This is a genomic window from Mesorhizobium sp. f-mel (assembly GCF_053850215.1).
In genome coordinates this window covers 110,358-164,304 of sequence record NZ_JBSPTO010000008.1, presented here as the reverse complement: position 1 = coordinate 164,304, position 53,947 = coordinate 110,358, and the positions used below count along the sequence as shown (strand labels likewise).

The window sequence follows — 53,947 nt, the reverse complement described above, 5'->3', positions numbered from 1 at the left end:
AGGTTGGCGTCGACCGAAAACGGCGCGTCGCCCCTCTTGTCCTTCGGCACCGGAATCTGGTGCTGCTCGGCGAAGTTGATCAGGTCGGTGCGCGACTTGAACGACCAATCGCGCCATGGCGCGATGACCTTGATGTCGGGGTTGAGCGCATAGGCCGAAAGCTCGAAGCGGACCTGGTCGTTGCCCTTGCCGGTGGCGCCGTGGGCGATCGCATCGGCGCCGGTTTCTTTGGCGATCTCGACGAGGTGCTTGGAGATCAGCGGCCGCGCGATCGAGGTGCCGAGCAAATAGGTGCCTTCATAGACGGCATTGGCGCGGAACATCGGGAATACAAAGTCGGAAACGAACTCCTCGCGGACATCCATGATACGGATGTCCTTGATGCCCATCATCTCGGCTTTGCGCCGCGCTGGCTCCAGCTCGCCGCCCTGGCCGAGATCGGCGGTGAAGGTGACCACCTCGGCGCCGAGCTCGGTCTGCAGCCATTTCAGGATGATGGAAGTGTCGAGGCCGCCGGAATAGGCGAGCACGACTTTCTTGACGGCTTTTGCTTTTGACATTTGGGCGGTTCCGCGGCAGGAGTTCTCGGCGGGCGAGGTATCACGCCGGTTCCGGCTAGTGCAAGGGACGAAGGGTGCGACAGGCACGCTGGATCAGCTATTGCGTGGGCCAGTCGCTGGCGCAGGCACCCTGCCTGCGCTATAGGCTTCGCCGTCTTACGCCTCCAAAGGCCCGCCCATGTCCTTCATTCCCGACACCACGACGCTGATCCAGTTCGCCATCGCCACCGTGATCCTGGCGATCACGCCGGGGCCTGATATGACGCTGTTCGTGTCGCGCACGCTGAGCCAGGGCCGCGCCGCCGGCTTTGCCTCGATGGCCGGCGCACTGTGTGGTACGCTGATCCACACGACGCTGGTGGTGGTCGGCGTCTCGGCGCTGATCGTCGCCTCGCCGGGGGCCTTTCTTGCGCTCAAGATTTTCGGCGCCGGCTATCTCGTCTTCTTGGCCTGGCAGGCGATCACCAGGGGGTCGGCCTTTTCGCCGGTGAAGAAGAGCGGGCCTGAGATTTCTCTGTTCCGCGCCTGGGCGGCAGGGCTCGGCGTCAATTTGCTCAACCCGAAGATCATCCTGTTCTTCATGACCTTCCTTCCGCAGTTCGTCTCCGCCCATGATCCGAACGCGCCCGGAAAGCTGTTCTTCCTCGGCGCGATGTTCGTCGTATTGTCGATCCCGGTAACAGCGCCGATGGTCTTTGCGGCAGAGAAATTCTCGACGGCGATGAAGGCCAGCCCGCGGGTGACGCGCGGCGTCGACTATCTGTTCGCCGGGGTGTTTTCGGCCTTCGCACTCAAGATCCTGACCGCCCAGGCGAAATAGGGTTACCGATTTCGCGCCAGCTTCCGGCCCAGCGCCCGGCGCTCAGCCAGTAGAAAATGCCGCCGACCATGCCGCAGCCGACCACGGCAGCGAGGACGCGCGGATCGGTGATCTCGAAATTGGCATCGGCGGTCTGGTAGGCGAAGCCGAGGAAAACCGCAGCGACCACCGCACCCGCCAGCGCGTAGAACAGCCAGTCGCGCCGGCCGAAGATCTCGGAGACGAGGATGGCGATGGCCGCCGGCATGAAGGCGAAATAGGCGACGAACAGCGCGACGAAGGGAACGGAAAACCATAGCGAGGCCTGCGCCGCCGGTTGCGTCTCGTCCGTCATCAGCCCCAGCGACGCCAGAAACATGATGTTGAGGAAGGCGCTGGCCGCCAGCGCGGCGACGACATAGCCGATCAGGATGACGGCGAAGCGAATGAGATAGGCGACAAGGCGGTTCACGCCTCGCCGTGCCCCGCGATCATCATCGCTTCCAGCGCCAGCCGGTCGACCTTGCGCATGCGCTCGGACTCCGACTTGAGCTGGCCGCAAGCGGCGAGGATGTCGCGGCCGCGCGGCGTGCGGATCGGCGAAGCATAGCCGGCATTGTTGATGTAGTCGGCGAATTTCTCGATCGTCTCCCAATCCGAGCACTGGTAGTTGGTGCCTGGCCACGGGTTGAACGGGATCAGATTGATCTTGGCCGGAATGCCCTTGAGCAACCTGATCAGCCCCTTGGCGTCCTCGATCGAATCGTTGACGTCCTTCAGCATCACATATTCGAAAGTGATGCGGCGGGCGTTCGACAGGCCGGGATAGGCGCGGCAGGCGGCGATCAGCTCTTTCAACGGATATTTTTTGTTGATCGGCACCAAAAGGTCGCGCAGATCGTCGTTTGTGGCGTGCAGCGAGATCGCCAGCATGACGCCGATCTCCTCGCCGGTGCGGAAGATTTCCGGCACGACGCCGGAGGTCGACAGCGTGATGCGTCTTTTCGATAGGGAAAGCCCGTCGCCGTCGGACGCGATCAGGAGCGCCTTCTTCACTGCCTCGAAATTGTAGAGCGGCTCGCCCATGCCCATCATGACGACGTTGGACACTTTCCGACCCTCGGCCGGCACGATGGCGCCGTCCGGCGTGTCGCGGTCGGGGAAATCGCCGAGCCGGTCGCGGGCGGTCAAAAGCTGGGCGAGAATTTCCTCTGATGTCAGGTTGCGCACCAGCTTCTGCGTGCCAGTGTGGCAGAAGGAGCAGGTCAGCGTGCAGCCGACCTGCGAGGAGATGCAGAGCGTGCCGCGGCCTTCTTCGGGAATGTAGACGGTCTCGATTTCGACCGGCCGGCCGGCGCCGCGCGGCGGAAAGCGAAACAGCCATTTGCGCGTCCCGTCGGAGGAAATCTGCTCCTCGACGATCTCGGGCCTGGCGACGGTGAAATGCTTGTCGAGCTCGGCGCGCAAATCCTTGGATATGTTGAACATGCTGGCAAAGTCGGAGACGCCGCGCACATACATCCAGTGCCAGAGCTGTTGGGCGCGCATTTTGGCCTGGCGCTCCGGCACGATGCCTGAGGCAACGAGGGCTGCGCCAAGCTCGGCCCGACTCAGGCCGATCAGCGACGGTTTTTCGGCCGGCGTGGCGCGGGCGCGCAACGCGTCACGGGCGCCCTCAGTGGTAAGGTCGAATGAAAGGGTCATTGTTGCGCCAATATAAGCGATTTGCGGCCGATTACAGCATCGTGCTGGAAATGAAGCGCGGCGCATAGCACAGGTTGATGGCCGAGTCATGGGTGGCGGCGGCGCAAGGCCCGCCGCGATGTGGCCGCCGACGGCGTTTTAAAGAGCAGAAAGCCGGGCTCGCCGCCCGGCCCTTACTCAAAGTTTTTCGCCTATGGCTATTTGCACCTGGCGATGGACGACAGCGCCGCCGAAATGCCTTTCAGCGAAAAGACATAGGTAGTGGTGTTGCCGCGGCCGGATTTCGCCTGCACCCTCATGTCGCTGCCGGACTTCATCGCGGCGATGAGCACCGGCTCCTCGGCGGCATTCTCGACCCAGGCCGACTTGCCGCGGGTGAACATCGAAAAGCTCTTGCCGTCGATGGTGACGGTGGCCTTGGAGTTTTCCTGGAAATTGTAACCGGCGATGAATTGCGGTTCATAGGACACTTGTTGTCCCGGCCGCTGGCTGACGAAGAAGAACATGTCGCCATGGTCAAGCGTCGGCGGCTGCTTGTCGGTCGGCACGGTCAACACGTAGCAAACCTTGCCGCCCGACGCCTGGTAGCTGTAAGTGCCCCAGGCATTGTGCTGGCCGATCTTGGTCGCCGACTGCGCCAGAGCCGGCGCTGTCACGGCCACCAGGACCAGGCTCGAAATTGTAGCAATCAATCCGCGCATCGCTTTTCCCATATATGGTGCGGAAGCAGGCCGGCTCGGCGTCCTGCCCGTCGCTTCATTTTGATTTAATCTGGGTTACCAAACGGTGAACTTCCCTTCAGGAAAAGGAGATCCACGCAGGAAACCGCCGCCATCCTTGCGCCCGTCGCTCCAAAGCGGCAGTTGCAACGTCCCTTTCGCGACTTGGATGCCACGAAAGCGGCAAGAGTTTGACTTTTCTGCCTTATCGCCGGCTCAGCTGTTGTCGGCAATCGCCTGCTTGGCGGCGCGCCGATGCGCCGGTGTGATATGGGCTTTGACGGTGGTGATCGCGGCGGTCAGCACCGCGATGTCGTCGGTAAAGCCCAATCCGAAGACGAAGTCGGGGATGACGTCAGCCGGCAGCACGAAATACCCAAGCGCCGCCACCAGGATGCCCTTGGCGCGCAGCGGCGTGTTCTTGTCCATGGCGCAGTAGTAGGCGGCGACCAGCTCTTCCATGAACGGGATCTGCCGGGCAGCCCTCTTGGCCGTGCGCCAGAATTTCTCGCGCACTTCGCTCGCATCGCCCGCCTTGCCGCCAAAGCCGAAGAAATCAAAACCGGATTTTTGCGCCATCAGTCTCTCCTTGCCGGCCGTCGCGTGGATCCACGCGCGACCGCGAATGGAAATGTGGTGAAACCAGAACCGGGCTGCAAGATGCTGTCTTCATGCATGTCATTAGCTGCGCAACTCGGGTCGAGCCCCGGGGCAGGCTTTGGTGCATTGGCTCAGCCGTCGAAATAGCGGTCCATCGTCCTGGCCAGTTCGAAATCGAGCGCCGTGAGGCCGCCGGCATCATGGGTGTTAAGCGTCACGCTCACGGTCTTGTAGACGTTCGACCAGTCGGGGTGATGGTCCATCTTTCCGCCGCCAGGGCGACGCGGGTCATGAAGGCGAAGGCTTCGGAAAAATTCCTGAAGGTGAAGCTGCGCGCGATCGAACCGCCGTCCTTGGCCAGCGACCAGCCGTCGAGCCCGGCCAGCGCCTCGGCGACCGCCTCCTTGCCCAGTTTCTCTCTCGTCATGGTCGGTTCCCGTGCTATCTGGATTCGCAGTCTTCAGCATAGTGCCGGATCGATGAGCGCAAAGCCGATAAAATCCATTCTTTTCGTCTGTCTCGGCAATATCTGCCGCTCACCGTTGGCGGAGGGCGTGTTGCGTGCCGTCCTGGCGGAGCGCGGTCTCGATCGGGATATCCGGCTTGATTCGGCCGGAACCAGCGACTGGGAAGCCGGCTCGGCACCCGACCCGCGCTCGATGTCGATCGCAGAGCGGCACGGCATCGATATTTCCAGACAGCGGGCGCGCAAGTTGACGCTGGACGATTTCTCGCGTTTCGACCTGATTCTCGCGATGGACCGATCGAATCTCCGGGATTTGAAAGCGCTGGTGCCTGCCGCCATGCGCGACCGGGTCCATCTGTTCCTGGAGTTCGCGGAGGGAACGGTGAGCGACGTGCCGGACCCCTATCACGAGGGGCCGGAGGCGTTTGCCTCGGTCTACCGCATGATCCGCGAAGCGTCGGAGGCGCTGGCGACGCGGCTCGAGGCGCGGCTGTCGGCGCCCGACAGCGGCCAGGCCTCCTCGACGATATAGGGTCCGCCGCCGACCGAATCGCGCGACGACATCAGGACGAAGCGGCCGACACGGAAGGGCAGCGTCGAAAAATTGCCGCGTGCCGAAAGATATTGGGCGACGTCGAGCGGGCTCGAATTGCGTAAGCGCGCCAAGGTCACATGCGGCATGAACTTGCGCGGATCGGCGGGGATGCCGAGGCGCTGGCAGATGCGCTCGATTTCGGCTTGCAGTGCCGAAAGATCGGGCGAGGCGGAAACGCCGGCCCATACCGCATGCGGTTTCTTTTGGCCGAAGGCGCCGACGCCGGACAGTGTCAGCGGGAAGGATGGGCGGTGGATTCGGTCGAGCGCGTTGGCGATCTCGTCGGCGACATGGCCCTCGACATCGCCGATGAAGCGCAGCGTCAAATGGTAGTTCTCGACGTCGATCCAGCGGGCCCCGGGCAGGCCGCCCCGGAGCAGGGACAGCGAAAGGGCGGCGTCACGCGGTATTTCGAGGGCGGTGAAAAGACGCGGCATGGTAAGCCTCCTGTCCTCGAATCGAACTCTTGTCCTAGCGAATCATCGAAAATCAAGCGGGGCAAGCGGATTGTTGATTGCACCTGGCCTAAATCGCAGGGGAAAGCGAACCCTCATCGAAATTCAGTCCTTCAAGAGTTGCCCTTAACTACGGCAATGGCTTTTTCGACCTCCGGCAGTATACGCTCGACCATGCGGTCGATGCCCTTGGCATTCGGGTGCAGGCCGTCCTCGAGCTGAAAAGTGGCGTCGCCGGCGACGCCCTCGAGGAAGAACGGATAGAGCGGGACGCCGTATTTTTCCGCCAGTTTCGGAAAGATCGCGTCAAAGCCGCTCTGGTAGTCGGCGCCGAGATTGGGTGCGGCGCGCATGCCGGCCAGCAGCACGGCGATCTTGCGCTGCTTGAGCTTCGCCAGCATGGCGTCCAGATTCTTTTGCGTGATGGCGGGAGAAACGCCGCGCAGCATGTCGTTGGCACCGAGTTCGAGGATGACCAGCTGCGTGCCGTCCGGCACCGACCAGTCGAGCCGCGACAGGCCGCCACTCGACGTATCGCCGGAGACACCGGCATTGGTTACGGTCACATCGTGGCCCTTGGCGCGAAGTGCTGCCTCAAGTTTCTGGGTGAAGCCTTCGTCCGGTCCGAGGCCAAAGCCCGCCATCAGGCTGTCGCCGAAACCGACGATCTTCAGGGGCTCGGCGCGCGCCGACGAAAGGGCGCCGCAAATTCCAAGGAAAAGGATCAAGGCTGCGGCAAGTGTGTGTTTGAAAGCCATGCGGCAGGCCCCATATGACGAAGGACATTTTGTTGCGGCAGGCAGAGTTCCAGCCTTCCCCTTTCCCATATAGGACGATTTTATTTTGACAGAAGCCGTCATCGCGCTGAAAAACGTATCGCTGACGCTCGGCGAAGGAGCGTCTTCCGTCCATGTGCTGAAAGGTGTCAGCCTCGATGTGGCTGCCGGAGAGGCGACCGGCATCGTCGGTCCTTCTGGCTCGGGAAAGTCGACGCTGCTGATGGTCCTTGCCGGCTTGGAAAGGGTCGATTCGGGGACGGTACGAATTGCGGGCGAATTGCTGAACGGCAAGAGTGAAGATCAGATCGCATCGTTTCGGGGGCGAAATATTGGCATCGTTTTCCAGTCCTTCCACCTCATCCCGAATATGACAGCGCTCGAAAATGTCGCCGTACCGCTGGAATTAGCCGGCCATAGCGACCCGTTCGGGGTGGCGGCGCGGGAGCTGGAGGCGGTGGGCTTGAGCGACCGCGTCACTCATTATCCCGGCGAATTGTCCGGTGGCGAACAGCAGCGTGTGGCGATCGCCCGGGCGCTGGCGCCTTCGCCGCGCATTCTGATCGCCGACGAGCCGACCGGCAATCTCGACCAGACAACGGGGCGGCAGGTCGCCGATCTTCTGTTCGCCAAGGCGGCCGAGCGCGGCATGACGCTGGTGCTGGTCACTCATGATCCGGCGCTCGCCGCACGCTGCTCCCGGCAGGTATCGATGCGGTCGGGCCGGATCGAGGACGCGCCAGAACCAGCTCTAAAGCCCGGTAAGGTGCGGGCCTGATGCCGCTGTCGCGCACGCTGAAGCTCGCCTTCCGCTTCTCGCTGCGCGAGATGCGCGGCGGGCTGTCCGGCTTCCTAATCTTCCTTGCCTGCATTGCGCTGGGTGTCGCGGCGATCGGCGGCGTCAACTCGGTGGCCCGGGCGATTACCGCCGGTGTCGCCAATGAAGGCCAGTCGCTGCTTGGCGGCGATCTTCGTTTCCAGCTCAATCAGCGCGCCGCGACGCAAGCCGAGCATTTCTTTCTTAACGGGCTGGGCACGGTCTCGCACAGTGCCAACATGCGCTCGATGGCGCGGCTCGAGGACGGTTCCGACCAGGCGCTGGTCGAGGCCAAGGCGGTCGATGGAGCCTATCCGCTCTATGGCGCGCTGGTCACCGAGCCGGCGCTTTCGAAGCAGGAATTGTTCGGCGAAAAATCCGGTGTTTTCGGCGCCGCCGCACCCGACCTTTTGTTCGAGCGGCTGAACCTTGCGATCGGCGACCGGCTGAAGCTGGGCAGCGCCATCTTCGAACTGCGCGCCAGGCTCGTCAACGAGCCGGACGCGGTGTCCGACGGCTTCGGCTTTGCGCCGCGGCTGTTGATCTCGACGGACGGGCTTGCCGCTTCCGGTTTGATCCAGCCGGGCAGCCTGGTCGAGAACGCCTACAAGGTCCGCCTCCCCGGCGGCACCGGAGAGGCTCGCATAAAAGCCATTCAGGATCAGGCGGCGGAGGATTTTCCCGAGTCCGGCTGGTCGATCCGCACGCGCAGCAACGCAGCACCGGCGTTGTCTTCCAACATCGAACGGTTTTCGCAGTTCCTGACGCTGGTCGGGCTGACGGCGCTGGTGGTCGGCGGCGTTGGCGTCGCCAATGCGGTGCGCGCCTATCTCGACGGCAAGCGCGGCGTCATCGCCACCTTCAAGAGCCTGGGGGCTTCGGGCGGTTTCGTCTTTGCCGTCTACCTCGTGCAGATCCTGATGATCGCCGCGCTCGGCATCACGCTCGGCGTTGTGCTTGGCGCGCTGATGCCGTTTGCGGCGAGCGCGGTCCTCCAGTCGGTCATTCCGGTGCCGGCTGAAGGTGGGTTCTATCCCGGCGCGCTCGGCATGGCGGCGCTGTTCGGGCTGCTGGTGACGCTGGCTTTCGCCTTGCTGCCGCTCGGCCGTGCGCGCGACGTGCCGGCGACGGCGTTGTTTCGCGAAATGGGTTTTGAGGGCCGCGGTTTTCCGCGCCCGCTCTACACGGCGGCGGCGCTCGGCATCGCGCTGCTCCTGGCGGCGCTGGCCATTCTGTTTTCCGGCGACCGCTATATCGCCTCGATCTTCGTCGGCGCCACCATTTTCGCTTTCCTGGTGCTGCGCGTCGTCGGCGCGCTGGTGCAGTGGGCCGCCAAAAGAAGCCCGCGCGTTGGCTCGACGGCGCTTAGGCTCGCCGTCGGCAACATCCATCGGCCAGGTGCCTTGACGCCGTCAGTGGTGCTGTCGCTGGGACTGGGATTGACGCTTCTGGTGACGCTGGCGCTGATCGACGGCAATCTCAGGGGGCAGATTTCCGGCAGCCTGCCGGAACGGGCGCCGAACTTCTTCTTCGTCGATATCCAGAGCAGCGATGTCGATGCGTTCTCTGCGCTGGTCAGCAGGCAAGCGCCGCAGGGCACGCTGGTCAAGGTGCCGATGCTGCGCGGCCGGGTGATGGCGCTGAACGGCGTCGACGTCGACAAGGTCAAAGTTCCGGCGGAAAGAGCCTGGGTGCTGCGCGGCGATCGCGGGCTGACCTACGAGGCCAGCATTCCCGCGAATGCGACGCTGACCGAAGGCACATGGTGGCCGGACAATTATGCCGGCGAGCCGCTGGTGTCGTTTTCGGCCGAGGAAGGCAAAGAGATCGGGCTGAAACTCGGCGACACCATCACCGTCAACGTGCTTGGCCGCAACGTGACGGCGAAGATCGCCAATTTCCGCCAGGTCGAGTGGGAGACGATGGGCATCAACTTCGTCATGGTGTTCTCGCCCAGCACATTTGCCGGCGCGCCGCATAGCTGGCTGGCGACGCTGACCGAAAAGGGCGCGTCGCCGGCCGACGATGCCCGTCTTCTCAACGCGGTCACCCGTGCTTTTCCCGCGGTGACGACAGTCAGGGTCAAGGACGCGCTCGACATAGTCAACCGGCTGGTGGCGCAACTCGGCACCGCGATCAGGGCCGCGGCCGGCGTGGCGCTGCTCGCCTCGGTGCTGGTGCTGGCCGGCGCGCTGGCCGCCGGCAACCGCGCCCGCATCCACGATGCAGTGGTGCTGAAGACGCTGGGCGCCACCAGGAAGACGCTGATCGCGGCCTTTTCGCTGGAATACATGCTGATCGGCCTCGCCACCGCGATCTTCGCGCTGGCGGCAGGCGGGATTGCGGCGTGGTTCGTTGTCGCGCGCGTCATGACGCTGCCGTCGCATTTCATGCCTGATGTGGCGGTGGCGACCATCGTCTTTGCGCTGGTGGTCACGGTCGGGATCGGCCTCGCCGGCACCTGGCGGGTGCTGGGCCACAAGGCGGCGCCGGTGCTGCGCAATCTCTGATCTGCAAGCATATACAGGCTCAACGCGACCAGGATTCGGTTAAATCTTGTTAATGTTGGCTTCGGAAGGTCGATAAATGCAGATTTTCGGGTCTTCACGAAGCATTACGTTCGGTTACGGTCTTGTTCTTGACGCCAATAACCATCATATTTCGCAGCAGGCATGCTGGAGCCCCGCCAGCGGCGCCGCGGTCCAAATGGACCGGACACCGGACGGGGCAGAAGCAATATGAGGATTTCAATGGCTGAACCCGTTCGCAATTATCAGACGCGTGCCGTGCCCGGCGCCGGCGTCGATGCTGCTATCGACCAGGGCCTGCGCGCCTATATGATCAAGGTCTACAATCTGATGGGGCTTGGCCTCCTCATCACCGGCCTCGCCGCGGTCGGAACGATCATGCTGGCCACCACCACCGATCCGGCTTCGGCGGTCGCCACCCTGCCGAACGGCGACATGCTGACCTCCTTCGGCTACGCGATCTTCGGCTCGCCGCTGAAATGGCTGGTGATCTTTGCCCCGCTCGCCGCCGTGCTGTTCCTGTCGTTCCGCGTCCAGTCGATGAGCGTTTCTGCCGCGCAGACGACGTTCTGGGTCTATGCCGGCCTGGTCGGCCTGTCGCTGTCGTCGATCTTCTTGGTCTACACGACGGCCAGCATTTCGCAGACCTTCTTCGCCACCGCAGCGGCTTTCGGTGCGCTGTCGCTTTACGGCTACACGACCAAGCGCGATTTGACCGCGTTCGGCTCGTTCCTGGTGATGGGCGTGTTCGGCCTGATCATCGCGATGGTGATCAACATCTTCCTGCAGTCGTCGGCCCTGTCCTTCGCCGTCTCGGCGCTCGGCGTGCTGATCTTTTCGGGCCTCACCGCCTATGACACGCAGAAGATCAAGGAGATGTATTTCGAGGGCGACGCCACCGACGTTGCCGGCCGCAAGGCGATCATGGGCGCTCTGACGCTCTATCTCGACTTCATCAACCTGTTCATGTTCCTGCTGCAGTTCATGGGCGACCGCCGATAACAGGCTTTTGTTTTGAACCATGATCTTCCGAAAACCGGGAAATCATAGTCTGACTGGACTAGCGAGTTTGATAAGGGCGGCCCCACGGCCGCCCTTTTCTTTTGCCCCGGTCTTTGATGAAAATGGCGGGCAGATGATAGACGTGCATAAATTATGACCAGCATCACCATACGGGCGGCTACGCCGGCGGACCTCGACCGGATCACCCATATCTATGCCGACGCGGTGACCCATGGCACGGCGAGCTACGAGCTGGAGCCGCCGAGCTGCGCCGAAATGGGCCAGCGCTTCGAGAGTTTGATAGCGGGGGGCTTTCCCTATCTGGTGGCGGAAAAAGACGGGATTGTGCTCGGCTATGCCTATGCTGGCGCCTTCCGACCACGCCCTGCGTATCGCTTCGTCGTCGAGGATTCTGTCTATCTCGCGCCGGAGGCCAAGGGCCATGGCATCGGGTTCAAGCTCATGCAAGGGCTGATCGAGGCGGCCGAGGCAGCGGGCTTCCGCCAGATCATCGCGGTGATCGGCGACGGTCGGCCGGACAGTGCCTCGGTGCGGCTGCATGAAAAGCTCGGCTTCCGCCATTCGGGCCGCCTGGAAGGCTCCGGCTACAAGCATGGACGCTGGCTGGACACGGTGTTCATGCAACTGCCGATCAATGATGGAGCTCTGGTTCCGCCCGATCCCAACTCGTTGCCGGAACAGAAATTCCGCCAGCAAAATAAGTAGTTAGGCCTCGACCAGCTTCAGCGTGCGGTCGAAGACGCCAAGCACGCGGCCAAGTTCCCGGCCGCGCTTGAGGATGCGGCCGCCGGCGGCAATAACGGCGAATGCGCCTTGCCGGCGCGCCAGCTTCGGATCCTTGACGATCTGGAATAGCGGTACCTCGCTGGTGCGACGGAACACGGAAAAGACGGCGCGGTCGGTGAGATGGTCGATGGCGTAGTCACGCCATTCATTGGCGGCGACCATGCGCCCGTAAAGCCTCAGGATCTGGTCCAATTCACGCCGGTCGAACCGCACCGGCTCGAGGCGTTCGCGTCTTGCCTCATGCAGCGGGATCAGTATTGCGGATGCGTCCCCATCCTCCGTCCCGCTGCCGTGATCAGTCATGCCTCGATCCCTTCGAATGAATCTTACGCCAACCAAAGTTGGCGCTTTCGCCGTGGAATTGCAAGCCCAGCCGGACAAAGGCGGCGGCGCACCGTTTCCGCAGTGTCCAGTCACGTTTATAAAAACGCCCGTTGGAATTGGTGATGCTTCGCCACAATCCTGCCATCTTTTATCCGCGCTCATGCCCCAATGTCCGACGAATTTACGGGTGTTGCCTGAGACGGTTCGGTCCGGCACTGGCTCGTAAACCCCAAGCCCCCCGCCCACGGGTCTGCGTCGGATCGAACCAACCTCGGTTTTTCCCTGTGAAAAATCGGGTGCGACGATCCCAAAACCTAATAGACCGGCGTCAGAAGCAAGCTGACGCCGGTTTTTTCTGCCTGGATGGAAGTGGACGGCTAGAGCGCTTTGCGTTTTGGTCGAACCAAAACCGCGCTCTCTTTATTATCTGACGCATTTTGTCGGACGCCAAACGAAGACGTTTGGCTGCAAAATGCTAAGGGCGAGAATGCGCGGGCTTGTGGATTAAGGCGGCGCCCAGAATGGGACCCGGCAGGCCGTCCTTGCCCACCGATTGCAGCAGCACGGCGCAGCCCCCTTTCTTGGAAATCACGCTCATCGGCAATTCGTAGCGCTGCGCCTTGCCGTGCCACATACCGGCGGTCTGGATGCCGGAGACGGCGTTCCAATAAGTCATGCTGCGGCCGGTGTTTTCGCCTTTGCCGATCTTGATCGTCTGCGGCGGGTCGAAATAAACGATGACGACATGGGCATCGCTGGGGCCGGTCCCGGCATCGCCGGCGTCGATCGTCACGCGGTCATTGGTCCGGCTGACCTTGACGCTGACCCGCATGCCTTCGCCCGATCTTTCCATGCGGGCGAGCGCGCCGTCGACTTCCTTGCGGTTGGCGCCGCTGACATGGCTGCGGCCATTGATGACGGCCTGCGGCGTATAGACCGAGCGGCTGCCGAAGGCGCGCATATACTCATATTGCCGCTCGGTGTTCTCCTTGCGGCTCAGCGTGTCCTTCCAACCGAGATAATCCCAGTAGTCGACATGATAGGCGAGCGCGACGATGTTCTCCTTGGCGGCAAGCTCGGCGAAGAATTCATCGGCGGGCAGGCAGGAATTGCAGCCCTGGCTGGTGAAGAGCTCGACCACGCCCAAGGGTTGGTCAGTCGAGGCTTTGTCAGCCTGGGGTTTGTCGGCCTCGCCGGCGATCGCATTGCCGGCAAGTCCAGCCCCGGCAAACACCGAGAGGGCCAGCGCCAATGCCGCAAGCCGCAATGGTCTTCGAGGTGTCATAGCCGTTTCGACTCCCGCCGGTGATGGCCGGCTTTATTCTGATTGGCGAAATATGTGGCAGAAGCGGCAGTCAACGGGAAGTCACGTTGCGGTGAAATTTTACCGTTGTAACCAACTGCAAGGGCGCAATAGGACGGGCTACACTTCTGGGTAGATATAGATTCGGGCAACAATCAGCATGTGGCAAACTCTCCTGACGCCGGTCGACCTGTACTGCGAGCGGGTCGGGCCGGAGCTCTGGGCCGAGCCGGTCAACGCACTGACCAATCTGGCTTTTCTTGTCGCCGGGCTGTTGGGTGTCCGAGAGGTGCGCCGGCGTGGCACCGGCATCTTCGCCGAAGTGCTGGCCTGGTGGGTGGTGGCGATCGGCGTCGGCTCGGCGCTGTTCCACACCTTTGCCAACCATGGCACGGTCTGGGCCGACGTGCTGCCGATCGCCGGGTTCACGCTGGCCTACACGCTGTTCAACCTGCGCCGTTTCCTCGGCATGAAATGGGGCAAGGCGATCGCCATCTTCGTCGCCTTCTATGCCGTCACTGGGTTATTGACCTGGGCCGTGCCGGACTGGCTGCGCCAGGCATCGAACGGCACGACCGGCTATCTGCCGCCCTTCCTGGCGCTTGCCTTCTTCGGCGTCTTAGTGGCGGCGGGCGGCAACCGCGCCGGCTGGTACAATCTGGCAGGCTCGGCGATCTTCGTCGTGTCGGTCATCTTCAGGATGATCGATCCGCTGGTCTGCAGCAGCTTCCCGCTCGGGACGCATTTCCTGTGGCACATCCTCAACGGGCTGATGCTCGGTGTGTTGCTGGCGGCGGCGGCGCGCTTCGGGGCGCCAAAGGTAGAGGGGAATAGGGGAATAGGGGAATAGGGGAATAGGGGAATAGGGGAATAGGGGAATAGGGGAATAGGGGAATTGGTGTCTTCCCTACTCCCTTACTCCCCTAATTTCCTATGCCGCCAGATCGCGCAGCACATACTGCAGGATGCCGCCGTTCTTGAAGTAGTCGAGCTCGTCCAGTGTATCGATACGGCAGATGATCGGAATGTTCTTCACCCTGCCGTCGCCATAGGTGATCTTCGCGACCATCTTCTGGCGCGGCTTGATGGCGCTTAGTCCGTCGATCTCGACCAGTTCGTCGCCCTTGAGGTTGAGCGACGCCCATGAGGTGCCCTCCTCGAAGACGAAGGGGATGACGCCCATGCCGACCAGGTTCGAGCGGTGGATGCGCTCGAACGACTGAGCGATGACGGCGCGAACGCCCAGGAGGTTGGTGCCCTTGGCCGCCCAGTCGCGCGACGAGCCGTTGCCGTATTCGACACCGGCGAAGATGACTAGCGGCACGCCTTCCTTCTTGTACTCCATGGCGGCGTCGTAGATCGATTTCTCTTCCTTCGACGGATAGTGGATGGTGTAGCCGCCCTCGCGGCCGTTCTCGCCCAGCATGTGGTTGCGGATGCGGATGTTGGCGAAGGTGCCGCGCATCATCACCTCGTGATTGCCGCGCCGTGTGCCGTACTGGTTAAAGTCGGCAACGCCGACGCCATGGTCGGTTAAGTATTTGCCGGCTGGCGAGGCCGCCTTGATCGAGCCGGCCGGCGAGATATGGTCGGTGGTGATCTTGTCGCCGAACAGGCCGAGCACCCGCGCGCCCTTGATGTCGCCGATTGTCCCGAAGCCTGACGTCATCCCGGCAAAATAAGGCGGGTTCTGCACATAGGTCGAATGGTCGTCCCAGGCGTAGGTCTGGCCTTCCGGCGCCTTGACGTTCTGCCAGTATTCGTCGCCCTTGAAGACGTCGGCATATTTGCGGGCGAACAGTTCGCGCGTCACGTTCTTCTCGATGAACTCCTGGATCTCGACCGAGCTCGGCCAGATGTCCCGGAGGTAGACCGGGTTCCCGTCACGGTCCTCGCCGAGCGGTTCGGTGGTCAGATCCTTGGTCACGGTCCCGGCCAGCGCGTGGGCGACGACCAGCGGCGGCGAAGCGAGGTAGTTCGCCTGCACGTCGGGCGAGACGCGGCCTTCGAAATTGCGGTTGCCGGAAAGCACCGCGGCAGCAATCAAACCTTTATCGTTGATGGTCTTGGAGATCGGCGCCGGCAACGGGCCGGAATTGCCGATGCAGGTGGTGCAGCCGAAGCCGACCAGGTTGAAGCCGATCTGGTCGAGTTCCTTCTGCAGGCCGGATTTCTCCAGATATTCGGCGACGACCTGGCTGCCCGGCGCCAGCGATGTCTTGACCCACGGCTTCTGCTTGAGCCCGAGCCGGTTTGCGTTGCGCGCCAAAAGCCCGGCGCCGATCAGCACGCTCGGGTTCGAGGTGTTGGTGCAGGAGGTGATGGCGGCGATCACGACATCGCCATGGCCGAGATCATAGTTGGTGCCTTCGACGGCATAGCGCTTGTCGATTTCGGCGGCTTTCTTGTATTCGGTCTCCATCGCCTTGGCAAAGCCGTCCGGAATGCCTTCAAGTGCTACGCGGCCTTCCGGACGCTTGGGGCCGGCCATCGATGGCACGACACTGCCGAGATCGAGCTCGAGCAGGTCGGTGAAGACCGGGTCGGCCGAGCCGCTATCGCGCCACATGCCTTGCGCCTTGGCGTATGCCTCGACCAGCGCGATGCGGTTTTCCTCGCGGCCGGACATGGTGAGGTAGCGGATGGTTTCGCCATCAACCGGGAAGAAGCCGCAGGTGGCGCCGTATTCGGGCGCCATGTTGCCGATAGTCGCGCGGTCGGCCAGCGTCATGTTGGACAGACCCGGACCGAAGAACTCGACGAATTTGCCGACGACGCCCTTCTTGCGCAGCATCTGGGTGACGGTGAGCACGAGGTCGGTGGCGGTGACGCCTTCCCTCAGTCTGCCGGTGAGGCGGAAGCCGATAACTTCGGGCAACAGCATGGAGACGGGCTGGCCGAGCATGGCGGCCTCGGCCTCGATGCCGCCGACGCCCCAGCCGAGCACGCCAAGGCCGTTGATCATGGTGGTGTGCGAATCGGTGCCGACGCAGGTGTCGGGATAGGCGGTGGTTTCGCCGCTTTCAGTGTTGGTCCACACGACCTGGCCGAGATATTCGAGATTGACCTGATGGCAGATGCCGGTGCCGGGCGGCACGACGCGGAAATTGCGGAAGGCCTGCTGGCCCCATTTCAGGAATTTGTAGCGTTCTTCGTTGCGCTCGTACTCGAGCTCGACATTGCGGGCGAAAGCCAGCGGCGTGCCGAACTCATCGACGATGACCGAGTGGTCGATGACCAGGTCGACCGGCACCAGCGGATTGATCTTTTGCGGGTCGCCGCCAAGCGAGGCCATGGCATCGCGCATGGCGGCCAGGTCGACCACGGCCGGAACGCCGGTGAAATCCTGCATCAGCACACGGGCCGGCCGATAGGCAATCTCGACGCCGGCGGTTCCCCTGTCGGTCAGCCAGCCGGCGACCGCCTGGATGCTCTCCTCGGTGACGGAACGGCCGTCCTCGTTACGCAGCAGGTTCTCTAGCAGCACCTTCATCGAATAGGGCAACTGGGCGATGCCGGTGAGGCCGTTCTTCTCGGCCTCGACAAGGTCGTAATAAACATAGTCGGTTCCGCCTGCGGTCAGCGTGCGGCGGCAATTGAAACTATCGAGGGATTTTGACACGTGCGATCCGTCCTTGTCTGTTCAGCCTGAAAGGGAACGGACGCCGATGGCATGCAATCACGCGCAAAGGTGCGGGTACGGCCATTTCCGCTGTCCGTTCCCAGCCAACCCGAGCCGTTCAAGGCGGCGCGTGCGCTGGTTCGGCGCTAATTCGCTTCCCGTGCCGACCGCTGGCACGGATGACCCGGATATAGAGAATTTCCTGGAATAGTTCTAGACAGTCGAAAGGCTATTTTGTGCGATGCGGCAGCTGCCGTGGCGCGGTGTTCTCGGGACGGGCAAGGAATGCGGCTGATCGCCGAAAATCTGGGCGGCGAACGCGGCGGCGAGGCGGTTTTTTCCGGCATCAACTTTGCCCTTGAGAAAGGCCAGGCGCTGATCGTCACCGGGCCGAACGGCGCGGGGAAATCGACACTGCTCAGGGTGGTCGCCGGGCTGCTGCCGGTGGCGGCAGGCCGTTTGCTTATCGAAGGCGGCGGCGAGGATTTTCCATCGGTCGCCTCGGCCTGCCACTATCTCGGTCACCAGAACGCGATGAAGACGGCGCTGAGCGTGATTGAAAATCTGCGCTTCTGGCGCGATTTTTCGGGGGTGGATTTTTTGAGCGCTGAAGCGGCGCTGGAAATGGTCGGGCTTGATGGGATCGGCCATCTGCCGTTCGGCTATCTCTCCACCGGGCAACGCCGCCGCGCGGCAATCGCAAAATTACTGGTCAGCCGGCGACCGCTGTGGCTGCTCGACGAGCCGACGGCTGGGCTGGACAAGGCTTCGGAAGAGCGATTCGCCCGATTGATGACGCAGCATCGCGGAGAGGGCGGGATCATCATTGCGGCAACGCATCTGCCACTGGGGCTCGAGGGGGCACAAGCGCTGGTGATGGGGGAAACTGGGTAATGTCGGCATTCCTTCGCGCCCCCCTCTGTCCTGGGCAGGGGCGTCTCACACCATGCTAGCCCTCTTCCTGCGCGATATCCGCCTGAGTATCCGGGCCGGCGGCGGGGCGCTGACCGGCGTGATCTTCTTTCTCGCGGTGATCGCGACGATCCCCTTCGGTGTCGGACCGGATCTCAATCTGCTTGCCCGCATCGGCCCGGCGATCCTGTGGATCGGCGCCTTGCTCGCTTGCCTGCTCGGTCTCGACCGATTGTTCCAGGCCGACCGGGAAGACGGCTCGCTCGATCTGCTGGTGCTCGGCAACGACCGGCAGATGCTGGCGCTGACCGTACTGACGAAATGCCTGGCGCATTGGGCGGGAAGCGTGCTGCCGCTGGTCATCGCGGCACCCTTGCTCGGCCTGTTCATGAATATGGAGCCGATCGGCATCGGCGCCACGGCGCTGACCCTTCTGGTCGGCACGCCGGCGATCACCTTCATCGGCGCTGCCGGTGCGGCGGTGGCGGTGGCGCTGCCGCGCGGCGGGCTGCTGATCTCGGTGCTGGTGCTGCCGCTGACCATTCCCGTGCTGATCTTTGGCGTGTCGGCAAGCTATGGCGCGGTGGCGAACCCCGATCCGTTCCTGCAGCCTTTCCTCATCCTCGCCGCGCTGACCTTGTTTCTTGCCGTGCTGGGGCCGGTTGCGGCAGCGTTGGCGCTGCGTCATGGGGCGGACTGATGTGGCCGCTACGCATAGAAAATCCGATCTTTCTCCAGACCATCTACGGCAACTATCCGGACCTGTCTTCTGTCGAGATCACCAAGGCCGAAATCAGTCGAGACGGGCCTAGCCTGCACCTGCATTTTATATCTCTCCCCTACCGGCCTCCCGTCAAATGGGGAGCATTCAACGCGGTGTATTTTGAACTCGCGTTCGAAGGTGTCGAGTCGATCAGCGTTCGGAAATTCCAGAGTCATGACAGGAGCGCAGTCAGAATGTGGGACGACGCGGGCAAAATTCTGCTCACCTGCGAAGGAGCTGTCAGGCTGTCCATGACATGCCAGTTCATGCGTACAATCAAAATATCCGGTCTGCTGCAGTCGCAATAGATGAACTTCCGATTCCGAGTGACCGCAAATCCGCCGCAGACGCCGTTCATTGCGACGAACAGCCAGTGCAGCTATGAACTTCGCTGCAAGAAGCCTTGGATCGAGAAATGAGCGTACACGCCCTTTATGTGACCGCTGCCTATGCCATCACGGCCGTGGTTCTGGCCGGGCTGATCGGCTGGATCCTGTTCGACCAGCGTGCGCGCAAGAGGGACCTCGCCGAGTTGGAAGCGTCCGGCGTGCGGCGGCGCTCCGACAAGGCGGGGAAATCATGAGCATGCAAACGGAAACGCCGGCGCGCGCGCGGCGCCTGATCGTGCTTTTGCCGCTGCTGATTTTCCTCGGGCTGGCGGGACTGTTCCTGACGCAGCTGCTGTCCGGCCGCGACACTTCGGAAGTGCCATCGGCGCTGATCGGCCTGCCCGCGCCGCCGACCAACCTGCCGGCGCTGGAGGGCATGAATTTGCCCGGGCTCGACTCCAAGCAGTTCGCCGGCGAGGTTACGCTGGTCAACGTCTTCGCGTCGTGGTGCGGGCCGTGCCGCGACGAGCATCCGGTGCTGCTGGCGCTGTCGCAGGACAAGCGCTTCGTCATCGCCGCGCTCAACTACAAAGACCAGCCGGAAAACGCCCGCCGGTTCCTCGGCAATCTCGGCAACCCCTTCCAGGCGATCGGCGTCGACGCAGCGGGGCGCGCGGCAATCGACTGGGGCGTCTACGGCGTGCCGGAAACCTTCGTCGTCGGCAAGGACGGCAAGATCGCCTACAAGCATGTCGGCCCGCTGACGCCAGGCTCGGCACAGACGCTGCTTTTGCCCGAGATCGAGAAAGCGCTGGCCGCTCCGGGCTGAGACACCGGAGACGCGATGGACGAACGAGACATCCGCGACCATTTTCTGGCTCAGGCGAAAGCCTGCGATGGACTTGGCTCGCCTTTCACCGCGAATTTATGCCGTGCGCTGGACAAGGTTCTCGACGCAAACACCAGGACCGGGCGAGCGGTGCTCGGCTGGCCGGGCGACGCGCGCGCCGACGGCCTCGCATTGCGCGTGTGCGGCGCGCTGCATGCGTTGGTCCTAACGGGTGCCAGTGAGCGGCTGGCAGTGATCTATCCGCCCAACCAGACAAGCGTATCCGAGATCGCGGCGGTGCTGCCGGAGGCAATTGCGCGATCCGACGAGCAGATCGTCGCCGGCCTCGCCGGCGCGCCGCAGACCAATGAAATCGCCCGGTCGGCGATGCTGCTGCCTGGATTTCTGACGATCGCGCGGGAAACCGGCCTGCCGCTGGACTTGTCCGAGATCGGCGCCAGCGCCGGGCTCAATCTCCTGTTCGACAGCTTTCACTACCGCTACGGCGATGCCGAGTGGGGAGACCCGGCCTCCCCCGTCCGGTTGGCACCGGAGGTGCGCGGCCACGCTGTTCCACTTGAAGGAGCGATCAACGTCCGCCATCGGGCTGGCTGCGACATCGCGCCGGTCGATGTCGCCGACGCAGCAACGCGGGTACGGCTTCGGTCTTACGTCTGGGCCGATCAGACGGCACGGCTGGCCCGGCTCGACGCCGCGCTGTCACTTGCCGAAAAGTTTCAACCGCTGCTTGTCAAAGCGGACGCGGCGGATTTTGTCGAGAAGGCACTGGCCGCACGGCAGCAGCAGGGCGGCGCCTTCGTGCTCTATCATTCGATCATGTGGCAATACCTGCCGCGGGCGACCAAGGATGCCATCACCGCCACGCTGGAGCAGGCGGGCAGAGAGGCCACGACCGTTGCGCCTATCGCAAGGCTGAGGATGGAGCCGCGCGATCCCACAAAGCAGTGGGCGGTACTCAGCCTCACTCTATGGCCCGGCGGCGAGACACGCCGACTAGCCAATTGCGATTACCACGGCCGCTGGATCGAATGGATTGGCTAAGCCCAATCAAACCGTTCTGGTTGCGCATGATCTCGTGCGAAAGTCTGCAACTTTTTGCTGCGCTGACCTTCGGTTCGGGATCATGGGTTCGCCTCAGCCGTAGATCTGCTTGTGGACCTGGTAGAGCATTTCGCTGCGGTCGGCGCGCATGTCGGCCAGATCGCGGCTGGAAAAGGAGTCTATTTCGGCGATGAGGCGGTTGTATTGCCGGCGCTTGGCGATGCTGGTGCGAGCGCGGCTCATGAGGTTGTCGAGAATCATAGCGAGGTTCCTTCTGTGCCGCATTGTTGCGGCAGATTGTTCCTCCCTGATCGATATGGAGCATGACATAGTTATGGTGCCTTGCAAAAAGAAGATGTTGCAATGCACCATTGCGCTGGACGCATAGCCGGTTAACGGCCATGAGCGCCGTCGTCAGGCCCGTTATTGAGCAAGGGCGGCCTTGCCGCGTTTTGCGCCAATGTCTCAAGATCCGATATCAACGATCTTGCCATATCGATCTCCGGCTGGCTTGATCGCCCCGACACTAGCGATTTGCATGACCGGGAGAAAACCATGGCCGCCGAAGACTACGAGATTCTCGATCCGCGTTTTGCGCGACTGTTCAACAGCAACGCGCAGGTGGACAGGCTGTTCACCGGATGCCGGTGGGCGGAAGGGCCGGCCTGGTTTGCGGCCGGCCGTTATCTAGTGTGGTCCGATATCCCCAACAACCGCATGCTGCGCTACGACGAGACCGATGGCAGCGTCAGCGTGTTCCGGCAGCCGTCCGGCAATTCCAACGGCAACACCGTCGACCGGCAGGGCCGGCTGGTCACTTGCGAGCATTCGGGCCGCCGCGTCAGCCGCACCGAGCATGACGGCTCGATCACCACCATCGCCGACAAGTGGCGCGGCAAGCGGCTGAACTCGCCCAACGACGCGGTGGTCAAGTCCGATGGTTCGATCTGGTTCACGGACCCGACCTACGGCATCGATACGGACTATGAGGGCGACAAGGCCGAGAGCGAGATCGGCGCCTGTCATGTCTACCGGGCTGACCCCGGCACCGGTGAGATCGAAGCGGTGATCACCGATATGGTCAGGCCCAACGGGCTTGCCTTCTCGCTTGACGAGAGCAAGCTCTATGTCGTCGACACCGGTCGCACGCATGGCGCCCAGAATCCGGCGCATATGCGGGTATTCAATGTCGACGAGGGCGGCAGGAAGGTATCCGGCGGAAATGTCTTCGCCGACTGCACGGCCGGCCTGTTCGATGGCTTCAGGCTCGACGATCAAGGGCGGATCTGGACGAGTGCCGCCGACGGCATCCATTGCTACGATCCGGACGGAACGCTGATCGGCAGGATCAAGGTGCCGGAAGTCGTCGCCAATTGCGTGTTCGGCGGCAACAAGCTGAACTGCCTCTACATCGCCGGCACGACCTCGCTCTACATGGTCCGGCTGATGGTCAACGGCGCAAAGACCTACTGAGCGGCCGCCAAGCAATATGCAAGCGAGCACATTGCTATGTCTTCTCGGGCGGATCGCGCCCGAGCAGATTTACCACATGGTGTGTTTGTATTCTTCGTCCAGCCACCGGTCGGTCGCCTCGGCCGAATCGGCGAGCGCCAGCTGGTCGCGCAGGATCTGGCCGAGCGTCGGCAACGTCGCGCGGTCGTACCAGGTTTCCGGCTTCCACAAATCGGAGCGCATGAAAGCCTTGGCGCAATGCATGTAGGCGGCCTTGACCGTCACCAGGACGACGCTTTGCGGTTCCTTGCCGTCGACGGCGAGCCGCTCGCGCAAAGCCGCATCGACAGTGATGCGGGCATCGCCGTTGACGCGCAGAGTCTCATTCATGCCTGGAATGAGAAAGAGCAGCCCGACCGAGGGGTTGAGAAGAATGTTCTCCAGCGTGTCGAGCCGGTTGTTGCCGGGCCGGTCGGGGATGGCAATGGTCTTCTCGTCAAGCACGGCGGCGAAGCCCGGTCTGTCGCCCTTCGGCGTCACATCGGCATTGCCGGCGCCGTCGGAGGAGCCGATCAGCACGAATGGGCTTTTACCGATGAAGGAACGGCTGTGGCCATCCAGCGCCTTCAATTCCTTCCGGATCGAGCCGTCGGTCGGCCGAGGCGTCTTGTAGATCGTTCTCAGCGCCTCGCGCGTGGTGACGAATTCCATGCCCTCTCCTTAACCGTTACTTGCCGGCCTTCTCTTCGTTTCCGGTCTTACCTTCAAGCGAATGGCGCATGATCAGCGGCATCTGGCTGAAGGTGAAAAGAAGCGTGATCGGCATGATCCCCCAGACCTTGAAGGTAACCCAGGCGTCGGTGGAAAAATTCCGCCAGACCACTTCGTTGACAAGGGCCAGAAACAGGAAAAACAGGCCCCAGCGGAAGGTGAGTTTCTTCCAGCCCTCGGCATCGAGGCTGAAAGCCGAATCGAAGACGTAGCCGAGCAGCGACTTGCCGAAGAACAGCCCGCCGAGCAGCACGCCGCCGAACAGCACGTTGACGATGGTCGGCTTCATCTTGATGAAGATGTCGTCCTGCAGATAGAGCGTCAGCGCGCCGAAGACGAAGACGACGACGCCCGATACCATCGGCATGATCGGCAAGGTGCGGGTGAGCAGCCAGGAAGCGATCAGCGCGATCGCGGTCGCGGCCATGAACAGGCCGGTGGCGACGAAGATCGGCCCACCGAATTCGGCCAGCGCCGGAAATTTCTGCGTCAGCCATGCGCCGCGCGCGTTGGCGAAGAAGAACACCATCAACGGGCCGAGCTCCAGCACCATCTTGAGCAGCGGATTGACGCCTTCCTTCTTCTGTTTCTGCGGGTCGGACGGGTCGCGTTCGAGGATGCGCGGGTTCATAGGCTTTCCTTCTTGCGCATGATCCTGTCCAAAAAGTCTGCGACTTTTTGGGATCATGCTTGTTACGCCACTCCAGCGATCGCCCTGGCGAACTCGCTTGCGGAGAATGGTTCGAGGTCGTCGACCTGTTCGCCGACGCCGATGAAATAGACCGGCAATTTGTGCTTTGCCGCGATCGCCACCAGAATACCGCCGCGTGCCGTGCCGTCCAGCTTGGTCATCACCAGGCCGTTGACACCGGCGACATTGCGGAAGATCTCGACCTGGTTGAGCGCGTTCTGGCCGGTGGTGGCGTCCACCGTCTGCAGCACGGTGTGCGGCGCCTCCGGATCGAGCTTGCCCAGCACCCGGACGATCTTTTCCAGTTCCGCCATCAGCTCGGTCTTGTTCTGCAGCCGCCCGGCGGTGTCGATGATCAGCACATCGGAGCCGGCTTGCTTGGCCTGTTCGAAGGCGTCGTAGGCAAGACCTGCCGCATCGGCGCCAAGCTTCGAGGCGATGACCGGCGACTTGGTGCGCTCGCCCCAGATCTTCAACTGCTCGATCGCCGCAGCGCGGAACGTGTCGCCGGCTGCGAGCATCACCGATAGGCCGCCATCGGTGAGCTTTGCCGCCAGCTTGCCGATGGTCGTGGTCTTGCCGGTGCCGTTGACGCCGACGACAAGGATGACATGCGGCTTGTGGCTGAGGTCGAGCTCCAGCGGCAAAGCGACATGGGTCAGCACCTTCTCCACTTCGGTCGCCATGATGGCGCGGACTTCCGCCTCGGAGACGTCCTTGCCGTAGCGGCTGGCGGCCAGTGAATCGGTGATGCGCAGGGCCGTTTCCATACCGAGATCGGCGCGGATCAGCACGTCCTCCAGATCCTGGAGCGTGTCCTCATCGAGCTTGCGCTTGGTGAAGACGCCGGCGATGTTGCCGGACAGCTCCCGGGAAGAGCGGGCAAGCCCCTCCTTCATGCGCTGGAACCAAGAGCGTTTCGGTGCCGGTTCCGGCGCCTTCTGCGGCCCGGCTTTCTGCTCGACCTTCTTGGTTACGGTGACCTTGCCGGGGGCGGGCTTTGGCTCCGGCGGCGGCTGCGGAACGGCCTCGCGCTTTACCTCCCCCTCGAGGGGGGAGGTCCCGAGCGAAGCTCGGGGCTGGGGGTGACTGGCGCCGGCGCTGTCACTCAACCCCGCCGCTGCGCGGCGACCCTCCCCATCGACGGGAGGGTGGGGCGTTGGCACGGCTTCAGGCTCGGGTGCGATCTCGGCAAGGACCGGCTTCGCCTCGACCGGCGCCGGCTGGCGAATGGGGGGCGGGATTTCGGCTTGCGGCGCTTCAGGCTCGGGCGCAGTTGAGGGGGGCTCGGCCGGCGGTGCGGCATCTTGCGCAGGTCCGCGCTGCCCCTCACCCTTAACCTCTCCCCGTAAAGGACGGGGAGAGGGGGGCGTCAGCGTAGGAGCTTTGCCGCTTTCAAAAGGAGGCTCGGCGTGACGATCAGCACCCTTCTCCCCGTCCCTATACCGGGAGAAGGTGCCGGCAGGCGGATGAGTGGCAGCGCCACGTTCGGATGACGGACGCTCAGACTGGACGATCTCCTGCGTCGGCTCTGGCTCAGGAATTTCCTCCGGCTCTGGCTCCCGAGCTGGCTGGCGAATGACGGGAGCGACCGGAGTCTCCTTTGGCGCCGCCTGTTCGGCGGGCGCCTCCGGCCCCTCGACCGGCGCAGGTTCCGGCTGGATGTCCGGCTCGGGCCGAATGGTCGGCGCAGGTTCGGGCTCGGCCTCTTCAACAGGCGCCGGCTGCGGCGCGGGCGGTGCTTCCGGCTCGACTGGCGGCGGAGGCACAGCTTCTGCTTCGGGCCGAGGCTCTTCGCGTATCAAAAATTCTGGAACAGTCTGTTCGGCGGCCGGCTTCAGCGCCTCCAGCGCGTCCCATTTGATCGGCGGCAGGGGTGCTGACTCGTCGATCCGCTCCTCGACCACTTCCTTCTTGCCGAACGAAAATATCTTCTTGAGAAAACCAGCCATGTTCCTGCGTCTCAGGCGGCGCGGGCGGCAAGCGGCGCCGCGATCAGGCGCGCGCCATCATGGCCGGCGATATCAGCCTCAACGATTTCGCCCGGCGCGCCCTCGGAGATCGTGGCAAGCGTAAAGCCTTCGGTGCGGCCGAGCCTGTCACGCTCGACCAGGATCGACTGGCGTGTTCCGGCGAGTGCAGCGAGGTGACGGCGATAAGCGGCGTCACCGGCGGCGCGCAGCCGTGCCGCACGCTGCTTGACCAGTTCGCGGCGAAGCTGCGGCATGCGCGCGGCGGGGGTGCCTTCGCGCGGCGAGAACGGGAAGACGTGGAGATGCGTCAGCCCGCATTCCTCGACGATCTCCAGCGATTTTTCGAACATAGCGTCCGTCTCGGTCGGGAAGCCGGCAATGATGTCGGCGCCGAAGACGATGCCGGGACGCAATTTGCGCAAATCCTCGCAAAAACGGATCGATTGATCCCGGTTGTGCCGGCGCTTCATCCGCTTCAGGATCATGTCGTCACCCGCCTGCAGCGACAGATGCAGATGCGGCATCAGCCGGGGCTCGGTAGCGATGGCGTCGAGCAAGTCGTCGTCGGCCTCGATCGAATCAATCGACGAGAGGCGCAGGCGTTTCACGCCAGGCACCTGCTTCAGGATCGTCTTGACCAATTTGCCGAGTTTCGGGCTGCCAGGCAGGTCGGCGCCGAAACTGGTCATGTCGACGCCGGTCAGCACGATCTCGGCGTAACCATTGCCGCTCAGCCGCTCGACCTGCTCGACCACGGCGCCCATCGGCACAGAGCGCGAATTGCCGCGGCCATAGGGGATGATGCAGAAGGTGCAGCGGTGGTCGCAGCCGTTCTGCACCTGGACGAAGGCCCGCGCCCGGCCCTCGATGGCGTCGACCATGTGGCCGGCCGTCTCGCGTACCGAAAAAATATCGTTGACGCGAGCCTTCTCGGTATCGTTGACGCCGAAATCCGGCAGCGCGCGATAGGAATGCGCCTTCAGCTTCTCTTCGTTGCCAAGGACGAGATCGACCTCGTCCATGGCGACGAAATTCTGCGGCTCGGTCTGCGCCGCGCAGCCGGTGACGATGATGCGGGCGGCCGGGTTCTCGCGCCGGGCCTTGCGGATCGACTGTTTTGCCTGGCGCACCGCCTCGCCGGTGACGGCGCAGGTGTTGAAGATGATTGCGCCGCCTTCCAGCGCGCCAAGGCCGGCGCTCTCCGCCTCCCGCCGCATCACCTCGGATTCGTAGGTGTTCAGCCGGCAGCCGAAGGTGACGACGTCTACACCTTTGGGAAGTGTGGGGCCCCTGGAAAGAGCGGGACCCTTCTTGGCAAGAGGAGCCATCAGGCCGCGCTTTCGGTGTCGCGGGCCCACACGCCGGTCGACGGGTCGAAGCTGCCGGAAAATTCCCATTCGGCGGCGCCGGTGAGGATGACGTGGTCGTCGCCGCGCCATTTGACATGCAAGGAGCCGCCGCCGGGTGTCACCAGAGAGACGCTGCGTCCGGTCCGCCTGGTGCGCGCGGCAGCGACGACGGCGGCACAAGCCGCCGTACCGCAGGCCTTGGTCAGGCCGGCGCCGCGCTCCCAGGTGCGGATGACCATCGTCTCGGGTGAGGTCACCCGTGCGATGGTGATGTTGGCGCGTTCGGGGAAAATCGGGTGGTTTTCGAGCAGCGGGCCGAAGCGGTCGAGTTCGTAGGACCAGATGTCGCGGTCGACCCAGAAGATAGCGTGCGGATTGCCCATCGACACGACCGAGGGCGAGTGCAGCACAGGCGCGTCGATCGGGCCGATCTGCAGCTCGATCATGCGGGTATCGCGAAATTCCTCGGCGAGCGGAATATCCTGCCAGCCAAAACGCGGCTTGCCCATGTCGACCGAGATCAGCCCGTCGGCATGTTCTTCGGCGTTGAGGATGCCGGCGACGGTCTCGAAGGCGAACGTCTTCTGGCCGGTCTCGGCGGCAAGTGCCTGCACCACGCAGCGCATGCCGTTGCCGCAGGCCTGCGCGCCGGTTGCGTCAGAATTCAAGATGTCGATGAAAAAGGCGGTGCCCGGCGTTCTGGCGTCGTGGATCGCCATGATCTGATCGAATTTCGTCGCGGCATCGGCATTGAGCGCAAGGGCGGCAGCCGGCGTCACCCGATCGGCGCGACCGCGCATGTCGGCAACGATGATCTCGTTGCCGATGCCGTTCATCTTGGCGAAGGGGGCAGTGCTTGCCATGGATCGAAAGGTCTCATGCCGGTTTGGCGCCTATATGGCGGATACCGGCCGAAATTACCAGTGTGCGCACACGTCAGAGCGACGTGCGTCCACTTGGACGCACAAAGTACGCTCTGACATTTTTGAACCAGCACATCGTGCTTTGCGAAATCGATTCCGAATTTCGGGCCGATGCGTCTCAAAGCGCGTCGCGTTTGAACGGATTCATACGACGCGCTTTAAGCTCTTCTATTTATGCATGTCGTTATCGCAAAACCGCTGCGCACTTTTGCGCGACATCCATTAGGCCACCGCGAAAACGCCGAGCACGATCAGCAGGAAGATGATCAGCACGATGCCGATGAGGATACGGGCCCCGGTGGCGGCGGCCCCGGCCAGTGCCGGCATGCCGAGCAGGCTTGCCGCGGCCGCGATGATCAGAAGAATGATGATCCATTTGATCATGAGAAACTCCTCGCAGCCGACGGTTGTGGAACTGTCCCTCCAAACGCGACTGCGATGGCTTGGGTTCCGGTAGGTTGGATTTCCCTGGAAATCCTCTGCCCGCGAGGATGCAACCAGCGAAAGCCTGGCTGTTGACTTCGAAGTCGGTTGTGAAGAGGCATTCCCCGCCGGTCTGCAACCCGGACGCAATGTTGTCAGAATGTTGAATGAACGCTATCCTCGGATCGTGTGCGTCCGACGAGACGGATCAAATGCGTTCGCTGCTAGACGATCTCGGATTCGTTTGCTGGGCCCAGCGACTGAAAGCTGGCGTGTGTTGGCGGGCACATGACCGCCTGGCCAGCGAATAAGAAAGTCGAGACTCATGCAGTTGGGTTTTCGATGCTCGATAAGTTTTTGATCAATGACTGATCGTTGCGATACGATCATCATTGGTGGCGGCCAGGCGGGGCTCGCCATGAGCTATTATCTTCAGCAGCATGAACGTAAGCATATTGTGTTGGAGCGCGCTCGTATTGCCGAGCGCTGGCGGACGGAACGTTGGGATTCGCTTCGATTTCAATTCATCAACCAGTCAATAGAGCTTCCTGGGTTTTCTTATCAGGGTCCTGAGCCGGAGGGGTTCGCCCATCATACCGCCATCAAGCGATTCATTGAGGACTATGCAGCAAAAATTGCAGCTCCGGTTCGCCAGGGTGTCGAAGTCACTAGGCTCTGGCGCAGGGATACCGGCGATTATGCATTGGACACAAGCGCCGGCAGCATGACAGCCCGCCATGTCGTTGTGGCGACGGGCCCGTTTCAGCGTTCGATGATTCCGGCGACCACCAGGGATTTGCCTCGATCCGTTTACCAGGTTCACGCTTCGAAATACCGCAGCCCGGACGAACTTCCCCCCGGAGCGGTGCTCGTTGTGGGCAGCGGTGCATCAGGAAGCCAGATAGCGGATGAGCTCCAGCAATCCGGGCGCAATGTCTATCTTTCGGTCAGCCCCCATCGTCGGGTGCCTCGGCGCTATCGCGGCAAGGATGTTTTGTGGTGGTTCGACAAAATGGGACGTTTCGAGATCACCATCGACAGTTTCCCAGAGCGGCGGTATCCCCCGTCGACGGTCATAACCGGTGTGAACGGCGGTTACGATATGGACGTCCGCCGCTTCGCCCGCGACGGCGGAACTGTGCTGGGACGTGTGCTCGGATGCGCCGATGGAAAACTGTCGATTGGCGATGATGCCTCCCAGATCCTGGCTGAAGCCGACAAGTCTTATGAGGACTTTGTTTCTGCTGCGGAGATGTGGGCAGAGAGACGGGAAATCTCAGACCATCTTCGCGACAGAGATGAAAATTCAGTAACTCCCATCCTGGCGAAATCGGCGGTGCCCGGTCAGTGGACATTGCCGGCGAGAACATCAGCTCGGTTATCTGGGGAACGGGATATCTCTTCGACTACAACTGGATAGATTTGCGAATTTTCGATTCGCGCGACGCACCCATTCAACAGCGTGGCGTGACAGCTTTTCCTGGTTTGTATTTTCTTGGCCTCCATTGGATGCATACCTTTGGCTCCGGCCTTCTTTCATACGCAGGTCGCGACGCCGCCTATATAGCCAGGCACATGGAAGCCTTGGGATCGCCTGCGCCGCGAAGCCGGTCGCCTGCCTAGACTTCCGGCACGTCCCAGACCTCGCCGGGACGCAAGGCGCGAAAGCGTTCTTGCGGGATACCTTGATCGTCGAGGGCTTCGCTAAGCTTTCTGGCCGGCTCGTCGATCGGCTCGTTGGTCAGCCGGAACGTGCCCCAATGGCAGCCGGCAGCATGGGCGGCGTTGCACAAAAGCATGCCTTGCACCGCCTCCTCCGGGTTCTGGTGGTGTGGCGCCATAAACCAACGCGGCTCGTAGGCGCCGATCGGCAGGATGGCCAGGCGGAAGCCGCCGTGCCTTTCGGCCATCAGCCGGTAGTTGATGCCATCATGGAAGCCGGTGTCGCCGGCGAAATAGACCTTTCCGCCCGGCGTCTCGACCACAAATCCCGCCCACAGCGCCATGCGTCGGTCGCGGGTGCCGCGCGCCGACCAGTGGTGCACCGGCTCGACATGGACCGCGACGTCCTTGCCGATCTCGACCCTCTCGCCCCAGTCATGCACCGAAAGCCGCATGCCGGGAACGCCATCGTCGATGATGGCGTCATTGCCGAGCGGCGTCAGCACCAGCGGGTCGTGCTTTGTCTTCAGCCGCTTCAGCGTGGCGAGGTCGAGATGGTCGTAGTGGTTGTGGCTGACCAAAACGAGGTCGATCGGCGGCAGGTTGGAAAAGGCGATGCCCGGCAGATTGACCCGTTTCGGCCCGGCAAAGGACAGCGGCGAGACGCGCCGCGACCAGACCGGGTCGGTGAGGAAGTTCAGGCCGGCTGTCTGGATGAGCAGCGTGGAATGGCCGACCATGGTTAGCCTCAGCCCGGAGCCGTCGATCCGTTTGGCCGGTGTCGCTTGATGAAATGGACTCGGATTCGCCGCCGGCCATTTCGAGCGCTCGCCGCCCAGCTGCCACTTCAAAAGATCGGAAAAGCGGGCAGGCGGCTTGCCGTTGGGATTGAAAAACAAGGTGCCGTCGAAATGATCGCTGGGCGGGCCGCTATAGTAGCGATTGGCGGCTCTTTTTCTCGCAGCCAAGGTTTCGCCTCCGGCAGGGTTCCGTTTCATCAGAGATAGGACCGAAGCGGGCTGGCGCAAGCATTTGGCGGCCGGCCGCCAGGTCACGTCTGTCAGGCAAACCGCTGCGCAGCCTCGAGTCAGGCGCGAAGAGCAGGCTTTGACGACTGCATTTTGTGGTAAAGTTGCAACAGATGCTGCCACAAATGGTATTTTAACCATATCGGGTTGAAATTTCGCCACCTTCTCCATCTTGGTGAAGGGGATATTGTGCGGACGGCAGCCCCAGCCGGATCCGACGGAGGTTTGAAATGAATTTTTCGAAGACCGGTCTGCTGGCCGTATCGCTTGCCGCGCTCGTTGCGAGCGGCTGTTCAACGTCACGGTTCTCGTCGATGGACCAGGAGCAGCCGTCGCCGCTGGAAGCCGCGCCCTCCGGCAAGGTGACCGCAAACCAGTTGCCGCCGCCAGCGGCGCCCGGCACGGCCGACCCGTCGAAATTTCCGACGGCGCCGCAAGGCCCCCAGGTCGCCTCGCTGCCGCCGGACGGGACGGCTCCTGCCGGAGCCCCGGATCTTACCGCAGGCAGCGTCGCCGGCGTGTGGAAGGCCAGTGTGTCCGGCCAGAGCTGCCAGGTGGCGACGCCGCAGACCAAGTTCGGCGCGGGCTACCGGGCCGGACCGCTGCATTGCCCGGCGCCGATCAACGGCATCAAATCGTGGAACGTCGCCGGCAAGCAGTTGACGCTGTACGACGAGAATGGCGGCACGCTGGCACGGCTCTATTCCTCAGGCGGCGAGAAATTCGACGGCCAGACTTCCAACGGCCTGCCGATCTCGCTTACAAGAGGCTGACCCGCCGCTTATTTGTTTTACCCAATTCCGAACGGAAAACCGCTACACACTTTTCCTGGAATTGCTGTCTTTTGTTTATACGCAATTCCGGACCGAAAACCGCTAAGCACTTTTGCTGGAATTGCTCTAGAACGACGTGACCGATGCATCTGCGTGACGGCCTTCAGACCCATGCGACCGTCCGGCAGCGCTACGACCATCTGGTTGTGTCAGGCCTGATCGACCGGGATCCGGCGCAGGAGCAGATCGTCGCCGCACTCGACCGGTTGATCGATGAGATCTCGGCGAAGCGGCTGGCGCACAAATCGAGCGCGCTGGGCTGGCTGTTCGCCCGCAAGCGTGAAACGCGCGAGGCCGTCAAGGGCCTCTACATCCATGGCGGCGTCGGCCGCGGCAAGACCATGCTGATGGACATGTTCTTCGAGCTGGTGCCGGTCAGGCGCAAGCGTCGTGTCCATTTCAACGACTTCATGGCCGATGTGCAGGATCGCATCCAGAAGCACCGGCAGGCGCGTAAAGAGGGCGCCGTCAGGGAAGACGACCCGATCGCGCCGGTGGCCCGCGCGCTGGCCGAGGAAGCCTGGGTGCTGTGCTTCGATGAGTTTTCCGTCACCGACATCGCCGATGCGATGATCCTGTCCCGGCTGTTCTCGGCGCTGTTTGCCAACGGCGTCGTGCTGGTCGCCACGTCCAATGTCGTGCCGCAGGATCTCTACCACGACGGCTTGAACCGCCAGCTTTTCCTGCCCTTCATCGGCATCCTGAAGCGGCATGCGCAGGTGCTGGCGCTGGATGCCGCCAAGGACTATCGGCTGGACAAGCTCAGCCGCCTGCCGGTGTATGTCACCCCTGCCGATGCCGCCGCCGATGCTGTCCTCGACGAGGCCTGGGAAGTGATGACGCGTGGCCGGCGGACTGCCGAGGCGGCATTGACGGTAAAGGGCCGGCAGGTCGTGGTGCCGCGAGCCGCCGGCGAAGCGGCGCGGTTTTCCTTTGCCGATCTCTGTGAAAAACCGCTCGGTGCCCGCGATTTCCTGGCGATTGCCGCCCGCTTCTCGACCATCTTCATCGATCATGTGCCGGTGCTCGGCGAAGGCATGCGCAACGAGGCCAAGCGCTTCATCCTGCTGATCGACACGCTCTACGATCATCATGTGCGGCTGGTGGTGAGCGCCGCTGCACCGCCACCGCAGCTGTACACGGCCAGGCGCGGCAACGAGGTCTTCGAGTTCGAGCGCACCGCGTCACGGCTGATCGAGATGCAGAGCCATGAATGGCTGGAAGACTGGGCGGGGAGGCAAAGGGGGAAGGTGGTGCCTGTGGAGGCGAGGCAGGCGCAGGCCTAAACCTCGTAGCGTCCCGTCACACCCCCCTCTGTCCTGCCGGACAGAGAGGGTGCTGTCCCGCCATCGCCAAAAGGTTCGGTCCCGCTGTGGTGCCCTACAGTTCAAACACATACATCACGAACTCCTCCGCCGCCCCATGTGGCTCCTTCCGCGCCTCATACACCGCGCGGGCCGCAATATTGTCCGGCTCAGTGCCGACCCAGGCCTCCTCGCAGCCAAACTCGCGGCCGAGCTCAAACATCGCGTCGAGCATCTTCGTCGCGATGCCCTGGCGTTGGAAGGCTGGCGATACGCCGACTTCGTCGACATAGAGTTCACTCACCTTGTCGGGATGACGATGGATAACGGCGGCGCATTGACCGATGACCACGCCATCGGCCACGGCGACGATCATGAAATGGCCGGGTTCGCGGAGATATGCTGCCAGCCGATCCGGCCTGACCGGTTCATCGAACACATCCTCGGCGACCCGCATCACAAGGGCGTCATCGCCTTGGTTGAGCCTTACGATTTCCACTTCCATTATGTAAAGTCTCCCAAGTCGGCTTACAAACTTTGACGTTTACGTAAACCCCAATCGTTCTAACCGATTGAAATAACTCACTCCAAAATAATCGTTTGAATATTTTGTGCGCCGGGGCTATTGGGTGCGGCGAAATCTTTGCGGCTTCCCCGCAGCATTCCGGCCTCCTTCCTCGACGCCGTCATCAAATTCGTGAAGGATTTGGGCGCCGTCACAGTCTAAAGGGAAAACCTCCTGACATGGCACGCAACAAGATAGCGCTTATCGGCTCGGGCATGATCGGCGGCACGCTCGCCCACATGATCGGCCTCAAGGATCTCGGCGACGTTGTGCTGTTCGATATCGCCGAGGGCATCCCGCAAGGCAAGGGGCTGGATATCGCGCAGTCGTCGCCGGTCGACGGGTTCGATTCCAGGCTGACCGGCGTCAACGATTACGCCGGCATCGAGGGAGCCGACGTCTGCATCGTCACCGCCGGCGTGCCGCGCAAGCCCGGCATGAGCCGCGACGACCTTCTCGGCATCAACCTGAAGGTCATGGAGCAGGTTGGCGCGGGTCTCAAGAAATACGCGCCGAAAGCCTTTGTCATCTGCATCACTAACCCGCTCGACGCCATGGTCTGGGCGCTGCAGAAGTTTTCCGGACTGCCGAAGAGCCATGTCGTCGGCATGGCCGGGGTGCTGGACAGTTCGCGCTTCCGCTATTTCCTGGCCGAGGAATTCAAGGTCTCGGTCGAGGATGTCACCGCCTTCGTGCTCGGCGGCCATGGCGATTCCATGGTGCCGATGATCCGCTATTCGACGGTCGCCGGCATCCCGCTGCCCGACCTCGTCAAGATGGGCTGGACCTCGAAGGAAAAGCTCGACCAGATCGTGCAGCGCACCCGCGACGGCGGCGCCGAGATCGTCGGCCTGCTCAAGACCGGCTCGGCCTTCTACGCACCGGCCGCCTCGGCGATCGCCATGGCCGAAGCCTATCTCAAGGACAAGAAGCGCGTGCTGCCCTGTGCTGCGCATCTCTCCGGCCAGTATGGCGTCAAGAACACCTATGTCGGCGTGCCGGTGGTGATCGGTGCCGGCGGCGTAGAGCGCATCATCGAGATCGAGCTCAGCAAGCCCGAGCAGAAGATGTTCGACAGTTCGGTGGCGGCGGTGCAGGGCCTGTGCGAGGCCTGCGTCAAGATCGCTCCGCATCTCGCCGCCAAGTGACCCGCCGCCAAGTGACCTGGAGACAACGCGCATGAACATCCATGAATATCAGGGCAAGGCGCTGCTTAAGGGCTTTGGAGCACCGGTGGCCGAAGGCGTGCCGGTGTTCGAGGCAAGCGAAGCGGAAGCCGCCGCCAAGGCGCTGCCCGGCCCGCTCTACGTGGTGAAGAGCCAGATCCATGCCGGCGGCCGCGGCAAGGGCAAGTTTAGGGAGCTCGGCCCCGACGCCAAGGGCGGCGTGCGGCTGGCGAAGTCGGTGGCCGACGTCGTTGCCAACGCCAACGAGATGCTCGGCCACACACTGGTCACCAAGCAGACCGGCCCGGCGGGCAAGCAGGTCAACCGCCTCTATATCGAGGACGGCGCCGACATCGAGCGCGAGCTCTACCTGTCGCTGCTGGTCGACCGCTCCGTCGGCCGCATCGCGTTCGTCGTCTCGACCGAGGGCGGCATGGACATCGAGGCGGTCGCCCATGACACGCCGGAAAAGATCATCACCGTCGCCATCGACCCGGAAAAGGGTGTGACGGCGGACGATTTGAAAGAACTCAACGGCGCGCTGAAGCTCGACGGCGAGGCCGCCAAGGACGGCGAGACGCTGTTCCCGATCCTCTACAAGGCCTTCGTCGAGAAGGACATGAGCCTGCTCGAGGTCAATCCGCTGATCGTCATGAAGAATGGCCGGCTCCGCGTGCTCGACGCAAAAGTGTCGTTCGACAACAACGCGCTGTTCCGCCATCCCGACGTGATGGAGCTTCGCGACATCACCGAAGAGGACGAGAAGGAGATCGAGGCGTCGAAATACGACCTCGCCTATGTCGCGCTCGACGGCAATATCGGCTGCATGGTCAATGGCGCCGGCCTTGCCATGGCGACGATGGACATCATCAAGCTCTATGGCGCCGAGCCCGCCAACTTCCTCGATGTCGGCGGCGGTGCGTCGAAGGAGAAGGTGACGGCGGCGTTCAAGATCATCACCAAGGATCCGGCGGTCAAAGGCATCCTGATCAACATCTTCGGCGGCATCATGAAGTGCGACATCATCGCCGAGGGCGTCATCGCAGCAGTCAAGGAAGTCGGGCTGCAGGTGCCGCTGGTGGTGCGGCTCGAAGGCACCAATGCCGAGCTCGGCAAGAAGATCATCAACGACAGCGGGCTTAACGTCGTCTCCGCCGACGACCTCGACGACGCGGCCAAGAAGATCGTGGCGGCGGTGAAGGGCTGATCTGGTGCCTCCGCACAAGATAAATCTGGTCGAGGCGGCGGATCAGAAGATCAAAAAGGTCTTCGATCCGCATATCGCCGGCGACGTCAACGACGCCCAGGTCAAGATCGCCAAGTTTGGCGATGTCTTCGACTGGCATGCGCATGACAATGAGGACGAAGCGTTTCTGGTGCTGCGCGGCCGCATCGCTATCGATTTCCGCGACGGCACGGTGGAGCTTGGCAGCGGCGAGTTCATCGTCGTGCCGCGGTCCGTCGAGCATCGGCCGCGCTCGCTGAGCGAGGAGCCGGTGGTGCTGATGTTCGAGCCGGCGACGACGCTCAACACCGGCAATGCCAAGAGCGACCTCACCGTCGCGGAACTGAAACGGCTGTAGCGACCTTGTGAATGTCACACAGTTACACATATACTGTGTGACATTTTCAGGAGAAAAGAGAATGAAGAACATCACTCTTGCGGTTGAGGATGAGATTCTGGAGCAGGTCAAGCTGACGGCTGCCGAACAGCGAACGACCGTCAACGCCATGGTGCGCGAGTTTTTCGCGACAGTGGCGACGAAGCGGCGCGCCAAGGACGAGGCACGGCAAGCCTTGCTGAACCTTGCCCGCGAGGCGGCAGGCGACATGGGCGGCAAGAAGTGGAACCGGGAAGCTCTCTATGACCGCTGAGTGCTTCCTCGACACGAACGTGCTCGTCTATGCCGCCATCGGGCACAAATCCGAGCGCGCCAAGTACAAGCGCGCTGTGGAGTTGATCGCCAAGGAAGACTATTCGACCTCCGCACAGGTGCTGCAGGAGTTCTATGTGAATGTGACCAAACGAGCGGATGTCACGCTGGCCCCAGCGAAGGCCGCCGAATGGGTCGCCGCGATCTCCATGAAGCCCTGCCAGGATTTGGACAGCGCGGTCGTCATGCGGGGCATTGAGAACTCGCAGCGCTACCAGATTTCATATTGGGATGGCGCAATCATCGCCGCCGCCGAGCGCCTTGGCGTCAAGACACTTTACACCGAAGACCTCAACCACGGACAGACTTACGGTACCGTGGTCGCCATCAACCCCTTCCGCACTCACTGATCAGGTCGCAAAATGTCCATTCTCGTCGACAAGAACACCAAGGTGCTCGTGCAGGGCCTGACCGGCAAGACCGGCACGTTCCATACGGAGCAGGCGCTGGCCTATCACGGGACAAAAATGGTCGGCGGCATCCACCCCAAGAAGGGTGGCGAGACGTGGACCGGCGCCAAGGGCGAGAGCCTGCCGATCTTTTCCACGGTTGCCGAAGGCAAGGCAACGACCGGTGCCAATGCTTCCGTTGTCTATGTGCCGCCGGCGGGCGCCGCAGAGGCGATCCTGGAAGCGATCGAAGCCGAGATCCCGCTGATCGTCTGCATCACCGAGGGCATCCCGGTGATCGACATGATCAAGGTCAAGGCAAGGCTCGACCGCTCGACATCGCGGCTCATCGGTCCCAACTGCCCCGGCGTGCTGACCCCCAACGAATGCAAGATCGGCATCATGCCCGGCAACATCTTCCGCAAGGGCTCGGTCGGCGTTGTTTCCCGCTCGGGAACGCTTACCTATGAGGCAGTGTTCCAGACCACCAATGTCGGCCTCGGCCAGACCACCGCCGTCGGCATCGGTGGCGACCCCGTCAAAGGCACGGAGTTCATCGACGTGCTGGAGATGTTCCTCGCCGACGAGGAGACCCAATCGATCATCATGATCGGCGAGATCGGCGGCTCGGCCGAGGAAGACGCCGCGCAGTTCCTCAAGGACGAAGCCAGGCGTGGCCGCAAGAAGCCGATGGCCGGTTTCATCGCCGGGCGCACGGCGCCGGCCGGCCGCACCATGGGTCATGCCGGCGCGGTCATTTCCGGCGGCAAGGGCGGCGCCGAGGACAAGATCGCGGCGATGGAATCGGCAGGGATAAAGGTATCGCCGTCGCCGGCAAGGCTCGGCACGACCTTGGTTGAAGCGATTAAGGGTTAAGAGCGTGCGCAGTCGAGCTTTCGAATGCCGATGAGCAGGACATGGAAGACGAGAAGCGCATCATCCTATGCATACCCGGCCCTTGGGAAGGCGTGTCGGCCTTCGTGCGCGCCGTTGCAGAGGCGTCGATGCCTTCAGCCGATTATGTGGCTGCGGGGATGATCGTGATGCACGGCCCGAGCAAAGCTGCGTTCGAGTTTGATTTCTGCGACCGCGACGAAGACATGACGAGAGCCTTCGCTAGCGCTGGCCTCGTCAACGAGCTCGGCAAGGATGTTATCGACAAAATCGCCTCGCATAGAAGCGTCGTCTACCTGCTTTCCACATCCCCACAAACGAAGGAAGCATCGATTTCCATCGCAAAAGCGGCAGCCCATCTGATCAAGGCCGGCGGTTTTGGCGTGAAGGTCGAAACGGCCGGCAAGGCATTCTCAGCGGATCAATGGCTTGAACGGACAAGCGGTGATTTTGTTGAGATCTATGGGCTGATGGTTCTGGATTCTGTCTCGGATGGCACGACGACCTACAGCTGCGGCATGCGTAATTTGGGGCTTTGGGATTCCATCGTTTCAGGTGACGAGTTTCAGTCTGCCGTCAAGCTGCTTCGCGGCTTCAACATGTATCAGCTTTACGAAAGTCCCGAGCTTTTGGCTGGTCAGACGTTCGGACTGGAAGCAGGCGCCCCGCGATATCGTTTGAGTGTGGAAACGCAGCAGCCCGACGGGGACCACAATCTGTATGCAAACCCTTTTGGCATGTGGCGGCTTAGCCGCGTGGTAGCGCGTTAGGGATAGGGAGAACGGAGCAACGCTCCGCTAGACAAAATGGCACGACAAGATCAAACCAACGACCAATTTTCGCTTACCTCTTTCCTCTATGGCGGCAATGCCGACTATATCGACGCGCTCTACGCTGCCTATGAGGACGATCCCGCTTCGGTCGACCCCGAATGGCAGGATTTCTTCGCGGCGCTAAAGGACGACGCCGGCGATGTCCGCAAGAATGCCAAGGGCGCCTCGTGGGCCAAGCCTTCGTGGCCGCTGCAGGCCAATGGCGAATTGGTGTCGGCGCTCGACGGCAATTGGGGCATCGTCGAGAAGCACATCGAGAAGAAGGTCCAGCACAAGGCGGTGATGAACGGCGTCTCCCTTTCCGACGCCGACGTGCATCAGGCGACGCGCGATTCCGTGCGCGCCATCATGATGATCCGTGCCTACCGCATGCGTGGCCATTTGCACGCCAATCTCGATCCGCTCGGCATCGCCAAGCCGCTCGAGGACTATAACGAGCTGTCGCCGGAAAATTATGGCTTCACCGCCGCCGATTACGATCGCCCGATCTTCCTCGACAATGTGCTCGGCCTCGAATTCGGCACCATCCGGCAGATGCTCGATATCCTGACCCGCACCTATTGCTCGACGCTCGGCGTCGAGTTCATGCATATTTCCGATCCCGAGGAGAAGGCCTGGATCCAGGCGCGCATCGAGGGCACCGACAAGGAGATCTCCTTCACCGCCACCGGCAAGAAGGCGATCCTGCAGAAGCTGGTCGAGGCCGAAGGCTTCGAGCAGTTTATCGACGTCAAATACAAGGGCACCAAGCGCTTCGGTCTCGACGGCGCAGAGGCGCTGATCCCGGCGCTGGAGCAGATCGTCAAGCGCGGCGGCCAGCTCGGCATGAAGGAGATCGTGCTCGGCATGGCGCATCGCGGCCGGCTGAACGTGCTCTCCCAGGTGATGGCCAAGCCGCACCGCGCCATCTTCCACGAGTTCAAGGGCGGCTCGGCCGCACCCGACGAGGTCGAGGGCTCGGGCGACGTGAAGTACCATCTCGGTGCTTCGTCGGACCGCGAGTTCGACGGCAACAAGGTGCACCTGTCGCTGACCGCCAATCCGTCGCATCTGGAAATCGTCGATCCGGTGGTGATGGGCAAGGCGCGGGCCAAGCAGGACTCCCTGTTCGGCCGCAGCCGCGAGGAGATCGTGCCGCTGGAAGAGCGCGCCAAGGTGCTGCCGCTGCTCCTGCACGGCGACGCCGCCTTTGCCGGCCAGGGCGTGATTGCCGAAATCCTCGGCTTGTCGGGCCTGCGCGGCCACCGCGTCGCCGGCACGCTGCATTTCATCATCAATAACCAGATCGGCTTCACCACCAATCCGCGCTTCTCGCGCTCGTCGCCCTACCCATCGGATGTGGCCAAGATGATCGAGGCGCCGATCTTCCACGTCAACGGTGACGATCCGGAAGCCGTGGTCCATGCCACCAAGGTGGCGATCGAATTCCGCATGAAGTTCCACAAGCCTGTCGTGGTCGACATGTTCTGCTACCGCCGCTTCGGCCACAATGAGGGCGACGAACCGGCTTTCACCCAGCCGATCATGTACAGCAACATCCGCAGCCACAAGACGACGGTGCAGATCTATGCCGACCGGCTGATCGCCGAGGGCCACCTCACCCAGGCCGAATTCGACAAGATGAAGGCGGACTGGCGGGCACATCTCGAGCAGGAATTCGAAGTCGGCCAGCATTACAAGCCAAACAAGGCCGACTGGCTGGATGGCGCTTGGTCGGGCCTGCGCACGGCCGACAACCAGGACGAACAGCGGCGCGGCAAGACCGCCGTGCCGGTCAAGACGCTGAAGGAAATCGGCAAGAAGCTGACCGAGGTGCCGAAGGATTTCGAGGCCCACAAGACGATCCTGCGGTTTCTCGAGAATCGCCGCCAGGCGATCGAGTCGGGCGAAGGCATCGACTGGTCTACAGCCGAGGCGCTGGCCTTCGGCGCCATCCTGCTCGACGGCAATCCGGTCCGGCTGTCCGGACAGGATTCGGAGCGCGGCACGTTCTCGCAACGCCACTCCGTGCTCTACGATCAGCGCGACGAGACGCGCTACATTCCGCTCAACAATCTGTCGGCGGCGCAAGCCGGCTTCGAGGTCATCAACTCGATGCTGTCTGAAGAGGCCGTGCTCGGCTTCGAATACGGCTACAGCCTGGCCGAGCCGAAGGCGCTGACGCTCTGGGAAGCCCAGTTCGGCGATTTCGCCAACGGCGCCCAGGTGGTGTTCGACCAGTTCATCTCGTCGGGCGAGCGCAAGTGGCTCAGAATGTCGGGCCTCGTCTGCCTGTTGCCGCATGGCTATGAAGGCCAGGGGCCGGAACATTCGTCGGCCAGGCTCGAGCGCTTCCTGCAGCTTTGCGCCGAAGACAACATGCAGGTGGCCTACTGCACGACGCCGGCCAACTACTTCCACATCCTGCGCCGGCAGTTGAAGCGGGATTTCCGCAAGCCGCTGATCCTGATGACGCCGAAGTCGCTGCTGCGTCACAAGCGGGCGGTGTCGACGCTGCCGGAGATGTCGGGCGAAAGCGCGTTCCACCGGCTGTTGTGGGACGATGCCCAGCAGCTCCCCGGCCAGGCGATCAAGCTCACCAAGGATTCGAAGATCCGCCGCGTCGTGCTCTGCACGGGCAAGGTCTATTACGACCTCTACGAGGAGCGCGAGAAGCGCGGCATCAACGACATCTATCTGCTGCGCGTCGAACAGCTCTATCCCTTCCCGGCCAAGGCGCTGATCACCGAGCTGTCACGCTTCCGCAACGCCGAGATGGTGTGGTGCCAGGAGGAGCCCAAGAATATGGGTGCCTGGTCGTTCATCGATCCGTATCTGGAATGGGTGCTGGCGCATATCGACGCCAAGCATCAGCGGGTGCGCTATACCGGCCGGCCGGCCGCCGCGTCGCCGGCCACCGGATTGATGTCGAAGCATCTCGCCCAGCTTGCCGCCTTGCTCGAAGACGCGCTCGGTGAATAGAACAGAGCTCGGCGAATAGAACAGAACCGACAGAAAAACGGACAGGCACAATGGCTACCGAAATCCGCGTCCCCACTCTTGGCGAATCCGTCACCGAGGCGACCATCGGCAAATGGTTCAAGAAGGTGGGCGACGCGATCGCCACCGACGAGCCGCTGGTCGAGCTCGAAACCGACAAGGTAACGGTGGAAGTGCCGGCCGCGGCCGCAGGAACGCTCAGCGAAATCGCCGTCAAGGAAGGCGAGACGGTCGAGGTCGGCGCTTTGCTCGGCATGATCTCGGCGGGCGACGGGGCAAAAGCGGCAGCACCCGCGAAGGCGTCAACTCCTGAAACGAAGCAGGACGCGGTATCGCAGGCCTCGGCTCCGACCGCCGCATCCACAGTCGAGCAAGCCGCGGCCGAGACCGCCAAGATCGCCGGCGATGCCGGGCCGATCGAGGCGCGCGCGATGCCGCCGGCGCCGGCGGCGGCGAAGCTGCTGGCCGAGAGCAATCTCGCGGTCGACCAGGTCTCGGGCTCCGGCAAGCGCGGCCAGGTGCTAAAGGGCGACGTGCTCGACGCGATCGCCAGGGGCGCGCCGTCGCAACCGGCCGAGACGCCGAAGGCCCCTGCACCGGTTGCTGCCCGCGCGCCGTCCTCGGCCGACGACGCGTCGCGCGAAGAGCGCGTGCGCATGACCAAGCTGCGGCAGACCATCGCGCGCCGCCTCAAGGAAGCGCAGTCGACCGCAGCCATGCTGACCACTTTCAACGAGGTGGACATGAGCGCGGTGATGGCGCTCAGGACCAAATACAAGGATGTGTTCGAGAAGAAGCACGGCGTGAAGCTGGGCTTCATGGGCTTCTTCACCAAGGCCGTCACCCATGCGCTGAAGGAGATCCCTTCCGTCAATGCTGAGATCGATGGCACCGACATCATCTTCAAGAACTACGCCCATATCGGCGTCGCCGTCGGCACCGAAAAGGGCCTCGTCGTGCCGGTCGTGCGCGACGCCGACCAGATGTCGATCGCCGAGATCGAGAAGGATATCGGCAGGCTGGGCGTCGCCGCGCGTGACGGCAAGCTTTCCGTGGCGGATATGCAAGGAGGCACGTTTACGATTTCTAACGGCGGCGTCTACGGCTCGCTGATGTCGACGCCGATCCTCAACGCGCCGCAGTCGGGCATTCTGGGCATGCACAAGATCCAGGAGCGGCCGGTGGTGGTCGGCGGCCAGATCGTGATTCGGCCGATGATGTATCTGGCGCTCTCCTACGATCACCGCATCGTCGACGGCAAGGAAGCGGTGACCTTCCTGGTCCGGGTTAAGGAAAGCCTGGAGGATCCGGAGCGGCTGGTGCTCGACCTCTAAGGTAGGTCGAGGTGAGCGGGAGAATGGATCTGCGCCACCGAATGAGCTCCTCTCGTTTGCGCTCCGGATTGTTTTTTACGTTGTGCACGGCCGGTGTTGCGCAGACGGGATCGGCAGCCTTTGCCGCCTGTCCGCTCGAGCTCGCCGTCTATGGCGATGCCGAAAGCGCGGCCGAGATCGATTTCAGGCCGACCGGGGGATCGGCTGTCGTCACCAACACCTTTAAGATGGTGCTCGACAACAGCGTCGTACTCGACGGTATCGTCATGTGGACGGAAGGCGTGGCGCGGCCGCATGGTTCGCTGATGTACAAATGCCCGACAGGCGACGTCACCGGCGACGAGCTCGCCGCCTGCACGGTGTGGGAGGGGGTCGTCTACAGTGCTGACGAGAAGGGCAACATCGCTCTGCTGCCGGCCGAAGGCGTGGACGCGCCGAAGGCCCTGATCTTTCCCGACCTCGGGCCGTCGCTGCAGATGTCGTCCGCCTATGGCGCCAATGGCTTTTCGAAAGTGCCGTGGGACGTTTTTTCTCTGAAAGGCTGCCAGGAATGAGCGCGACGAAAAAAGTCCTGCTGGTCACCGGCGGCGGCCGCGGCATCGGCGCCGCCATCTGCCGGCTGGCAGCCAAGGCCGGCTACCGCGTGGCGGTCAACTACGCGACGAACCAAAGCGCCGCCGACGCTCTGGTCGCTGAAATAGCGGCGGCAGGCGGCGAGGCTTTGGCGGTCAAGGGCGATGTCGGCGTTGAGGCCGATGTCGTGGCCATGTTCGAGGCAGTGGACCGCGCCTACGGCCGGCTCGACGCCCTTGTCAACAATGCCGGCGTGGTCGACGTCAAGGCACGCGTCGACGAGATGAGCGTTGCGCGGCTGGAGCGCATGATGCGCATCAACGTCATCGGCCCGATGCTGTGCGCCCGCGAGGCCGTGAAGCGCATGTCGAGCAGCCATGGCGGCAGGGGCGGCGCGATCGTCAACATTTCGTCCGCCGCCTCAGCCCATGGCTCGCCGGGCGAATATGTCGACTACGCGGCGTCCAAGGGCGCGATCGACACCTTCACCCTTGGGTTGGCCCGCGAGGTGGCAACCGAGGGCGTGCGCGTCAATGCGGTGCGTCCTGGCATCATCGGCACCGATATCCATGCCTCGGGCGGCCAGCCCGACCGCGTCGAGCGGATGAAGGACATGCTGCCGATGAAACGGGCGGGCACTTCAGATGAAGTCGCGCATGCGGTTCTTTATCTTTTGTCGGACGACGCGTCCTATACGACGGGCGCGATCCTGAATGTGAGCGGCGGCCGCTGAGTGCCAGACCAGAAGGACAGTATCATGGCTTATGACGTCGTTATCATCGGATCGGGACCGGGCGGTTATGTCTGCGCCATCAAGGCGGCACAGCTCGGCCTGAAGACGGCGGTGGTCGAGAAGAACCCGACCTTCGGCGGCACCTGCCTCAATATCGGCTGCATCCCGTCCAAAGCGCTGCTGCATGCTTCCGAAATCTTTGCCGAGGCCGGTCATTCCTTCGACGCGCTCGGCGTCGAGATCGGTGCGCCAAAGCTCAATCTAGGGAAGATGATGGCGCACAAGGATGCGACCGTGTCGTCCAACGTCAACGGCGTTGCCTTCCTGTTCAAGAAGAACAAGATCGACAGCTTTCGCGGCACCGGCAAGGTCTTGTCCGCCGGCAAGGTGTCGGTGATCGGCGAGGACGGCAAGGTCGAGGAGATCGAGACCAAGAACATCGTCATCGCCACCGGCTCCGACGTCGCCGGCATTCCGGGCGTCAAGGTCGACATCGACGAGAAGGTCATCATGTCCTCGACCGGCGCGTTGTCGCTGGCCAAGGTGCCGGGCCATCTGGTGGTGGTCGGCGGCGGCGTCATCGGGCTGGAGCTCGGCTCGGTATGGGCGCGGCTCGGCGCCAAGGTGACCGTCGTCGAGTTCCTCGACACCATTCTGGGCGGCATGGACGGCGAGGTTGCCAAACAGTTCCAGCGCATGCTGTCCAAGCAAGGCGTCGAGTTCAAGCTCGGCGCCAAGGTCACCGGTGTCGCCAAGGCCAAGAAGGGTGCCACCGTGACGTTCGAGCCGATCAAGGGCGGTGCGGCCGAGATCATCGAGGCCGATGCGGTGCTAATCGCGACGGGACGCCGGCCTTATTCGGACAGTCTCGGGCTGAAGGAAGCCGGTGTCGAGGTCGACGAGCGTGGCCGGGTCAAGACGGACGGCCATCTCAAGACCAATGTACCCGGCATCTACGCCATCGGCGACGTCATCGCCGGGCCGATGCTCGCGCACAAGGCCGAGGACGAGGGGGTGGCGGTGGCCGAGATCATTGCCGGGCAGGCCGGCCATGTGAACTATGAGGTGATCCCGAACGTCGTCTACACCAGTCCGGAAATCGCCTCAGTGGGAAAGACCGAGGAAGAGCTGAAGAAGGCCGGCATCGACTATAAGGCTGGAAAATTTCCGTTCAGCGCCAATGGGCGGGCGCGCGCCATGCTGCATACCGACGGCTTCGTGAAGATCCTGGCTGACAAGCAGAGCGACCGCGTGCTCGGCGTCCACATCGTCGGTTTCGGCGCCGGCGAGATGATCCACGAGGCGGCGGTGCTGATGGAGTTCGGCGGCTCGTCGGAAGATCTTGCCCGCACCTGCCACGCCCATCCGACGATGTCGGAAGCGGTGAAGGAAGCGGCACTGGCGACCTTCTTCAAGCCGATCCACATGTAGGCCTTCCCCACCTCCGGCAGCCATCTGACGGCTCAAAGCAAAACGGCCCGCTTTTCAGCGGGCCGTTCGTATCTGGAGTCAGCAGCCGATCACTGCGGGGCTGGTGCGGGCGCCGGAGCAGGCGCTGGCTCTGCAGGCGCCGGAGCAGGTGCCGGTGCAGGCGCTGGAGCTGGCTCTGCGGGTGCCGGAGCTGGCGCAGGCTCTGCCGGAGCAGGCGTCGGTTCAGCAGGCGCCGGGGCCGGCGTCGTGGCGGCCGGCGGTTCAGTAGGCGCTGGCGCTTCGTCGCTTCTTCCAAAAACATAGTAAGCGACAATAGCCAGAATAACGACAACCAGGGCAATCAGCCAGCCGGTGCTGCCGCCACCCGACCTGGGAGGGGGTGTCGGAGTGGTGTACGGGTCGTTTGGATTCGCCATAAAAGTGTCCTCCGTGGGATGAAAGGTATCAATCAACACACATCAACGCGCAATCGCCGAACAGGTTTCACGCTAGGGATCGAAACCGCCGAAAACAGGGCAATCTTCGCCGGGAATCGTTTGTCCGCACGCACTTTACTCGCAAAATTCGCAGCAATCGAGCCAAAATAAACCTTTCGACCTTCCTGTACTGAGACAAGCTTTCCGTGATTCGGGAAAGGCATCGCTCCGAATCACCTCTTGCTGGATTCGCAACTCAACCGTGCAACTCAATCGACGGCAGTGACGGTGTAGCCGGCCTTGCGGAAATCCTCGACCAGACCTTCCGCGCCCGGAAGGTGCAGGGCGCCGACCGCCATGAAGGCGTTGCCCTCGGCGAGGATCGGCCCGGCATGGTCGATCATCACCTTGTTGCGGCTGGTGATCATGGTTTCCTCGAAGGCGGCATAGCCCGCCGAATCCTCTTTGTCGCCGGGAAGGACGGCACGAAATAGCGGCCAGAGCATGCCGATGTCGCCGCGCTGGTAAAGCACGATCATGGTTTCGTTGACGTCGTTCACCCTGTTGCCGAGCTTCAGTGTGTCGACGAGGCCCTTCATGTGAAAAGCGAGCGGCAGGGAGGCCATGGCGCGAAGCTGGTCGGCGATGGTCTCCAACCCATCGACGGCTTTGCCTGAGGCTTTGGCGTCCTGCGCAAGCTTGATGTCGAGCACCGGCGTGCCGCCGGCCTGGCGGGCCAGTTCACAGGCCGGGAGCGCGATCATGGTCGACAGCATCCACGGTTTCATCTTGGCGACACTCGCCGGCGGGATGCCGCGCGAGTCGAGCGCCTTGTTCACCGCCGCCGCATCGTCCGGCGACAGCAGCGAGGACAGCGTGGTGCTGTCGGTGAACATCATCAGTTCCGGCTCTTTCAGGAACGCCGCCATCATCTTCTGCTGATCGAGCACCTCCGTGGTCTCGATGACGATAGTGTCGGCGGCGTCAAAGGCCTTTTGCGCCGCGGGCGGCAGAGTGGTCACGCGCGGGTCGGACATATGCATGGTGCCGAACAGGAAGGACGGTCTTTCGCCCGCCTTTTCCAGTTTCCACAACAGGCCCTTGCCGTTCGGTGTCGCGGCCGCTTCGGTCTCGATCTTGCGGTAGGTGGCCGGGTCGTCCTTCTGCAAGGCCGACAGCATGTCGGCGCCGGCGCAGGCCGGGGTTTCGGCGCGCGCCTTGCCGGCGGCGAGCAGCGCGATGATGAGGAACGAGAGAAAAAACAGGACGTTGAGCGCCACGAGCAGCCTCAACGAGGCAAGGGCCGTGCGGTCGGCGATGGCAATGACGCGTTTCATGGTCCGCTTTTTAGAGACAAAGAACGGCGAAACGGTTAACCGGCGCAGCAAAATTGTCTTGGACATGGCTCCACGGCTCATATCTTGGCTGCAGCTTTGCGAAATCATGCGTCGGTTACGCCCGCGGATGGGCCGCTTCATAGATTTCGAGCAGCCTCGCGGTGTCGACGCCGGTGTAGATCTGTGTCGTCGACAAGCTGGCGTGGCCTAAAAGTTCCTGGATGGTGCGCAGGTCGCCGCCGCGTCCAAGCAGATGTGTGGCGAAGGAATGGCGCAAGGCGTGCGGCGTGGCGGTGTCGGGCAGATTGAGCGCCGAGCGCAACTTGGCCATGTCGCGCTGGACGATGGCCGGGTTGAGCGGGCCGCCGCGGGCGCCGCGAAACAGCAGGCCCTTCGGGTCGAGATGATATGGGCAAAGCCGGCGGTATTCGGCGATCGCCCGCAGCGCCACCGGCAGCACCGGCACCAGCCGCGTCTTGCCGCCCTTGCCGGTGACGCGCAGCACCGTTTCATCAGGCGACGACAGATCGGCGCCGGACAGGCCGAGCGCCTCGGAAATGCGCAGGCCCGAGCCGTAGAGCAGCGTCAGCACGGCGCCGTTGCGGGCAGCGATCCACGGTTCCTCCGCCAGCTGGCCCTCCAGCGAAACGACGTGTTTCGCATCGCTTGCCGTCAGCGGCTTGGGCAGCGACTTCGGCTGCCGTGGCGCGCGCAGTGCCGCAGCACCCGCCGCATTGACGAGGCCGCGCCGCTCCAGAAAGCGCAGCAGCGAGCGGATGCCGGCCAGCCCGCGTCCGAGCGTGCGGGCGCCGGCGCCTCCGGCGCGGCGGGCGGCGAGAAAGCCGCGCAGATCGGCCGGGCGCAGATCGGCGATATCCGAAATGCCGGGCGAACCGCCGCAATGGCCGGTCAGGAAGTGCAGGAACTGGCGCGTATCGCGCTCATAGGCCTCCACGGTTTCCGGCGACATCCGGCGCTCGCGCGCCAGCATCTTCAGCCAGCTTTCGCGGGCCGCCTGAAGGTCTGGTTTGGCCGGGATGAGGAATTCCTGCATTGCGCTCTTCCGATATGCCGTTCTTCCATTCTGGGCCATCTTCCGGCAGCCGGGTTAGGAAGCCGTGAAGAGCCGCGTCATTGAAATGACAAGAGGGTGGAGCTAGAGCAAGGCAAAGGATTTTTCCGATGACCAAACCGCAAAACCCCGTCCAGATGGCCGTGATCGGTGCGGCCCACGGCATCAAGGGCGAATTGCGCGTGAAGACCTTCACCGGCGATCCGCTGGCGCTGGCCGACTACGGGCCGCTCTATGCCAAGGACGGCCGCGCCTTCCAGATCGTCGACATCAGGCCGGCCAGCAACGTCGTGGTGGTGCGTTTCAAGGGCATCAGCGACCGCAACGCCGCCGAGGCGCTTGCCGGCACGGAATTGTTCGTCGACCGCTCGATGCTGCCTGACGATGGCGAAGAGGACGAATTCTATCATGCCGATCTCGTCGGGCTGGCGGTCCGGGACGATACCGGTGCTGACATCGGCAAGGTCGTCGCCGTGCATAATTTCGGCGGCGGCGACATTCTCGACGTGACGTTGGCGGGGCGCAAAGGCGTGCTGATCCCGTTCACCCAGGCCGCCGTTCCTGACGTGTCGATCAAAGAGGGCTTCGTCCGCATCGATCCGGCGGCGGCGGGCTTGATCGATGACGAAGACGGCGATGAACCCGGCCGCGACGGTTTCGACCCGAAGGGCAGGCCGCGCGGGCCTAAGGACGCCGGGGGAAACCGGTGAGTTTTTCCGCCTCGGTGCTGACGCTCTATCCCGAGATGTTTCCCGGCGCACTCGGCCTGTCGCTGGCCGGCCGGGCGCTGGTATCAGGCACATGGTCGCTGGAAGCAATCCAGATCCGCGATTTCGCCAGCGACCGCCATCGCACCGTCGACGACACGCCGGCCGGCGGCGGCGCCGGCATGGTGATGCGCGCCGATGTGCTGGCCAGCGCCATCGACCACGCCTCGCCGGAGGATGATCCGCGCCCGCGCCTGCTGATGAGCCCACGTGGCAAACCGCTGACGCAGGCCCGCGTGCGTGAACTGGCCGCCGGGCCGGGTATCGTCATCGTCTGCGGACGCTTCGAAGGCGTTGACCAGCGGGTGATTGACGCGCGTGGGCTGGAAGAGGTCTCGGTCGGCGACTTCATTCTCTCCGGCGGCGAGCCGGCGGCCCTTGTGCTGCTCGACGCTGTCGTGCGGCTGTTGCCCGGCGTGATGGGCAATGCGGTGTCGGGCGATGAAGAGAGCTTTGAAAACGGCCTGCTCGAACATCCGCACTACACGCGGCCGCAGGAATTCGAGGGCCGGCAAATCCCCGAAGTGCTGATCTCCGGCAATCACAAGAAGATCGCGGCGTGGCGGCGGGCGGAGTCCGAGAAGCTGACGCGGGAGCGGCGGCCGGACTTGTTGGAAAGCGACGGAACCACCGATGGCTGAGATTGCCCAAAGCTCCGCCGGCCTCTCGTTCTTTGGCGACGATCTGGATCCGGTTGAGTTCACCAGATTGCTAGGCGGAAAACCAACCTATGCAATCAAGAAAGGGGATCTTCATGCCTATCCCCCAAATCAGCCACCTCGGATTGCGCGGACCGGGTCCTGGAGGCTGAATTCGGAATACGAAGCAGGCGATCAACTCGATCGTCAGATCGCGGATATTTTGAAAAGGCTCACGTCGGACCTCGCCATATGGGCCGATCTCGTTAGCCGTTTCAAGGTTAGAATGTTCTGCGGCGTCTGGCTGGATGAGGAAGATCTAGGCCAAGGCCTGACATTGACCCCGCAGACGCTGCTTAGCTTGGGTGAGCGCGGCATCAAGCTCGATCTCGATATCTACCATCGTCTACCGGAACCCTGACATTGATGACGGTTCGAATTCGGGCAGTTTCCGCTCACCCCTTGGTGAAATAGTAAAAGGCCAGGAACACGCCGACCCCGGCGACGAAGCCGCGCACGGCAATTTGCGGCACGCGCCTGGCGATCCAGACGCCGGCATAGCCGCCCAGCGCGCCGCCCGGTATCATGATGATCGCCTGCCGCCAGGCGATGACATCGCCGGAGATGAAAACCAGGATGGCTACCGCCGCGATGACCACTGCCAGCATGTTCTTCAGCGCGTTCAGTCGGTGATAGTCGCCGGCCTGGGTGAGGCCGAGCGTCGCCAGCATCATGACGCCCATGCCGGCGCCGAAGAAGCCGCCATAGACGGCGGTGGCGAATTGCGCCAGGGAACCGACCAGCGAACCCACCGCGGCCTCATGCCCCGGCTTGGGCGCCGGCTTCAGCCACGGCCCGGCGGCGAACAGCGCGGTTGCCGCCAGCAGCAGCCAGGGCACCAGGACGCGAAACGACGGATTGTCGAGCGCCAGAAGGATGAGCGCGCCGGCCAGCGCGCCGAAGGCCGATATGACGCCGAGCAGCAACGCTGTGCGCCAGAAATGCTTGATGTCGGACCAGTAAGCGAGTGTCGAGGTGATGTAGCCGGGAAACTGTGTCAGCGACGAGGTGGCGTTGGCGACGATCGGCGGCAAGCCGACCAGCGACATGGCGCCGAAGGTTATAAACGTCCCGCCGCCGGCTATGGCGTTGACGGCACCTGAGAGAAAGCCCGCGAAAAAGAGCAGAGCCGCATCGAGAACTGGCATGGAGGGTGTTGCCGCCGGAGGAAAGTCACGTTTTACCCGGCTTAGAAAGCTTGGGACTTCGATGCAACCCCTTGCGCTGAAAGATTGCAATGTCGGCCGACGACCAAAAAAGACACGGCGAAGGCGTGACAAAGCGTCGAAATAGCTGTATGTGCGCGCCGAACCGGAAGAACAATCTGCCGGACCCGTCAACAATGACGGTGTAGTCGCCCCTGCCCGATGTCTCGCGACAAAGGGCATAGCCGAGCGGTCGATGGAACTGCAAGGCGAGTGTCGGACGCTCTGACTGTCGGAAGAACAAGAAGTGGATTTGTAGAGATGGATATCCTCCGTCAGCTCGAGGCCGAACAGGCCGCCAAGATCGAAGCCAAGCGCAAGCTTCCCGAATTCCAGCCCGGCGATACCGTGCGTGTCCAGGTCCGCGTCACCGAAGGCACCCGCACCCGCGTCCAGGCTTATGAGGGCGTTGTCATCGCCCGCGCCGGCGCCGGTTTCCAGGAGAATTTCACCGTTCGCAAGATTTCCTACGGCGAAGGCGTGGAGCGCGTGTTCCCGGTGTTTTCGCCGATGGTCGAAGGCGTCGAGATCGTGCGCCGCGGCAAGGTGCGCCGCGCCAAGCTCTATTACCTGCGCGATCGTCGCGGCAAGTCGGCCCGCATTTCGGAAAACACCGGCGTGCGCGCCCGCAAGCTGAACGATGAGGAGCGCGATGCGCTGAACGCCGAGAAGGCCCGGATCGAAGCCGAGAAGGTGGCCGCCGCCCAGGCGCTGGCCGCCGAGAAGGCGGCGCAGGACGCCGCCGAGAAGAAGGCCGCCGACGAGGCCGCCAAGGCTGCGGAAACGGCCGTCGCCGAATAAGGCGTCTTTAAAACCGATGTTTCGGAAAGGCGGCTTCGGCCGCCTTTTTGTTTCGCGGGATGGATTCGATCTTGCCGGGCCGCATCAGTGCGCAATCGAAACGGATCGTTTCGTAATCCCGGCGTTGAAAGCATCGGAATCCATTTTCGGGTCGAACGGCGCATCGGACCGGCTTGCAAGGTGCCTGCGGAAAGCTAAAGTCGGCGCCGGATTTCCTGCAAGCCTCGACAATCTCGAGGCCGTTCAAATTCTCGGGGTGTACCATGACCAAATCGAAACTGCTGTTAGCCGGCCTGTTGGCTTTGATTCTTGCGCCCGTCGCCGCCCTGGCGCAGGCGCTGCCCGATCTCGGCGGCAAGAAGGTGGTGGTTGTGACGGAAAACGCCTATCCGCCACTGCAGTTCATCGATGCCAAGACCGGCAAGCAGATCGGCTGGGAATATGACGCAATGAACGAGATTGCCAAGCGGCTGAATTTCCAGGTCGAATACCAGAATACCTCTTGGGATGCGATGATCCAGGCGGTTTCCGACAATCAGTACAACATCGGGATGACCGGCATCACCATCAAGGACGACCGCAAGCAGAAGGTCGATTTCTCCGACCCCTACATGCGCTCGGAACAGTTTATGCTGGTGCGTGGCGATGAGAAGCGCTTTACCGACGCCAAGACGTTCGGCGCCTTCAAGGATGGGCTGATCGGCGCACAGGCCGGCACGACGCCGTTCTACACCGCCGTCTATAGCGTGCTCGACGGCAATGAGCAGAACCCGCGCATCAAACTGTTCGAAACATTCGGCGCGACGGTGCAGGCGCTGAAGTCCGGCGACGTCGATGTCGTGCTGACCGATGGCACTGCCGGCAAGGGCTATGTCGAGGCGTCCAACGGCGGGCTGAAGCTGATCGGCGGACCGCTCGGCACCGAGGATTTCGGCTTCATCTTCCCCAAGGGCTCGGATCTGGTGAAGCCGGTCAATGCAGCGATCGCCGCACTGAAGGCTGACGGCACGCTCGACGCGCTAAACAAGAAATGGTTTCTTGATTACAAGATGGGACAGTAAAACTTTTGTCGCGCGCGTTGCGTGACGATAGTGCGCCGGAACTCGCGCTGGCTCTGCGCTCGTACACCCCCCTCTGTCCTGCCGGACATCTCCCCCTCAAGGGGGGAGATTGGATGTCGCACCGGCTTTCGCCAATTTCCAATCTTGCAGAATGGGCGGCGAGGTCAAAGCTGCCGATCTCCCCCCTTGAGGGGGAGATGCCAAGTGTTAGCGAAGAGGGCAGGCCAGAGGGGGATGGCTTGGCGCTTAGCTTCGGCAAAGCATGCTTTGCCGCTATCGGTTAAATGGCAACGCCCGCATCGTCCACGTCCAAAACCGACTTCCCGTGGTGGCTTGCCGTGGCTGCGGCGCTCGCCGTGACAGCCGCTATCTTCATCG

57 protein-coding genes and 1 pseudogene (2 of these 58 only partly in view) are annotated in these 53,947 nt (G+C 62.7%); 35 read left to right on the top strand and 23 right to left on the bottom strand.

The window, feature by feature from the left end:
• Nucleotides 1-560, bottom strand: partial view of an argininosuccinate synthase gene (locus ACWUKX_RS13480; protein WP_029349459.1) — the beginning only. The gene continues 664 nt to the left of window position 1, outside the view; the window shows 560 of its 1,224 coding nt (coding positions 1-560); it begins with the start codon at nt 558-560; the stop codon falls past the left edge of the window.
• Nucleotides 561-738: 178 nt separating this feature from the next.
• On the opposite strand from ACWUKX_RS13480, the gene ACWUKX_RS13475 reads away from it, so the two are divergent.
• Entirely contained in the window at nt 739-1,380 is a 642-nt protein-coding gene (locus ACWUKX_RS13475; protein ID WP_456007260.1) for a LysE family translocator, read from the top strand.
• On the opposite strand, the gene ACWUKX_RS13470 is transcribed toward ACWUKX_RS13475, so the two are convergent.
• The 5 genes and pseudogenes from ACWUKX_RS13470 to ACWUKX_RS13450 form a co-directional block, all read right to left on the bottom strand.
• Nucleotides 1,352-1,831: a hypothetical protein gene (locus tag ACWUKX_RS13470; RefSeq protein WP_456007259.1), complete on the bottom strand. Its 480-nt coding sequence runs from the start codon at nt 1,829-1,831 to the stop codon at nt 1,352-1,354. The two genes, ACWUKX_RS13475 and ACWUKX_RS13470, sit on opposite strands and share 29 nt — an antisense overlap.
• Nucleotides 1,828-3,063, bottom strand: coding sequence for a 23S rRNA (adenine(2503)-C(2))-methyltransferase RlmN (gene rlmN, locus ACWUKX_RS13465; RefSeq protein WP_456007257.1), 1,236 nt, complete (start codon nt 3,061-3,063; stop codon nt 1,828-1,830). The genes ACWUKX_RS13470 and rlmN overlap by 4 nt, the downstream gene beginning before the upstream one ends.
• A gap of 197 nt (nt 3,064-3,260) precedes the next feature.
• Entirely contained in the window at nt 3,261-3,764 is a 504-nt protein-coding gene (locus tag ACWUKX_RS13460; protein ID WP_029349450.1) for an invasion associated locus B family protein, read from the bottom strand.
• A 234-nt stretch (nt 3,765-3,998) separates the two neighbouring features.
• Nucleotides 3,999-4,361 (bottom strand): YkvA family protein, encoded by a 363-nt coding sequence (locus ACWUKX_RS13455; RefSeq protein WP_029349448.1) that lies wholly within the window; start codon nt 4,359-4,361, stop codon nt 3,999-4,001.
• 152 nt (nt 4,362-4,513) lie between these two features.
• A pseudogene (locus tag ACWUKX_RS13450) lies at nt 4,514-4,809 on the bottom strand (4a-hydroxytetrahydrobiopterin dehydratase).
• 52 nt (nt 4,810-4,861) lie between these two features.
• On the opposite strand from ACWUKX_RS13450, the gene ACWUKX_RS13445 reads away from it, so the two are divergent.
• On the top strand, nt 4,862-5,380 hold the full coding sequence (locus ACWUKX_RS13445) for a low molecular weight protein-tyrosine-phosphatase (RefSeq protein ID WP_456007255.1): 519 nt from the start codon (nt 4,862-4,864) through the stop codon (nt 5,378-5,380).
• Here the strand turns inward: ACWUKX_RS13445 and thpR are convergent.
• Nucleotides 5,284-5,880, bottom strand: a complete 597-nt coding sequence (thpR, locus tag ACWUKX_RS13440; protein ID WP_095520053.1) for an RNA 2',3'-cyclic phosphodiesterase — start codon at nt 5,878-5,880, stop codon at nt 5,284-5,286. The two genes, ACWUKX_RS13445 and thpR, sit on opposite strands and share 97 nt — an antisense overlap.
• Before the next feature lie 131 nt (nt 5,881-6,011).
• A complete protein-coding gene (locus ACWUKX_RS13435; RefSeq protein WP_455840756.1) occupies nt 6,012-6,656 on the bottom strand; it encodes an arylesterase in 645 nt (214 codons plus the stop codon).
• Between the two features lie 85 nt (nt 6,657-6,741).
• Here ACWUKX_RS13435 and ACWUKX_RS13430 point away from each other — a divergent pair, with 85 nt between their 5' ends.
• From ACWUKX_RS13430 to ACWUKX_RS13415, 4 genes are all read left to right on the top strand, one after another.
• Complete coding sequence (locus ACWUKX_RS13430; RefSeq protein WP_456007253.1) at nt 6,742-7,452, top strand: ABC transporter ATP-binding protein; 711 nt, start codon at nt 6,742-6,744, stop codon at nt 7,450-7,452.
• Nucleotides 7,452-10,001 carry an ABC transporter permease gene (locus tag ACWUKX_RS13425; protein WP_456007251.1) on the top strand — a complete coding sequence of 850 codons (2,550 nt, stop codon included), beginning with the start codon at nt 7,452-7,454 and terminating at the stop codon, nt 9,999-10,001. The genes ACWUKX_RS13430 and ACWUKX_RS13425 overlap by 1 nt, the downstream gene beginning before the upstream one ends.
• A gap of 240 nt (nt 10,002-10,241) precedes the next feature.
• Nucleotides 10,242-11,021, top strand: coding sequence for a Bax inhibitor-1/YccA family protein (locus ACWUKX_RS13420; protein WP_029349432.1), 780 nt, complete (start codon nt 10,242-10,244; stop codon nt 11,019-11,021).
• Nucleotides 11,022-11,174: 153 nt separating this feature from the next.
• Entirely contained in the window at nt 11,175-11,747 is a 573-nt protein-coding gene (locus tag ACWUKX_RS13415) for an N-acetyltransferase family protein (protein WP_456007249.1), read from the top strand.
• Here the strand turns inward: ACWUKX_RS13415 and ACWUKX_RS13410 are convergent, their stop codons facing one another.
• Together ACWUKX_RS13410 and ACWUKX_RS13405 are read right to left on the bottom strand one after the other, a co-directional pair.
• Nucleotides 11,748-12,131, bottom strand: coding sequence for a DUF2794 domain-containing protein (locus ACWUKX_RS13410; protein WP_456007247.1), 384 nt, complete (start codon nt 12,129-12,131; stop codon nt 11,748-11,750).
• Nucleotides 12,132-12,627: 496 nt separating this feature from the next.
• Nucleotides 12,628-13,437 (bottom strand): DUF1223 domain-containing protein, encoded by an 810-nt coding sequence (locus ACWUKX_RS13405; RefSeq protein ID WP_456007245.1) that lies wholly within the window; start codon nt 13,435-13,437, stop codon nt 12,628-12,630.
• A 178-nt stretch (nt 13,438-13,615) separates the two neighbouring features.
• On the opposite strand from ACWUKX_RS13405, the gene ACWUKX_RS13400 reads away from it, so the two are divergent.
• Entirely contained in the window at nt 13,616-14,305 is a 690-nt protein-coding gene (locus tag ACWUKX_RS13400) for a ceramidase domain-containing protein (protein ID WP_456007243.1), read from the top strand.
• An 81-nt stretch (nt 14,306-14,386) separates the two neighbouring features.
• Here ACWUKX_RS13400 and acnA read toward each other — a convergent pair whose 3' ends face one another.
• A complete protein-coding gene (acnA, locus tag ACWUKX_RS13395) occupies nt 14,387-17,077 on the bottom strand; it encodes an aconitate hydratase AcnA (protein ID WP_456007241.1) in 2,691 nt (896 codons plus the stop codon).
• 285 nt (nt 17,078-17,362) lie between these two features.
• Between acnA and ccmA the strand changes: the two genes are divergently transcribed.
• The 6 genes from ccmA to ACWUKX_RS13365 all read left to right on the top strand — a co-directional run bounded on the left by ccmA (nt 17,363) and on the right by ACWUKX_RS13365 (nt 20,972).
• A complete protein-coding gene (gene ccmA, locus ACWUKX_RS13390) occupies nt 17,363-17,971 on the top strand; it encodes a heme ABC exporter ATP-binding protein CcmA (RefSeq protein WP_456007239.1) in 609 nt (202 codons plus the stop codon).
• 52 nt (nt 17,972-18,023) lie between these two features.
• Nucleotides 18,024-18,689, top strand: coding sequence for a heme exporter protein CcmB (gene ccmB / locus ACWUKX_RS13385; RefSeq protein ID WP_095520063.1), 666 nt, complete (start codon nt 18,024-18,026; stop codon nt 18,687-18,689).
• A complete protein-coding gene (locus ACWUKX_RS13380; RefSeq protein ID WP_456007237.1) occupies nt 18,689-19,060 on the top strand; it encodes an Imm50 family immunity protein in 372 nt (123 codons plus the stop codon). The genes ccmB and ACWUKX_RS13380 overlap by 1 nt, the downstream gene beginning before the upstream one ends.
• 107 nt (nt 19,061-19,167) lie before the next feature.
• Entirely contained in the window at nt 19,168-19,335 is a 168-nt protein-coding gene (gene ccmD / locus ACWUKX_RS13375) for a heme exporter protein CcmD (RefSeq protein ID WP_029349414.1), read from the top strand.
• Nucleotides 19,332-19,910 (top strand): DsbE family thiol:disulfide interchange protein, encoded by a 579-nt coding sequence (locus ACWUKX_RS13370; RefSeq protein WP_287336266.1) that lies wholly within the window; start codon nt 19,332-19,334, stop codon nt 19,908-19,910. Before ccmD ends, ACWUKX_RS13370 begins: the two co-directional genes overlap by 4 nt.
• Nucleotides 19,911-19,925: 15 nt before the next feature.
• Nucleotides 19,926-20,972, top strand: coding sequence for a DUF2332 domain-containing protein (locus tag ACWUKX_RS13365; RefSeq protein WP_456007234.1), 1,047 nt, complete (start codon nt 19,926-19,928; stop codon nt 20,970-20,972).
• A 93-nt stretch (nt 20,973-21,065) separates the two neighbouring features.
• On the opposite strand, the gene ACWUKX_RS13360 is transcribed toward ACWUKX_RS13365, so the two are convergent.
• Nucleotides 21,066-21,233: a hypothetical protein gene (locus ACWUKX_RS13360; protein ID WP_084646772.1), complete on the bottom strand. Its 168-nt coding sequence runs from the start codon at nt 21,231-21,233 to the stop codon at nt 21,066-21,068.
• A 294-nt stretch (nt 21,234-21,527) separates the two neighbouring features.
• Here ACWUKX_RS13360 and ACWUKX_RS13355 point away from each other — a divergent pair, with 294 nt between their 5' ends.
• A complete protein-coding gene (locus ACWUKX_RS13355) occupies nt 21,528-22,445 on the top strand; it encodes an SMP-30/gluconolactonase/LRE family protein (RefSeq protein ID WP_455840766.1) in 918 nt (305 codons plus the stop codon).
• 69 nt (nt 22,446-22,514) lie between these two features.
• On the opposite strand, the gene ACWUKX_RS13350 is transcribed toward ACWUKX_RS13355, so the two are convergent.
• The 6 genes from ACWUKX_RS13350 to ACWUKX_RS13325 all read right to left on the bottom strand — a co-directional run bounded on the left by ACWUKX_RS13350 (nt 22,515) and on the right by ACWUKX_RS13325 (nt 28,515).
• Nucleotides 22,515-23,135 (bottom strand): pyridoxamine 5'-phosphate oxidase family protein, encoded by a 621-nt coding sequence (locus ACWUKX_RS13350; protein WP_456007232.1) that lies wholly within the window; start codon nt 23,133-23,135, stop codon nt 22,515-22,517.
• 16 nt (nt 23,136-23,151) lie between these two features.
• A complete protein-coding gene (locus ACWUKX_RS13345; protein WP_456007230.1) occupies nt 23,152-23,826 on the bottom strand; it encodes a septation protein A in 675 nt (224 codons plus the stop codon).
• 62 nt (nt 23,827-23,888) lie between these two features.
• On the bottom strand, nt 23,889-25,262 hold the full coding sequence (gene ftsY / locus ACWUKX_RS13340; protein ID WP_456007329.1) for a signal recognition particle-docking protein FtsY: 1,374 nt from the start codon (nt 25,260-25,262) through the stop codon (nt 23,889-23,891).
• A gap of 587 nt (nt 25,263-25,849) precedes the next feature.
• On the bottom strand, nt 25,850-27,187 hold the full coding sequence (gene mtaB / locus ACWUKX_RS13335) for a tRNA (N(6)-L-threonylcarbamoyladenosine(37)-C(2))-methylthiotransferase MtaB (RefSeq protein ID WP_456007228.1): 1,338 nt from the start codon (nt 27,185-27,187) through the stop codon (nt 25,850-25,852).
• Nucleotides 27,187-28,071, bottom strand: coding sequence for a diaminopimelate epimerase (gene dapF, locus ACWUKX_RS13330; RefSeq protein WP_456007226.1), 885 nt, complete (start codon nt 28,069-28,071; stop codon nt 27,187-27,189). Before dapF ends, mtaB begins: the two co-directional genes overlap by 1 nt.
• 282 nt (nt 28,072-28,353) lie before the next feature.
• Nucleotides 28,354-28,515: a DUF1328 domain-containing protein gene (locus ACWUKX_RS13325; RefSeq protein ID WP_456007224.1), complete on the bottom strand. Its 162-nt coding sequence runs from the start codon at nt 28,513-28,515 to the stop codon at nt 28,354-28,356.
• A 403-nt stretch (nt 28,516-28,918) separates the two neighbouring features.
• On the opposite strand from ACWUKX_RS13325, the gene ACWUKX_RS13320 reads away from it, so the two are divergent.
• Nucleotides 28,919-29,974: a flavin-containing monooxygenase gene (locus ACWUKX_RS13320; protein WP_456007222.1), complete on the top strand. Its 1,056-nt coding sequence runs from the start codon at nt 28,919-28,921 to the stop codon at nt 29,972-29,974.
• A 199-nt stretch (nt 29,975-30,173) separates the two neighbouring features.
• Here ACWUKX_RS13320 and ACWUKX_RS13315 read toward each other — a convergent pair whose 3' ends face one another.
• The gene (locus ACWUKX_RS13315) at nt 30,174-31,214 is read right to left on the bottom strand and encodes an MBL fold metallo-hydrolase (protein WP_456007220.1); all 1,041 of its coding nucleotides are present in this window, start codon (nt 31,212-31,214) and stop codon (nt 30,174-30,176) included.
• Nucleotides 31,215-31,474: 260 nt separating this feature from the next.
• Here ACWUKX_RS13315 and ACWUKX_RS13310 point away from each other — a divergent pair, with 260 nt between their 5' ends.
• Both ACWUKX_RS13310 and zapE read left to right on the top strand, forming a co-directional pair.
• Nucleotides 31,475-32,017, top strand: coding sequence for an AprI/Inh family metalloprotease inhibitor (locus tag ACWUKX_RS13310; RefSeq protein WP_029349391.1), 543 nt, complete (start codon nt 31,475-31,477; stop codon nt 32,015-32,017).
• A 143-nt stretch (nt 32,018-32,160) separates the two neighbouring features.
• Nucleotides 32,161-33,363: a cell division protein ZapE gene (gene zapE / locus ACWUKX_RS13305; protein ID WP_456007218.1), complete on the top strand. Its 1,203-nt coding sequence runs from the start codon at nt 32,161-32,163 to the stop codon at nt 33,361-33,363.
• Between the two features lie 94 nt (nt 33,364-33,457).
• Here the strand turns inward: zapE and ACWUKX_RS13300 are convergent, their stop codons facing one another.
• On the bottom strand, nt 33,458-33,886 hold the full coding sequence (locus tag ACWUKX_RS13300) for a GNAT family N-acetyltransferase (RefSeq protein ID WP_456007216.1): 429 nt from the start codon (nt 33,884-33,886) through the stop codon (nt 33,458-33,460).
• Nucleotides 33,887-34,125: 239 nt separating this feature from the next.
• On the opposite strand from ACWUKX_RS13300, the gene mdh reads away from it, so the two are divergent.
• The 12 genes from mdh to lpdA all read left to right on the top strand — a co-directional run bounded on the left by mdh (nt 34,126) and on the right by lpdA (nt 46,212).
• On the top strand, nt 34,126-35,094 hold the full coding sequence (mdh, locus tag ACWUKX_RS13295) for a malate dehydrogenase (RefSeq protein ID WP_135934144.1): 969 nt from the start codon (nt 34,126-34,128) through the stop codon (nt 35,092-35,094).
• Nucleotides 35,095-35,125: 31 nt separating this feature from the next.
• On the top strand, nt 35,126-36,319 hold the full coding sequence (sucC, locus tag ACWUKX_RS13290) for an ADP-forming succinate--CoA ligase subunit beta (RefSeq protein WP_456007214.1): 1,194 nt from the start codon (nt 35,126-35,128) through the stop codon (nt 36,317-36,319).
• Nucleotides 36,320-36,323: 4 nt separating this feature from the next.
• Nucleotides 36,324-36,695: a cupin domain-containing protein gene (locus ACWUKX_RS13285; protein ID WP_455840775.1), complete on the top strand. Its 372-nt coding sequence runs from the start codon at nt 36,324-36,326 to the stop codon at nt 36,693-36,695.
• A gap of 61 nt (nt 36,696-36,756) precedes the next feature.
• Complete coding sequence (locus tag ACWUKX_RS13280; protein WP_029349381.1) at nt 36,757-36,987, top strand: hypothetical protein; 231 nt, start codon at nt 36,757-36,759, stop codon at nt 36,985-36,987.
• Complete coding sequence (locus ACWUKX_RS13275) at nt 36,977-37,396, top strand: PIN domain-containing protein (protein ID WP_029349379.1); 420 nt, start codon at nt 36,977-36,979, stop codon at nt 37,394-37,396. Before ACWUKX_RS13280 ends, ACWUKX_RS13275 begins: the two co-directional genes overlap by 11 nt.
• Before the next feature lie 12 nt (nt 37,397-37,408).
• Nucleotides 37,409-38,311, top strand: a complete 903-nt coding sequence (sucD, locus tag ACWUKX_RS13270) for a succinate--CoA ligase subunit alpha (protein WP_456007212.1) — start codon at nt 37,409-37,411, stop codon at nt 38,309-38,311.
• 41 nt (nt 38,312-38,352) lie between these two features.
• Entirely contained in the window at nt 38,353-39,099 is a 747-nt protein-coding gene (locus tag ACWUKX_RS13265) for a hypothetical protein (protein WP_456007210.1), read from the top strand.
• Between the two features lie 36 nt (nt 39,100-39,135).
• Nucleotides 39,136-42,123 (top strand): 2-oxoglutarate dehydrogenase E1 component, encoded by a 2,988-nt coding sequence (locus ACWUKX_RS13260; protein WP_456007208.1) that lies wholly within the window; start codon nt 39,136-39,138, stop codon nt 42,121-42,123.
• 50 nt (nt 42,124-42,173) lie between these two features.
• On the top strand, nt 42,174-43,475 hold the full coding sequence (gene odhB / locus ACWUKX_RS13255; protein WP_029349373.1) for a 2-oxoglutarate dehydrogenase complex dihydrolipoyllysine-residue succinyltransferase: 1,302 nt from the start codon (nt 42,174-42,176) through the stop codon (nt 43,473-43,475).
• A 41-nt stretch (nt 43,476-43,516) separates the two neighbouring features.
• Nucleotides 43,517-44,029, top strand: a complete 513-nt coding sequence (locus ACWUKX_RS13250) for a hypothetical protein (RefSeq protein ID WP_456007206.1) — start codon at nt 43,517-43,519, stop codon at nt 44,027-44,029.
• Nucleotides 44,026-44,781, top strand: coding sequence for an SDR family oxidoreductase (locus ACWUKX_RS13245; RefSeq protein ID WP_456007204.1), 756 nt, complete (start codon nt 44,026-44,028; stop codon nt 44,779-44,781). Before ACWUKX_RS13250 ends, ACWUKX_RS13245 begins: the two co-directional genes overlap by 4 nt.
• A 24-nt stretch (nt 44,782-44,805) precedes the next feature.
• Nucleotides 44,806-46,212, top strand: a complete 1,407-nt coding sequence (lpdA, locus tag ACWUKX_RS13240; protein WP_456007202.1) for a dihydrolipoyl dehydrogenase — start codon at nt 44,806-44,808, stop codon at nt 46,210-46,212.
• A 685-nt stretch (nt 46,213-46,897) separates the two neighbouring features.
• Here lpdA and ACWUKX_RS13235 read toward each other — a convergent pair.
• Together ACWUKX_RS13235 and ACWUKX_RS13230 are read right to left on the bottom strand one after the other, a co-directional pair.
• Nucleotides 46,898-47,965 (bottom strand): TraB/GumN family protein, encoded by a 1,068-nt coding sequence (locus tag ACWUKX_RS13235; RefSeq protein WP_456007200.1) that lies wholly within the window; start codon nt 47,963-47,965, stop codon nt 46,898-46,900.
• A 115-nt stretch (nt 47,966-48,080) separates the two neighbouring features.
• Entirely contained in the window at nt 48,081-49,019 is a 939-nt protein-coding gene (locus ACWUKX_RS13230) for a tyrosine recombinase XerC (RefSeq protein ID WP_456007198.1), read from the bottom strand.
• Nucleotides 49,020-49,147: 128 nt separating this feature from the next.
• Between ACWUKX_RS13230 and rimM the strand changes: the two genes are divergently transcribed.
• The 3 genes from rimM to ACWUKX_RS13215 are packed head-to-tail and all read left to right on the top strand — an operon-like array spanning nt 49,148 to nt 50,863.
• A complete protein-coding gene (rimM, locus tag ACWUKX_RS13225; protein ID WP_456007196.1) occupies nt 49,148-49,747 on the top strand; it encodes a ribosome maturation factor RimM in 600 nt (199 codons plus the stop codon).
• Complete coding sequence (gene trmD, locus ACWUKX_RS13220; RefSeq protein WP_456007194.1) at nt 49,744-50,445, top strand: tRNA (guanosine(37)-N1)-methyltransferase TrmD; 702 nt, start codon at nt 49,744-49,746, stop codon at nt 50,443-50,445. Before rimM ends, trmD begins: the two co-directional genes overlap by 4 nt.
• A complete protein-coding gene (locus ACWUKX_RS13215) occupies nt 50,438-50,863 on the top strand; it encodes a DUF4279 domain-containing protein (protein WP_456007192.1) in 426 nt (141 codons plus the stop codon). The genes trmD and ACWUKX_RS13215 overlap by 8 nt, the downstream gene beginning before the upstream one ends.
• A gap of 34 nt (nt 50,864-50,897) precedes the next feature.
• Here ACWUKX_RS13215 and ACWUKX_RS13210 read toward each other — a convergent pair whose 3' ends face one another.
• Nucleotides 50,898-51,650 (bottom strand): sulfite exporter TauE/SafE family protein, encoded by a 753-nt coding sequence (locus ACWUKX_RS13210; RefSeq protein WP_456007190.1) that lies wholly within the window; start codon nt 51,648-51,650, stop codon nt 50,898-50,900.
• 318 nt (nt 51,651-51,968) lie between these two features.
• Between ACWUKX_RS13210 and rplS the strand changes: the two genes are divergently transcribed.
• The 3 genes from rplS to ACWUKX_RS13195 all read left to right on the top strand — a co-directional run.
• Nucleotides 51,969-52,508 carry a 50S ribosomal protein L19 gene (gene rplS / locus ACWUKX_RS13205; protein WP_456007188.1) on the top strand — a complete coding sequence of 180 codons (540 nt, stop codon included), beginning with the start codon at nt 51,969-51,971 and terminating at the stop codon, nt 52,506-52,508.
• Nucleotides 52,509-52,771: 263 nt separating this feature from the next.
• Nucleotides 52,772-53,569: a transporter substrate-binding domain-containing protein gene (locus ACWUKX_RS13200; protein WP_455848969.1), complete on the top strand. Its 798-nt coding sequence runs from the start codon at nt 52,772-52,774 to the stop codon at nt 53,567-53,569.
• 284 nt (nt 53,570-53,853) lie between these two features.
• A protein-coding gene (locus ACWUKX_RS13195; RefSeq protein WP_456007186.1) for an amino acid ABC transporter permease crosses the window boundary here: on the top strand, nt 53,854-53,947 show its beginning. The gene runs 722 nt beyond the window's last position; only the first 94 of its 816 coding nucleotides appear in the window; the start codon lies at nt 53,854-53,856; its stop codon lies off the right edge, out of view.

What these genes read in the sequence shown, in the direction of transcription:
- ACWUKX_RS13445 (WP_456007255.1), top strand. Translation starts at nt 4,862, where the DNA reads ATGAGCGCAAAGCCGATAAAATCCATTCTTTTCGTCTGTCTCGGCAAT.
- ACWUKX_RS13360 (WP_084646772.1), bottom strand. Translation starts at nt 21,233, where the DNA reads ATGATTCTCGACAACCTCATGAGCCGCGCTCGCACCAGCATCGCCAAG.
- ACWUKX_RS13355 (WP_455840766.1), top strand. Translation starts at nt 21,528, where the DNA reads ATGGCCGCCGAAGACTACGAGATTCTCGATCCGCGTTTTGCGCGACTG.
- ccmA (WP_456007239.1), top strand. Translation starts at nt 17,363, where the DNA reads ATGCGGCTGATCGCCGAAAATCTGGGCGGCGAACGCGGCGGCGAGGCG.
- sucD (WP_456007212.1), top strand. Translation starts at nt 37,409, where the DNA reads ATGTCCATTCTCGTCGACAAGAACACCAAGGTGCTCGTGCAGGGCCTG.
- ACWUKX_RS13415 (WP_456007249.1), top strand. Translation starts at nt 11,175, where the DNA reads ATGACCAGCATCACCATACGGGCGGCTACGCCGGCGGACCTCGACCGG.
- ACWUKX_RS13410 (WP_456007247.1), bottom strand. Translation starts at nt 12,131, where the DNA reads ATGACTGATCACGGCAGCGGGACGGAGGATGGGGACGCATCCGCAATA.
- ACWUKX_RS13215 (WP_456007192.1), top strand. Translation starts at nt 50,438, where the DNA reads ATGGCTGAGATTGCCCAAAGCTCCGCCGGCCTCTCGTTCTTTGGCGAC.
- ACWUKX_RS13380 (WP_456007237.1), top strand. Translation starts at nt 18,689, where the DNA reads ATGTGGCCGCTACGCATAGAAAATCCGATCTTTCTCCAGACCATCTAC.
- ACWUKX_RS13370 (WP_287336266.1), top strand. Translation starts at nt 19,332, where the DNA reads ATGAGCATGCAAACGGAAACGCCGGCGCGCGCGCGGCGCCTGATCGTG.
- ACWUKX_RS13455 (WP_029349448.1), bottom strand. Translation starts at nt 4,361, where the DNA reads ATGGCGCAAAAATCCGGTTTTGATTTCTTCGGCTTTGGCGGCAAGGCG.
- zapE (WP_456007218.1), top strand. Translation starts at nt 32,161, where the DNA reads ATGCATCTGCGTGACGGCCTTCAGACCCATGCGACCGTCCGGCAGCGC.
- ACWUKX_RS13235 (WP_456007200.1), bottom strand. Translation starts at nt 47,965, where the DNA reads ATGAAACGCGTCATTGCCATCGCCGACCGCACGGCCCTTGCCTCGTTG.
- ACWUKX_RS13200 (WP_455848969.1), top strand. Translation starts at nt 52,772, where the DNA reads ATGACCAAATCGAAACTGCTGTTAGCCGGCCTGTTGGCTTTGATTCTT.
- ACWUKX_RS13265 (WP_456007210.1), top strand. Translation starts at nt 38,353, where the DNA reads ATGGAAGACGAGAAGCGCATCATCCTATGCATACCCGGCCCTTGGGAA.
- mtaB (WP_456007228.1), bottom strand. Translation starts at nt 27,187, where the DNA reads ATGGCTCCTCTTGCCAAGAAGGGTCCCGCTCTTTCCAGGGGCCCCACA.
- ACWUKX_RS13310 (WP_029349391.1), top strand. Translation starts at nt 31,475, where the DNA reads ATGAATTTTTCGAAGACCGGTCTGCTGGCCGTATCGCTTGCCGCGCTC.
- ACWUKX_RS13210 (WP_456007190.1), bottom strand. Translation starts at nt 51,650, where the DNA reads ATGCCAGTTCTCGATGCGGCTCTGCTCTTTTTCGCGGGCTTTCTCTCA.
- thpR (WP_095520053.1), bottom strand. Translation starts at nt 5,880, where the DNA reads ATGCCGCGTCTTTTCACCGCCCTCGAAATACCGCGTGACGCCGCCCTT.
- rimM (WP_456007196.1), top strand. Translation starts at nt 49,148, where the DNA reads ATGACCAAACCGCAAAACCCCGTCCAGATGGCCGTGATCGGTGCGGCC.
- ACWUKX_RS13350 (WP_456007232.1), bottom strand. Translation starts at nt 23,135, where the DNA reads ATGGAATTCGTCACCACGCGCGAGGCGCTGAGAACGATCTACAAGACG.
- ACWUKX_RS13250 (WP_456007206.1), top strand. Translation starts at nt 43,517, where the DNA reads ATGAGCTCCTCTCGTTTGCGCTCCGGATTGTTTTTTACGTTGTGCACG.
- ACWUKX_RS13475 (WP_456007260.1), top strand. Translation starts at nt 739, where the DNA reads ATGTCCTTCATTCCCGACACCACGACGCTGATCCAGTTCGCCATCGCC.
- mdh (WP_135934144.1), top strand. Translation starts at nt 34,126, where the DNA reads ATGGCACGCAACAAGATAGCGCTTATCGGCTCGGGCATGATCGGCGGC.
- sucC (WP_456007214.1), top strand. Translation starts at nt 35,126, where the DNA reads ATGAACATCCATGAATATCAGGGCAAGGCGCTGCTTAAGGGCTTTGGA.
- rplS (WP_456007188.1), top strand. Translation starts at nt 51,969, where the DNA reads ATGGATATCCTCCGTCAGCTCGAGGCCGAACAGGCCGCCAAGATCGAA.
- ACWUKX_RS13245 (WP_456007204.1), top strand. Translation starts at nt 44,026, where the DNA reads ATGAGCGCGACGAAAAAAGTCCTGCTGGTCACCGGCGGCGGCCGCGGC.
- rlmN (WP_456007257.1), bottom strand. Translation starts at nt 3,063, where the DNA reads ATGACCCTTTCATTCGACCTTACCACTGAGGGCGCCCGTGACGCGTTG.
- ccmD (WP_029349414.1), top strand. Translation starts at nt 19,168, where the DNA reads ATGAGCGTACACGCCCTTTATGTGACCGCTGCCTATGCCATCACGGCC.
- ACWUKX_RS13405 (WP_456007245.1), bottom strand. Translation starts at nt 13,437, where the DNA reads ATGACACCTCGAAGACCATTGCGGCTTGCGGCATTGGCGCTGGCCCTC.
- ACWUKX_RS13425 (WP_456007251.1), top strand. Translation starts at nt 7,452, where the DNA reads ATGCCGCTGTCGCGCACGCTGAAGCTCGCCTTCCGCTTCTCGCTGCGC.
- ACWUKX_RS13320 (WP_456007222.1), top strand. Translation starts at nt 28,919, where the DNA reads ATGACTGATCGTTGCGATACGATCATCATTGGTGGCGGCCAGGCGGGG.
- lpdA (WP_456007202.1), top strand. Translation starts at nt 44,806, where the DNA reads ATGGCTTATGACGTCGTTATCATCGGATCGGGACCGGGCGGTTATGTC.
- ACWUKX_RS13300 (WP_456007216.1), bottom strand. Translation starts at nt 33,886, where the DNA reads ATGGAAGTGGAAATCGTAAGGCTCAACCAAGGCGATGACGCCCTTGTG.
- ACWUKX_RS13260 (WP_456007208.1), top strand. Translation starts at nt 39,136, where the DNA reads ATGGCACGACAAGATCAAACCAACGACCAATTTTCGCTTACCTCTTTC.
- ACWUKX_RS13275 (WP_029349379.1), top strand. Translation starts at nt 36,977, where the DNA reads ATGACCGCTGAGTGCTTCCTCGACACGAACGTGCTCGTCTATGCCGCC.
- ACWUKX_RS13420 (WP_029349432.1), top strand. Translation starts at nt 10,242, where the DNA reads ATGGCTGAACCCGTTCGCAATTATCAGACGCGTGCCGTGCCCGGCGCC.
- ccmB (WP_095520063.1), top strand. Translation starts at nt 18,024, where the DNA reads ATGCTAGCCCTCTTCCTGCGCGATATCCGCCTGAGTATCCGGGCCGGC.
- ACWUKX_RS13435 (WP_455840756.1), bottom strand. Translation starts at nt 6,656, where the DNA reads ATGGCTTTCAAACACACACTTGCCGCAGCCTTGATCCTTTTCCTTGGA.
- ACWUKX_RS13230 (WP_456007198.1), bottom strand. Translation starts at nt 49,019, where the DNA reads ATGCAGGAATTCCTCATCCCGGCCAAACCAGACCTTCAGGCGGCCCGC.
- ACWUKX_RS13460 (WP_029349450.1), bottom strand. Translation starts at nt 3,764, where the DNA reads ATGCGCGGATTGATTGCTACAATTTCGAGCCTGGTCCTGGTGGCCGTG.
- ACWUKX_RS13345 (WP_456007230.1), bottom strand. Translation starts at nt 23,826, where the DNA reads ATGAACCCGCGCATCCTCGAACGCGACCCGTCCGACCCGCAGAAACAG.
- ACWUKX_RS13280 (WP_029349381.1), top strand. Translation starts at nt 36,757, where the DNA reads ATGAAGAACATCACTCTTGCGGTTGAGGATGAGATTCTGGAGCAGGTC.
- ACWUKX_RS13325 (WP_456007224.1), bottom strand. Translation starts at nt 28,515, where the DNA reads ATGATCAAATGGATCATCATTCTTCTGATCATCGCGGCCGCGGCAAGC.
- ACWUKX_RS13315 (WP_456007220.1), bottom strand. Translation starts at nt 31,214, where the DNA reads ATGAAACGGAACCCTGCCGGAGGCGAAACCTTGGCTGCGAGAAAAAGA.
- ACWUKX_RS13365 (WP_456007234.1), top strand. Translation starts at nt 19,926, where the DNA reads ATGGACGAACGAGACATCCGCGACCATTTTCTGGCTCAGGCGAAAGCC.
- odhB (WP_029349373.1), top strand. Translation starts at nt 42,174, where the DNA reads ATGGCTACCGAAATCCGCGTCCCCACTCTTGGCGAATCCGTCACCGAG.
- ACWUKX_RS13400 (WP_456007243.1), top strand. Translation starts at nt 13,616, where the DNA reads ATGTGGCAAACTCTCCTGACGCCGGTCGACCTGTACTGCGAGCGGGTC.
- dapF (WP_456007226.1), bottom strand. Translation starts at nt 28,071, where the DNA reads ATGGCAAGCACTGCCCCCTTCGCCAAGATGAACGGCATCGGCAACGAG.